This is a genomic window from Exiguobacterium aurantiacum, from assembly GCF_001766415.1.
GTDB classification, from domain to species: domain Bacteria; phylum Bacillota; class Bacilli; order Exiguobacteriales; family Exiguobacteriaceae; genus Exiguobacterium; species Exiguobacterium aurantiacum_A.
Map to the genome: position 1 here is coordinate 1 of NZ_MKXO01000010.1, position 52268 is coordinate 52268.

59 protein-coding genes, 8 tRNA genes, 1 rRNA gene and 1 riboswitch are annotated in these 52268 nt (G+C 52.3%); of the genes, 15 read left to right on the forward strand and 53 right to left on the reverse strand.

The window, feature by feature from the left end; all coding sequences use genetic code 11:
* The first annotated feature begins 234 nt into the window (after window positions 1–234).
* Window positions 235–510 (forward strand): hypothetical protein, encoded by a 276-nt coding sequence (locus BJU60_RS13160; protein ID WP_070329268.1) that lies wholly within the window; start codon window positions 235–237, stop codon window positions 508–510.
* Window positions 511–602: 92 nt separating this feature from the next.
* Here the strand turns inward: BJU60_RS13160 and BJU60_RS13165 are convergent, their stop codons facing one another.
* The 3 genes from BJU60_RS13165 to BJU60_RS13175 form a co-directional block, all read right to left on the reverse strand.
* The gene (locus BJU60_RS13165; protein ID WP_070329269.1) at window positions 603–1553 is read right to left on the reverse strand and encodes an alpha/beta hydrolase; all 951 of its coding nucleotides are present in this window, start codon (window positions 1551–1553) and stop codon (window positions 603–605) included.
* 180 nt (window positions 1554–1733) lie between these two features.
* The gene (locus BJU60_RS13170; RefSeq protein WP_070329270.1) at window positions 1734–2495 is read right to left on the reverse strand and encodes an HAAS domain-containing protein; all 762 of its coding nucleotides are present in this window, start codon (window positions 2493–2495) and stop codon (window positions 1734–1736) included.
* Window positions 2464–2817, reverse strand: coding sequence for a PadR family transcriptional regulator (locus BJU60_RS13175; protein ID WP_070329271.1), 354 nt, complete (start codon window positions 2815–2817; stop codon window positions 2464–2466). The genes BJU60_RS13170 and BJU60_RS13175 overlap by 32 nt, the downstream gene beginning before the upstream one ends.
* Window positions 2818–2983: 166 nt before the next feature.
* On the opposite strand from BJU60_RS13175, the gene BJU60_RS13180 reads away from it, so the two are divergent.
* Window positions 2984–4441 carry an aldehyde dehydrogenase family protein gene (locus tag BJU60_RS13180; protein ID WP_070329272.1) on the forward strand — a complete coding sequence of 486 codons (1458 nt, stop codon included), beginning with the start codon at window positions 2984–2986 and terminating at the stop codon, window positions 4439–4441.
* Window positions 4442–4481: 40 nt separating this feature from the next.
* Here the strand turns inward: BJU60_RS13180 and BJU60_RS13185 are convergent, their stop codons facing one another.
* The 4 genes from BJU60_RS13185 to BJU60_RS13200 form a co-directional block, all read right to left on the reverse strand.
* A complete protein-coding gene (locus tag BJU60_RS13185; protein WP_070329273.1) occupies window positions 4482–4820 on the reverse strand; it encodes a zinc ribbon domain-containing protein YjdM in 339 nt (112 codons plus the stop codon).
* Window positions 4821–4886: 66 nt separating this feature from the next.
* Complete coding sequence (locus BJU60_RS13190) at window positions 4887–5399, reverse strand: GNAT family N-acetyltransferase (RefSeq protein WP_070329274.1); 513 nt, start codon at window positions 5397–5399, stop codon at window positions 4887–4889.
* 113 nt (window positions 5400–5512) lie between these two features.
* A complete protein-coding gene (locus tag BJU60_RS13195; RefSeq protein WP_070329275.1) occupies window positions 5513–5842 on the reverse strand; it encodes a four-helix bundle copper-binding protein in 330 nt (109 codons plus the stop codon).
* Window positions 5843–5923: 81 nt separating this feature from the next.
* The gene (locus BJU60_RS13200; protein WP_070329276.1) at window positions 5924–6535 is read right to left on the reverse strand and encodes a serine/threonine protein kinase; all 612 of its coding nucleotides are present in this window, start codon (window positions 6533–6535) and stop codon (window positions 5924–5926) included.
* Between the two features lie 151 nt (window positions 6536–6686).
* Here BJU60_RS13200 and BJU60_RS13205 point away from each other — a divergent pair, with 151 nt between their 5' ends.
* The 4 genes from BJU60_RS13205 (at window position 6687) to BJU60_RS13220 (ending at window position 11336) form a co-directional block, all read left to right on the forward strand.
* Window positions 6687–7583 carry an aldo/keto reductase gene (locus BJU60_RS13205; RefSeq protein WP_070329277.1) on the forward strand — a complete coding sequence of 299 codons (897 nt, stop codon included), beginning with the start codon at window positions 6687–6689 and terminating at the stop codon, window positions 7581–7583.
* A 287-nt stretch (window positions 7584–7870) separates the two neighbouring features.
* The gene (locus BJU60_RS13210; RefSeq protein ID WP_236633488.1) at window positions 7871–9133 is read left to right on the forward strand and encodes a hypothetical protein; all 1263 of its coding nucleotides are present in this window, start codon (window positions 7871–7873) and stop codon (window positions 9131–9133) included.
* A 14-nt stretch (window positions 9134–9147) separates the two neighbouring features.
* Complete coding sequence (locus BJU60_RS13215; protein WP_070329278.1) at window positions 9148–10371, forward strand: hypothetical protein; 1224 nt, start codon at window positions 9148–9150, stop codon at window positions 10369–10371.
* A 110-nt stretch (window positions 10372–10481) separates the two neighbouring features.
* Window positions 10482–11336: a pirin family protein gene (locus tag BJU60_RS13220; protein ID WP_070329279.1), complete on the forward strand. Its 855-nt coding sequence runs from the start codon at window positions 10482–10484 to the stop codon at window positions 11334–11336.
* A 25-nt stretch (window positions 11337–11361) separates the two neighbouring features.
* Here the strand turns inward: BJU60_RS13220 and BJU60_RS13225 are convergent, their stop codons facing one another.
* The 4 genes from BJU60_RS13225 to BJU60_RS13240 all read right to left on the reverse strand — a co-directional run bounded on the left by BJU60_RS13225 (window position 11362) and on the right by BJU60_RS13240 (window position 13479).
* Window positions 11362–11610 carry a hypothetical protein gene (locus BJU60_RS13225; protein ID WP_233589656.1) on the reverse strand — a complete coding sequence of 83 codons (249 nt, stop codon included), beginning with the start codon at window positions 11608–11610 and terminating at the stop codon, window positions 11362–11364.
* A 70-nt stretch (window positions 11611–11680) separates the two neighbouring features.
* A complete protein-coding gene (locus BJU60_RS13230; RefSeq protein ID WP_070329280.1) occupies window positions 11681–12460 on the reverse strand; it encodes a CPBP family intramembrane glutamic endopeptidase in 780 nt (259 codons plus the stop codon).
* A gap of 117 nt (window positions 12461–12577) precedes the next feature.
* Entirely contained in the window at window positions 12578–12898 is a 321-nt protein-coding gene (locus tag BJU60_RS13235) for a hypothetical protein (RefSeq protein WP_070329281.1), read from the reverse strand.
* 56 nt (window positions 12899–12954) lie between these two features.
* Window positions 12955–13479, reverse strand: a complete 525-nt coding sequence (locus BJU60_RS13240) for a GrpB family protein (protein WP_070329282.1) — start codon at window positions 13477–13479, stop codon at window positions 12955–12957.
* Between the two features lie 155 nt (window positions 13480–13634).
* On the opposite strand from BJU60_RS13240, the gene BJU60_RS13245 reads away from it, so the two are divergent.
* Window positions 13635–14177 (forward strand): TraR/DksA C4-type zinc finger protein, encoded by a 543-nt coding sequence (locus BJU60_RS13245; RefSeq protein ID WP_070329283.1) that lies wholly within the window; start codon window positions 13635–13637, stop codon window positions 14175–14177.
* A gap of 62 nt (window positions 14178–14239) precedes the next feature.
* Here BJU60_RS13245 and BJU60_RS13250 read toward each other — a convergent pair whose 3' ends face one another.
* The 3 genes from BJU60_RS13250 to BJU60_RS13255 form a co-directional block, all read right to left on the reverse strand.
* Window positions 14240–15226: a M23 family metallopeptidase gene (locus tag BJU60_RS13250; RefSeq protein ID WP_070329284.1), complete on the reverse strand. Its 987-nt coding sequence runs from the start codon at window positions 15224–15226 to the stop codon at window positions 14240–14242.
* A 166-nt stretch (window positions 15227–15392) separates the two neighbouring features.
* A complete protein-coding gene (locus tag BJU60_RS15175) occupies window positions 15393–15581 on the reverse strand; it encodes a hypothetical protein (RefSeq protein ID WP_141737250.1) in 189 nt (62 codons plus the stop codon).
* On the reverse strand, window positions 15581–16378 hold the full coding sequence (locus tag BJU60_RS13255; RefSeq protein ID WP_070329285.1) for a GNAT family N-acetyltransferase: 798 nt from the start codon (window positions 16376–16378) through the stop codon (window positions 15581–15583). Before BJU60_RS13255 ends, BJU60_RS15175 begins: the two co-directional genes overlap by 1 nt.
* A 68-nt stretch (window positions 16379–16446) precedes the next feature.
* On the opposite strand from BJU60_RS13255, the gene BJU60_RS13260 reads away from it, so the two are divergent.
* Window positions 16447–16914, forward strand: coding sequence for a GNAT family N-acetyltransferase (locus tag BJU60_RS13260; protein WP_070329286.1), 468 nt, complete (start codon window positions 16447–16449; stop codon window positions 16912–16914).
* On the opposite strand, the gene BJU60_RS13265 is transcribed toward BJU60_RS13260, so the two are convergent.
* The 3 genes from BJU60_RS13265 to BJU60_RS13275 form a co-directional block, all read right to left on the reverse strand.
* Window positions 16895–17482, reverse strand: coding sequence for a GNAT family N-acetyltransferase (locus BJU60_RS13265; RefSeq protein ID WP_070329287.1), 588 nt, complete (start codon window positions 17480–17482; stop codon window positions 16895–16897). The two genes, BJU60_RS13260 and BJU60_RS13265, sit on opposite strands and share 20 nt — an antisense overlap.
* A gap of 94 nt (window positions 17483–17576) precedes the next feature.
* Complete coding sequence (locus BJU60_RS13270; protein ID WP_070329288.1) at window positions 17577–18179, reverse strand: NUDIX hydrolase; 603 nt, start codon at window positions 18177–18179, stop codon at window positions 17577–17579.
* 179 nt (window positions 18180–18358) lie between these two features.
* Entirely contained in the window at window positions 18359–18562 is a 204-nt protein-coding gene (locus BJU60_RS13275; RefSeq protein ID WP_131470810.1) for a hypothetical protein, read from the reverse strand.
* A 249-nt stretch (window positions 18563–18811) separates the two neighbouring features.
* Between BJU60_RS13275 and BJU60_RS13280 the strand changes: the two genes are divergently transcribed.
* Together BJU60_RS13280 and BJU60_RS13285 are read left to right on the forward strand one after the other, a co-directional pair.
* A complete protein-coding gene (locus BJU60_RS13280) occupies window positions 18812–19126 on the forward strand; it encodes a hypothetical protein (protein WP_070329290.1) in 315 nt (104 codons plus the stop codon).
* Window positions 19127–19214: 88 nt separating this feature from the next.
* A complete protein-coding gene (locus BJU60_RS13285) occupies window positions 19215–20000 on the forward strand; it encodes an SDR family oxidoreductase (protein ID WP_070329291.1) in 786 nt (261 codons plus the stop codon).
* A 31-nt stretch (window positions 20001–20031) separates the two neighbouring features.
* On the opposite strand, the gene BJU60_RS13290 is transcribed toward BJU60_RS13285, so the two are convergent.
* From BJU60_RS13290 to BJU60_RS13320, 7 genes are all read right to left on the reverse strand, one after another.
* The gene (locus tag BJU60_RS13290) at window positions 20032–20829 is read right to left on the reverse strand and encodes a GNAT family N-acetyltransferase (RefSeq protein ID WP_070329292.1); all 798 of its coding nucleotides are present in this window, start codon (window positions 20827–20829) and stop codon (window positions 20032–20034) included.
* 81 nt (window positions 20830–20910) lie between these two features.
* Window positions 20911–21978: a saccharopine dehydrogenase family protein gene (locus tag BJU60_RS13295; RefSeq protein ID WP_070329293.1), complete on the reverse strand. Its 1068-nt coding sequence runs from the start codon at window positions 21976–21978 to the stop codon at window positions 20911–20913.
* A 132-nt stretch (window positions 21979–22110) separates the two neighbouring features.
* Window positions 22111–22740: an NADPH-dependent FMN reductase gene (locus BJU60_RS13300; protein ID WP_070329294.1), complete on the reverse strand. Its 630-nt coding sequence runs from the start codon at window positions 22738–22740 to the stop codon at window positions 22111–22113.
* Window positions 22737–23732: a ring-cleaving dioxygenase gene (locus BJU60_RS13305; RefSeq protein ID WP_070329295.1), complete on the reverse strand. Its 996-nt coding sequence runs from the start codon at window positions 23730–23732 to the stop codon at window positions 22737–22739. Before BJU60_RS13305 ends, BJU60_RS13300 begins: the two co-directional genes overlap by 4 nt.
* 36 nt (window positions 23733–23768) lie before the next feature.
* On the reverse strand, window positions 23769–24203 hold the full coding sequence (locus tag BJU60_RS13310) for a MarR family winged helix-turn-helix transcriptional regulator (RefSeq protein ID WP_070329296.1): 435 nt from the start codon (window positions 24201–24203) through the stop codon (window positions 23769–23771).
* 145 nt (window positions 24204–24348) lie between these two features.
* Entirely contained in the window at window positions 24349–25476 is a 1128-nt protein-coding gene (locus BJU60_RS13315; protein ID WP_070329297.1) for a tetratricopeptide repeat protein, read from the reverse strand.
* A gap of 50 nt (window positions 25477–25526) precedes the next feature.
* Complete coding sequence (locus tag BJU60_RS13320) at window positions 25527–26066, reverse strand: DUF402 domain-containing protein (protein WP_070329298.1); 540 nt, start codon at window positions 26064–26066, stop codon at window positions 25527–25529.
* A 209-nt stretch (window positions 26067–26275) separates the two neighbouring features.
* Between BJU60_RS13320 and BJU60_RS13325 the strand changes: the two genes are divergently transcribed.
* Entirely contained in the window at window positions 26276–27022 is a 747-nt protein-coding gene (locus tag BJU60_RS13325) for a hypothetical protein (protein WP_070329299.1), read from the forward strand.
* On the opposite strand, the gene BJU60_RS13330 is transcribed toward BJU60_RS13325, so the two are convergent.
* The gene (locus BJU60_RS13330) at window positions 27023–27991 is read right to left on the reverse strand and encodes an aminoglycoside phosphotransferase family protein (protein WP_070329300.1); all 969 of its coding nucleotides are present in this window, start codon (window positions 27989–27991) and stop codon (window positions 27023–27025) included.
* Window positions 27992–28035: 44 nt separating this feature from the next.
* On the opposite strand from BJU60_RS13330, the gene BJU60_RS13335 reads away from it, so the two are divergent.
* Both BJU60_RS13335 and thiW read left to right on the forward strand, forming a co-directional pair.
* Window positions 28036–28356, forward strand: a complete 321-nt coding sequence (locus BJU60_RS13335; RefSeq protein ID WP_070329301.1) for a hypothetical protein — start codon at window positions 28036–28038, stop codon at window positions 28354–28356.
* 24 nt (window positions 28357–28380) lie between these two features.
* Window positions 28381–28479, forward strand: a riboswitch (TPP riboswitch).
* A gap of 63 nt (window positions 28480–28542) precedes the next feature.
* Window positions 28543–29031 (forward strand): energy coupling factor transporter S component ThiW, encoded by a 489-nt coding sequence (gene thiW, locus BJU60_RS13340; RefSeq protein ID WP_070329302.1) that lies wholly within the window; start codon window positions 28543–28545, stop codon window positions 29029–29031.
* Between the two features lie 43 nt (window positions 29032–29074).
* Here the strand turns inward: thiW and BJU60_RS13345 are convergent, their stop codons facing one another.
* Both BJU60_RS13345 and BJU60_RS13350 read right to left on the reverse strand, forming a co-directional pair.
* Window positions 29075–29545 carry a GNAT family N-acetyltransferase gene (locus tag BJU60_RS13345; RefSeq protein ID WP_083274152.1) on the reverse strand — a complete coding sequence of 157 codons (471 nt, stop codon included), beginning with the start codon at window positions 29543–29545 and terminating at the stop codon, window positions 29075–29077.
* Entirely contained in the window at window positions 29527–30030 is a 504-nt protein-coding gene (locus BJU60_RS13350; RefSeq protein WP_070329303.1) for a YcxB family protein, read from the reverse strand. Before BJU60_RS13350 ends, BJU60_RS13345 begins: the two co-directional genes overlap by 19 nt.
* Before the next feature lie 93 nt (window positions 30031–30123).
* Here BJU60_RS13350 and BJU60_RS13355 point away from each other — a divergent pair, with 93 nt between their 5' ends.
* Both BJU60_RS13355 and BJU60_RS13360 read left to right on the forward strand, forming a co-directional pair.
* Window positions 30124–30522: a VOC family protein gene (locus BJU60_RS13355; protein ID WP_070329304.1), complete on the forward strand. Its 399-nt coding sequence runs from the start codon at window positions 30124–30126 to the stop codon at window positions 30520–30522.
* Between the two features lie 112 nt (window positions 30523–30634).
* Window positions 30635–32437 carry an LTA synthase family protein gene (locus BJU60_RS13360; RefSeq protein WP_070329305.1) on the forward strand — a complete coding sequence of 601 codons (1803 nt, stop codon included), beginning with the start codon at window positions 30635–30637 and terminating at the stop codon, window positions 32435–32437.
* A 41-nt stretch (window positions 32438–32478) separates the two neighbouring features.
* Here BJU60_RS13360 and BJU60_RS13365 read toward each other — a convergent pair whose 3' ends face one another.
* From BJU60_RS13365 to rrf, 26 genes are all read right to left on the reverse strand, one after another.
* A complete protein-coding gene (locus BJU60_RS13365) occupies window positions 32479–33363 on the reverse strand; it encodes a VOC family protein (protein ID WP_070329306.1) in 885 nt (294 codons plus the stop codon).
* A 14-nt stretch (window positions 33364–33377) separates the two neighbouring features.
* Complete coding sequence (locus tag BJU60_RS13370; protein ID WP_070329307.1) at window positions 33378–33662, reverse strand: putative quinol monooxygenase; 285 nt, start codon at window positions 33660–33662, stop codon at window positions 33378–33380.
* Between the two features lie 100 nt (window positions 33663–33762).
* On the reverse strand, window positions 33763–35220 hold the full coding sequence (locus tag BJU60_RS13375) for a methyl-accepting chemotaxis protein (protein ID WP_070329308.1): 1458 nt from the start codon (window positions 35218–35220) through the stop codon (window positions 33763–33765).
* A gap of 180 nt (window positions 35221–35400) precedes the next feature.
* A complete protein-coding gene (locus BJU60_RS13380) occupies window positions 35401–38052 on the reverse strand; it encodes an MMPL family transporter (protein WP_070329309.1) in 2652 nt (883 codons plus the stop codon).
* A gap of 3 nt (window positions 38053–38055) precedes the next feature.
* Entirely contained in the window at window positions 38056–38499 is a 444-nt protein-coding gene (locus tag BJU60_RS13385; protein ID WP_070329310.1) for a MarR family winged helix-turn-helix transcriptional regulator, read from the reverse strand.
* Between the two features lie 85 nt (window positions 38500–38584).
* Window positions 38585–39088, reverse strand: a complete 504-nt coding sequence (locus BJU60_RS13390) for a GNAT family N-acetyltransferase (protein WP_083274153.1) — start codon at window positions 39086–39088, stop codon at window positions 38585–38587.
* 63 nt (window positions 39089–39151) lie between these two features.
* The gene (locus BJU60_RS13395) at window positions 39152–40093 is read right to left on the reverse strand and encodes an NAD(P)/FAD-dependent oxidoreductase (protein WP_070329311.1); all 942 of its coding nucleotides are present in this window, start codon (window positions 40091–40093) and stop codon (window positions 39152–39154) included.
* A 66-nt stretch (window positions 40094–40159) separates the two neighbouring features.
* Window positions 40160–40792: a DUF975 family protein gene (locus BJU60_RS13400; protein WP_254281705.1), complete on the reverse strand. Its 633-nt coding sequence runs from the start codon at window positions 40790–40792 to the stop codon at window positions 40160–40162.
* Window positions 40793–40952: 160 nt separating this feature from the next.
* A complete protein-coding gene (locus BJU60_RS13405; protein WP_070329312.1) occupies window positions 40953–41531 on the reverse strand; it encodes a YdhK family protein in 579 nt (192 codons plus the stop codon).
* A gap of 131 nt (window positions 41532–41662) precedes the next feature.
* Window positions 41663–42844: an MFS transporter gene (locus BJU60_RS13410; protein WP_070329313.1), complete on the reverse strand. Its 1182-nt coding sequence runs from the start codon at window positions 42842–42844 to the stop codon at window positions 41663–41665.
* Between the two features lie 218 nt (window positions 42845–43062).
* Window positions 43063–44859, reverse strand: coding sequence for a glutamine--fructose-6-phosphate transaminase (isomerizing) (glmS, locus tag BJU60_RS13415; RefSeq protein WP_070329314.1), 1797 nt, complete (start codon window positions 44857–44859; stop codon window positions 43063–43065).
* A 358-nt stretch (window positions 44860–45217) separates the two neighbouring features.
* A complete protein-coding gene (gene glmM / locus BJU60_RS13420; protein ID WP_070329315.1) occupies window positions 45218–46576 on the reverse strand; it encodes a phosphoglucosamine mutase in 1359 nt (452 codons plus the stop codon).
* A 35-nt stretch (window positions 46577–46611) separates the two neighbouring features.
* Complete coding sequence (locus BJU60_RS13425) at window positions 46612–47892, reverse strand: CdaR family protein (protein WP_070329316.1); 1281 nt, start codon at window positions 47890–47892, stop codon at window positions 46612–46614.
* The gene (gene cdaA, locus BJU60_RS13430) at window positions 47893–48753 is read right to left on the reverse strand and encodes a diadenylate cyclase CdaA (protein ID WP_016508862.1); all 861 of its coding nucleotides are present in this window, start codon (window positions 48751–48753) and stop codon (window positions 47893–47895) included.
* Between the two features lie 133 nt (window positions 48754–48886).
* On the reverse strand, window positions 48887–49522 hold the full coding sequence (locus tag BJU60_RS13435; RefSeq protein ID WP_070329317.1) for a polymer-forming cytoskeletal protein: 636 nt from the start codon (window positions 49520–49522) through the stop codon (window positions 48887–48889).
* The gene (sigW, locus tag BJU60_RS13440; protein ID WP_070329318.1) at window positions 49519–50094 is read right to left on the reverse strand and encodes an RNA polymerase sigma factor SigW; all 576 of its coding nucleotides are present in this window, start codon (window positions 50092–50094) and stop codon (window positions 49519–49521) included. The genes BJU60_RS13435 and sigW overlap by 4 nt, the downstream gene beginning before the upstream one ends.
* A gap of 132 nt (window positions 50095–50226) precedes the next feature.
* Window positions 50227–51129: an arginase gene (rocF, locus tag BJU60_RS13445; protein ID WP_083274155.1), complete on the reverse strand. Its 903-nt coding sequence runs from the start codon at window positions 51127–51129 to the stop codon at window positions 50227–50229.
* Between the two features lie 201 nt (window positions 51130–51330).
* Window positions 51331–51406 (reverse strand) — tRNA-Ala (locus BJU60_RS13450).
* A 17-nt stretch (window positions 51407–51423) separates the two neighbouring features.
* Window positions 51424–51498 (reverse strand) — tRNA-Gly (locus BJU60_RS13455).
* Window positions 51499–51506: 8 nt separating this feature from the next.
* A tRNA-Lys gene (locus tag BJU60_RS13460) sits at window positions 51507–51582 on the reverse strand.
* 5 nt (window positions 51583–51587) lie between these two features.
* A tRNA-Tyr gene (locus BJU60_RS13465) sits at window positions 51588–51671 on the reverse strand.
* Between the two features lie 6 nt (window positions 51672–51677).
* Window positions 51678–51750, reverse strand: a tRNA-Thr gene (locus BJU60_RS13470).
* A gap of 27 nt (window positions 51751–51777) precedes the next feature.
* Window positions 51778–51853: transfer RNA gene (locus tag BJU60_RS13475), tRNA-Val, on the reverse strand.
* A gap of 4 nt (window positions 51854–51857) precedes the next feature.
* Window positions 51858–51932: transfer RNA gene (locus BJU60_RS13480), tRNA-Glu, on the reverse strand.
* Window positions 51933–51936: 4 nt separating this feature from the next.
* A tRNA-Asn gene (locus BJU60_RS13485) sits at window positions 51937–52011 on the reverse strand.
* An 8-nt stretch (window positions 52012–52019) separates the two neighbouring features.
* Window positions 52020–52135: ribosomal RNA gene (rrf, locus tag BJU60_RS13490) — 5S ribosomal RNA — on the reverse strand.
* Window positions 52136–52268 lie beyond the last annotated feature (133 nt).

The window sequence follows — 52268 nt, forward strand, 5'->3', positions numbered from 1 at the left end:
GTTCCTTGAAAACTGAAGATATAGGGTTGTGGCAGGAAGTTCGTCTGTCACGTAAAATCTTCAACGTTCACCTAGCGGATGACCGAAGTAGCGAAAACCAAGCAAAGTAGGCATCAGCACTAAAGAAACGGACAAGGTCAACTTTCAACCGTCGGGACGACGGGGGTAGCCTGATCAGGTTCCGGCTGATAGGTCGGATAACTCAGGAATCCTCCACCGCTAAGCAAGGCGTAGGTGGGGGTAGTTCAAGAGAAGCAAGGGTTCACTGTCCAACACGAACCGGAGCTATTTGTCTCCGTTTCGGGCTCGGCGCCCCCGCTCGAACACGTCGACGTCGTGGCACGGCTCTCCTTTGATGGGATCGCGGAAATCGTCTTTGAATTCACACCTGACTTGGCCGATGTCGAACGACGTGCGTCACGTGCACGTGACGGACAATGGATGATCCGTATGAGTGACGGCCACCTTTTCCCGGAAGGCTGTCGCTTCCCGAGTTTATCGAAAGCATGAAATAACGCGCCTTGCAACAGAGTCTGATGGTGCGAGCGTACTCATAAGAGAAGAGGACCGTTCCGACAATAGGTCAGAATGGTCCTCTTCTCTTATCCAAGAATATTTTTTTGGTTCTCAAACGCTGTTTTTAAACAATGAGCCGCCTCTTTCACCGCCCGTTTCGCCTCTGGGACGAACGCATAGTAGTTCGTGAAGCCGTGGATCAGCCCCCCGTAATTTTTATACGTCACCGGGACACCGAGGCTGATCAATTTGTTCGCATAAGCCCGACCGACGTCACGGAGCGGGTCGTACTCGGCCGTCAGTAGTGTCGTCGCAGGCAGTTGTTCTAAGCGATCGGACAAAATTGGCGACGCATACGGATGTGTCAACTCATTTTCGTCATTAAAATATTGCTGCTGGAACCAACGGATCAACCCTTCGTCAAGCAAGTAGCCGGTAGCGTAATCAATCAAAGATAACGGCAAGTTCTCTTCGGTCCCGGTCACCGGGTAAAACAGGAGCTGATGAACGAGTGACGGCCCCCCGCGCTCACTCGTAATCAATGCGCTGACCGTGGCGAGCGTCCCGCCGGCACTGTCGCCGCCGACGGCGAGTCGTGACGCATCTACGTTTAATTCCGAAGCGTGTTCCCCGATCCAAACGAGTGCATCGTAAGCGTCTTCGACCGGGGCTGGAAATTTATGTTCCGGCGCGAGGCGATACCCGACCGAGATGACGGTACAGTCCGCCTCGTTCGCGAGGGTGCGGCAAATCGCATCGTGTGTCTCGATGCTGCCGGTGACGTAACCGCCGCCGTGATAGTAGACAAGTGCCGGGGCGGTCGTTGCTCCTGACCGATAAATCCGAATCGGGAGCGTACGCCCTGGGAGCGAGAGATCCAAGTCCTCGACTTCGTGAACGTGCTCTTTATGCTGGAACCTCGTCAGCACTGCATCTTCCTGTCGTCTTAACTCGAGTGGGTTCATTTGCTCATATGTGGGTGACATCTGATTTTTAAATTGATCCAAATAAAATTGAATCGTCGGATTGACTGGCAATGGGAACCCCTTCTTTCTCTATTGGCGTACAGTTTCCTATTCCCAGCCGAACCCGTCATTAAGCAGACTCGCACACTTTTCGAAATTTAGAATGATAAAAGAATGCCAAGACGACACCGATAACGAACAAGACCGTCCAAGCGATGCCTAACAATCGAGCTAGCATCTATGACAAACGTCTTAGACTTCCTCCTGTTGATTCTTTTTCCACCAGACGAACATAACGATTCCCATGCCGACGAACAGAACCATCATTGAGAAAATCAACTGTTGTTCAAGCGGCAGGCTCGTTTGCGCGAACACATATTGCGGCACAAACAGTAGAAGTGGAATAATCAGATTGATCCACGTCTTCGTCCACACCGACACGATGACGAGTGTGAGCACTGCTAGCCCGAACAACACGAACTGCCCGACCGTCCCAAACGTGATCTTCGGTGTCTCAACGAGCAGGTCGAAAGTCATCAAGCCTAGGAATAGCGTCATCGGCAATGCACCGAGCGCGGCATACGTCAACCCAGTTTTCATCTTGCCGCGAGACGAACCGGTCGACATCTTACGGAACACTTGTGTCACGGCGAGTAAAAGTATGACGGCGACGAGTGGGAAGCCGATCAGTTGGACCGTCGAGAACGTCATCTCTCCTTGAATAAAGTTTCCGATGATGATGTAGGCGAATACGCTCGGAATGATCATGCCGACAACTTTCACTACCCCTTTCACGTCAAACGCCATCTCGCTCCCGAGTTGGCGCATATACGCCTCAGGGCTCTGTCCGACGACATCGTCTACGCTTTTCCCTGCTCGCTCCGCTTCTTCTAAATGGTCTTTCAATTCTTCGGTCACGTCCTTCACTTCACGTTCTGATTTCCCACTCGACATGAGATAGACCGCCAAATCATCTAAAAAATCACGACTCTTTTTCGAAAGTTCCACGTTCATTCCCCTCTCCTAGTACGCGGTCGACACCGCTCGACACATCTGCCCAACGCTTCCGGAACGCCATTAATTCCTGTTCCCCAGCTTCCGTCAATACGTAATACTTTCGTTTCGGACCTCCTGAAGGCAGAGGTTTTTGAACCGTCTCGACCCATCCCTCTTTCTTCATCCGTAACAGAACCGGGTAGATACTGCCTTCGCTCACCATCGTGAAACCGTACGCTTGAAGTTTCTCCGACATCTCATAGCCGTACGTCTCCCCTTTTGCGATGATGGCGAGCAGACATCCTTCGAGCAGACCTTTCAACATTTGACTCATTGCCATAGCGCAACCCTGCTTCCCTTCAAACTAACTTGTTATACACAATAGTAATGGATAAAGATACCAAAATCAACTAGTTTGTAAAGCAAGATAGTGCACATTCCAATGTTTAGTTTTTGACAAGAGGTGAATACTTCTTATGGTGAAGAAAAAATAAAGGAGTGTTGTTATGCATACCGATTTTACGAAGATGTACATTGACGGCCAGTGGGTAGACGGTTCGAGCGACAAGTCGATCGACAACGTCAACCCGTTCACGGACGAGAAGCTGTTCTCGATCCGGTCAGCAGACGAGTCCGATCTCGACAAGGCGTATCAGGTAGCTAAGGAAGCACAAGGCGAATGGGCGGTCATGCTGCCGCAAGAGCGCCGCGCCCTGATCGAGCGGTTCGCTGAACTGACGTTACACTATAAAGACGACATCATCGACTGGCTCGTGAAAGAGTCAGGCAGCACCCGCATCAAGGCAGAAGGCGAATTCGCTGCCTCGATGGCAATCATTAAAGAGGCGTCGACGTTCCCGTTCCGGATGGACGGTCTGATCAAACCATCGATCGTACCGAACAAAGAGAATCGGGTCTACCGGAAGCCGCTCGGCGTCATCGGCGTCATCAGCCCATGGAACTTCCCGTTCCATCTCGCGGTCCGTTCGATCGTCTCGGCGCTCGCGACCGGCAACACCGTCGTCGTCAAACCAGCGACGGCGACACCGGTCACAGGCGGGCTCCTGTTCGCTTCATTGTTTGAAGAAGCCGGGCTTCCGAAAGGCGTCTTAAATATCGTCGTCGGTCGCGGCTCTGAGATTGGCGATGCCATCGTCGAACACCCGATCCCAAAACTCATCTCGTTCACGGGATCGACCGAGGTCGGGAAAGGCATTGCCGAGAAGGCCGGACGTTTGTTGAAGAAGACCGCGCTTGAACTTGGTGGCAACAACGTCTTCGTCGTCCTAGACGATGCTGATATCGACCGCGCTGTCGAGTCGGCCGTCTACAGCAAGTTCTTCCATCAAGGTCAGATCTGTATGTCGACGAACCGGATTCTCGTCGCCGAATCGATTCATGACACGTTCCTCGAACGGTTTAACGAACGCGTCCGCGGTCTTAAATTCGGAAATCCGAATGAAGCCGATACACAGGTCGGACCACTCATCGACCATGATCAAATCGATCGTATCCTCGACCAAATCGATCAGACGGTCGACGCCGGGGCGACGCTCCACGTCGGTGGCAAAGCGAACGGCAACGTGCTCGAGCCGACGGTCCTTAGCGGTGTCACGAACGACATGCCGCTCGCCAAAAATGAGATCTTCGGACCGGTCGCCGTCATCTTGTCATTCAAAGACGACGAAGAAGCGCTCCATATCTCGAACGAACTCCCATATGGTCTTAGCGGCGCCGTCCACGGTTCGATTTACCGGGCGACCGAGTTTGCTCGCCGCGTCGAGACCGGGATGATCCACATCAACGACCAATCGGTGAATGACGAGCCGCACTTACCGTTCGGCGGTGAGAAAGACTCAGGGCTCGGCCGCTTCAACGGCGAATGGGTGCTCGAGGAGTTCACGACGCTCCAATGGGTATCTGTCATGCATGAACGCCGTGAATACAAGCCGTTCTTCTCGTAATACAAAAAACTGTTTCGGTCCGTGGACCGAAACAGTTTTTTCATAGTTTCTTGACAAATTCTGACTTGAGCTTCATCGCGCCGAACCCATCGATTTTGCAATCGATATCGTGATCACCGTCGACGAGGCGGATACTTTTCACTTTCGTCCCTTGTTTGACGACGAGTGACGTACCTTTCACTTTCAAGTCTTTGATGACCGTGACCGCATCTCCATCTTGGAGCACGTTCCCGTTCGCGTCTTTAACCTCAGCGTCGGCCTCGGCCTCGGCCGCCTCGCTCGGTGACCACTCGTAAGCACATTCCGGGCAGACGAGCAAAGCGCCATCTTCATAGACGTAGGCCGACTGACATTTTGGGCAATTCGGTAGTTCTGTCATCTTGATTCCTCCATTCGATTCACTGTTGCCAGTATACCGTATTTCAGAAATGTCGATAGACAACATTTAGCCTTCTTGCGGTGTTTCGGGACCTGTCAAATCCAATTGATAAAATGACAAGTCGAGCCATTTTCCAAATTTGTAGCCGGCTCGTTTGATCGTCCCTGAATGAACGAAGCCCAATTTTTCATGCGCTTTGATACTCGCGATGTTGGCAGCATCGATTCCGCCAATCATCGTCTTATAGTTACGCGCTTCCGCGATGCGGATGATTTCACGAAGCAACTTGTTGCCGACACCTTTGCCGCGATAGCCCGGATGAACGTAGACAGAGTGTTCAATCGTGTAATGGTAGGCTGGCCATGGACGGAACGGGCCAAACGTGGCGAAACCCATGACGACGTCGCCGTCTTGCCAGACGATGACGGGGTGTCCGGACGCTTTTTTATCTTCATACCAGGCGACTCGATTTTGAAGCGTCACCGGTTCATAGTGATAGACGGCAGTACTGTTGACGATGGCGTCATTGTAAATATGTAAGATGGCTTGAAGGTCGTCACGACGGCAATTACGGATCATACATACACCACTTTCATGAGTTTTCTTCATTATACGTATCTCACTCTCAAAACACACGTCGCGACGCATTTTCCACAAAAAAAGGTCAGCCGCGTCGACTGACCGTATTCCGCTCAAGCTGCTAAGCGGTCGCACATCGAAGCGCATTCGAAGCAAACGCGCGCACACTCTTGGCAGTGCTCGTGCTTATGTTTTTCGCACTCTTGGGCGCACGCCTTACACATGACCGCACAAGCCCGTGCGAGTTCGGGCACGAACGCCGAATCCCGTGTCATCGCCTCGGCGAGGAACGAGCACATAGCGGCACATTCGCGGTCGAGCCGGATGCAATCGACCATCATCTTCACATCGCGCTCTTCAAGACACGATTCAAGACAGTAGTTACACGTCTCCACACAGTCATGCAACGTTTCGAGTTCATTCGCATAAATTCGGTGAGCCATTCGGACGTCCTCCTTTTTAAGTGACACGACAACGATACGTTACTGTTGTTCCCTAATCGCCAAAAGAAAAACGACCTTCGACTAACGTCTCGGATCGTTGACAAACGTGCGGTATAAATAGGCGATGCCGTTCAACAGCCGCTCGGAATATCGTTTCGGCACGAAGCGGAGCCGGTAGAGCCGATACATCCGTTTCAAGTCTTCCCATTGATGGTCGATATGTTGCCCTTGCCGGAACCGGGCCAAATCGATCAAATAGATGCGGCCTTGCGGACTGAGGATGATGTTGCGCAAATGTACGTCTGACGGGGTAAGTCCAAGCTGCCGCGCTTTAATCAGCGCCTCGTCGACTTGCTCGATGTACGCCGCATCAATCCAAATCCCTTCGGTCAAACACTCAAACAGCGTCTTACCTTCGATATAATCGATGACGATATAGTTCGGCCCGACTTCGTACAAATATGGGAACTGGGGCAGCCCTTCGAGCGTACGATAAATCACGGCTTCTTCCGCTGCGATTTGAGTATAGCCCGGGAAGAACACTTTGATGACGAGTTGCGTGTCTTTCACGCGAAATACGGCGGCGCTCCGTCCGATCCCATGCAGCTCGAGGTCTTGGTGATAAGCGGTGGCACGCGTCTCGTGAACGTCTTGTTCGAACGACACGTCCGCATAAATTTCATAACGATTCATGAAGAACTCCTCTTTCTGTTTGTCTCTCGTCTATCATAACGGATTCCGTCACGATTGACCCTGTTTCAGCATCCCTGCTCGCGCGCAGAAAGTGACGATGTTGGACAATACCCGTATAATGAAAGCGACAGACAATTAGGAGGAATCGATTATGCAACGAATCGCACTAACGGAAGACTTATCGTTCTCACGCATCATCCACGGAATGTGGCGTCTCGCCGAATGGGAGATGAGCCCACAGGAGCGTCTCACGTTCATCGAGCAATGTATCGAGCTCGGCATCACGACGTTCGATCACGCCGACATTTATGGCGGGTATACGTGTGAAGGATTATTCGGAGAGGCGTTGCGCCTCAAACCTTCGCTTCGTGACCAAATCGAAATCGTGACGAAGACGGGCATCAAATTGACCGGCTCATTCAACCCCGGCCAAACGCTCAATCATTACGACACGACGAAAGCACATATCATCAGCCAAACCGAACGTTCTTTGAGCGAGCTCGGGATTGACCAGATTGATACACTTTTGATCCATCGTCCCGACCCGCTCATGGATCCAGATGAAGTCGCCGAGGCGTTCATCACGTTGCAACAGAGCGGAAAAGTTCGGACGTTCGGCGTCTCGAACCACGCACCGTCGACACAGCAACTGCTGCAGTCACGGTTACCGTTCAAACTCGTGACGAACCAGCTCGAGCTCTCGCCGATGCAGTTGAAACATTTCGAAGATGGTTCTGTCGACCTATGTCACGAAAAGCGGATGCCGCTCATGGCCTGGAGCCCGCTCGCCGGAGGCCAGTTGTTCTCTGCAGACGACTACGCGCCACTTCGTGAAAAGCTTGAAGAGATCCGCGTCCGTCATGACGCTAGCGGTATCGATTCAATCGTCTATGCTTGGTTGCTCAAACATCCGGTCAATATCATGCCGATCATCGGCTCTGGGAAAATTGAACGAGTCCGCACTGGCGTCGACGCACTTGAAATTGAGCTCAGCCGTGAAGAATGGTTCGAAATTTTGAAAGCTTCACGCGGTCGCGACGTCGACTAAAGGAATATAAAAACCAATAAATACCTATAAAACCCATACTACATTTCAACGTTTTCCGTCTGTTTTTTAGCAATGACGCTATATCAAGGTTCATTCGTCAAAAATCGACAACATTCAAATCGAGAAATTCCATTTCTTATCCATAAGTGTAAACCAGACCCGCTCAGTTCAAGTCGAGCGGGTTTTTCGCTTTTTTATTAAAAAAACACATTAGTTTTCCTAAGACTAAAGTCACAAAAAATTGGTGCTAAAATGATGAAAGTTATTCATCGAAGGAGTGCACCGCTGTGAAAAAGTACCTGCTTTTCTGTACGCTTGCCATTTTGTCATTCCTATTTGGATGTGAGGAAGAACATGCTTTTCGTTTACATACAGCTCCAGAGTATTATCAAGGTCGCGCTACGCTTCCTTCGGGGCAACAGATCGAGATGACCGAGTCCGACCGGACGAACGTGCTCGATGCTTGTTATCCAGAAGATGCGATCACGAACGTTCCCGCCGGCGATCGCCGTTTAGTCGGAACGGTCACGTTGACGCAGCCGTTGACGACGACAACGTCAACCGAAGCGTTCCCGACCGCTACATTCTTTGAAGTGGAGAATCAGTCTTATGTGCAATGTCAGGCAGGCACAATCACTTATATCAAACAAGTCGCATCCGTTCCCGACAGTCTCACCGCTTTTCAAGACTTGTCCGTCACTTATCCGTCCATCTCGAAACTGCGAAACGCTCAACCGCACGAACGACTTCAATTTCTAAACGAGATGGACAAACCGGTCGGCAACGAACCGTATCCGCTCCGGACTGCTCTCGAGCAAACGCTCGTCCACGTGACGATGCCGTTCAACGGTTCATATGAGTTCACATTCGAGTCAACGGACACGGCCGAGACCCTCGTGGTCCCTATTGATCTATCTTCTAGACAGCCGTTTCTCTCGATTGGATTTGGTACCGAGTCGGCTGATGGCGAACAGCGCTACGGCATTTACACCTCGTCGAACCAAGAGCTCTATCACGATGTAGTCCGACCACCTGACGCGACGTTCGACCGTTTTCTAGGAGTCCGGCAAGCAAGTGCGCTCCCATCGACACTCGTAGCGAACGAACGCTATCCGTTGTTCAGCTTCTCGTTCACCCGCGATGGAAAAGCCCATAAACAAGTCGTGTCGATCACCTATAAAGAAGAAACCTTGTTGCGCGGGGATAGCTTGAAGAACAAAATGCGCCAACAATTCGACCACCGCCGGCACGTCGTCTTTCACGAGCTCGCCTTGATCGGTACGGAATCGAAAGACGAGCCGTTTTTAAGCCACGCCACAGCTGACGATACGCAATTCATCTTCAATGCGATCGAGCGCGCGAAAGCCGTCTCGAAAGCCGGCACACCTGCCTCGACCCCTTATTTGACCGTCTTCGAAGGCATATGTGCACAAACGTTCGACGTCAGCTATGAAGGAAATGACGTGTTTTTGACGAATACGAAGACTGGGTCTCATTTCCAGCTACTCCGCGACGATGCGGCCAAGTGGCAGGCCCAATTCATGGAGTAAAGGGGGCAAATGGCGTGCGAACCATCGGCATCACAACGTTGCTCATGGCGACAATCATCTTGACCGGTTGCACAGAACAAGAGTCCGCGCTCGACCTCAAAGTTCGCCCCATCCTATTCGACGGCTATCATTATGAACCGGACCAACAGTCGATGCAGCTCGACGAAACGGAACAGATTGCCGTGCATACGATTTGTGACGACACCGGCGCCGCTTCCATCTCGGACCGACCGTTCGTCTATGACGCGACGTATCGCAGTTTCTCACGTTTTTCGTCAAACTTCACGACGATGTCCGTGTTCCATGACGACGAGGCGACATACGCTTACTGTCAAACTGACGTTAGCCAATATGTGAAACTGATCGATGCCGATCTCCTCCCGGCCGCTCGGCGTGAAGCGGAGCCCGAACCGCTCCGACCGCGTTCTGTGGGCGTGTCCGATGCAATGCGTCAAACGACCGAAACCAAGCTTGAAGACGATCCGTTTTTCGAATTGATCCCATTCGATTCACCGTTTGTTGCGCTGCATTCTCCCCTCTTCGCCTCACTCGCTCTAGAAGTGAAGACGCAGGACTCGTCGATGACATCCTTTCACCCGTTTGACCCGAACATGAAGACGATGGCGCTGTCGCTTTATCTCGTCAAGATGGAGGGGGTCCTCCAACCACTCTTGATTCAATCTTCTGAAAACAACATGGCATACGGGTCGCTCGATTCTGTTCCAGATGGCGGCATCCCGACACTTTCAACCGTCTATCCTCTCCCTGACGAGCTTCAATTCGGCAACATGTATCCGCTCTGGGAGTTGACGTATGATGTCAACGGTGAGACGGTCAAGCAAACGGTCTCGTTGTCTTATGAGCCGCCGGTGATGATGACACAGTCAGAAGTCGACGCAGCAACGACAGAAGAAGTCGAGGAAGCGACCATCGGTTATTTCCATAAGACGTCGCTCTCCGGTAAGACCGAACTTCATCATTTGGACGCCATCCAGACGACCACTGCCGACGGAGAAACGCTTAAACAGATGCTGCAGCGGGCCGAACGCGTCAACCGGAACGGTGAGGCGGCCGCATATCCGCTATTCACCTTGGCCGAAGGCGTTAAGTCCCAAACGTTCGACGTGACGCTCCATGAACGTTCCAAAAAGACGGACGTCTATGTCACGACCAAAGGTAACCACTACAAACTCAGTTCCGAGGACAGCGCCACCTGGCTGTCGCTCGCCCCTTATTGACAGACGGTCTCCTGGCCGTCTGTCTTTGCACGTTCAGAGAGCAAAATCACCCGTTTCTAGATCGACCATGTGCGACAATGGAGCCAAACGCTTTCGAAGGAGATGGTCTGATGACGAAACGATTTGACCGCGATGTCGCCGCACACTGGCAAGTCGCGTATAAACAGAACGGCTATCCGCACGTCCAACAAGGGTGGGTGTTACCCCCGGAACGAAAAGACGAGTTCGACCCGTTTATTTTAATGGCCGAGGATTGGTTCAAGCGTGGCACGTTCTCTGACCATCCGCACCGCGGGTTTCAGACGATCACGTACGTCATCGACGGTCGGCTCGAGCATATCGACAACCATGGCGGCCATTCGGTTTTAGACGCCGGTGACGTTCAATATATGAACGCCGGTTGGGGAGCCCGGCATGCCGAGGAAGCCGTCGATGACGACTTGATCCATACGCTGCAACTATGGCTCAACTTGCCAAAATCGCTCAAATCGACGACAACTTCCTATCAGAACGTATATGTCGAAGACGCCCCGGTCGTACCGGTCGACGGCGGGCAGGTGCGCGTCTACTCCGGCGACGTCGCCGGGGTAACGGGGCCGATGAACAGCCTCGTGCCGATCACGATGAGCGAAATCAGTCTGAAAGCCGGTGCCGTCTACGAGCACGTCTTGCCGACAAACCATAACGGATTCGTCTACGTGCTCGCCGGTTCAGTCGAGCTCGGCACGTCGGCGACCCCGCTCGCGAAAACGCACGTGGCGACGCTCACGTACGACGAAACAGCAGACAGCATGAGCGCAATCCGCGTCAAAGCGACGTCACGGGCCCGCTTGCTCGTCTACTCAGGACAGCCGATCCGTGAGGACTACATCGCCCATGGTCCGTTCGTCATGAATACCGAGGACGAGATTCGCCAAGCGTTCCGCGATTATCATGCCGGTAGTTTTGGACCCCCTGCACAATAACAAAAAGCCACGCGGCAGCGTGGCTTTACTTCGTTTTATCCGGCATGAGTACCGTCTGCTGGGTCGGAACCCGACCGATCGGTACGGTCCGTTCGACGAGGACGTATCGTTTCCCGTCCACCTCAAACTTCCGGTCGCCGAGATAATGGGCCGACTTGCCGTCCTCATAGAGTTTTGTCAAAATCGCCGGCACGTATTGATTCAAGTCCGTGTGATGATCATCGAGCGTCATGACGATATTGCCTTTGCTGTATCCCATCCACTGGTTCGACATGAAAAACATTAAAGAAATCACTCCGATGATCCCAATCACTAAAATAACCGTTTCCATCCAATCCCTACTTTCAACGTTTATGAAATTGCTCGTCGTAACGACGGGCCAATACGAGCACGAGTCCAATCAAAAGTACCGATGAGATCGCCGGAATGAAGTCCGGCAACGCATCCCCGGCGCTCAAAAAATCGAACGTTCCGTGAAACAGGATAGCCGGCCAGATGCTGAAGTCAGCCTGAACGGTCAACCAGCCTAAAAAGAAGGAGCCGAAGATAAGTCCAATCGTCCAACCGGCAATCATGAACACCGACATGTCTTGAAAATCTGGGTCGTATAAAAAGACGGGCACATGCCAAAGCGCCCAAACGAGCGCGACCACGAGCGTCGCCGGTCGGACCGCCATCCGTTCTGATAGTGTCGGCAGCAAATACCCGCGCCACCCGCTCTCCTCACCAAACCCGTATGTCGCCCCCCAAACGAGCCATAACACAAACGGCGACCAGTCCGGAAGCTTGTCGTTGGCAAACCAATTCGAACTATTTGAGACTTCCGGCATCATACTGACGATGAGGACACCGATTGCGAAAAACAAAACGGGTAGAGACACGGCGAGTAACGTCCAGCGAATCGTCAAGCGGCCATAGGCGCGCTCAAACAATCGACGACACCCTGACCACCCATCCGTCCAAGCCGTCGTCAGCCATGCCGCGACGAGCGGTCCGAACGCCCCAGCGAAATGCAGCAGCGAAGACGAAGCACCGGTCGAGCGGACGAGCCAGATGTTCAGACCCCACCATGACCATGACCACGCGAACGTGAACACGATAAATAGCACGAGGCGCCGCGTCATGATCCGTCTCCCCTTTCTAAAGGTGCTTCACGACGATTTGACGTTTCGCTTGAAAGCCGACACGTTCGTAAAACGTGTCGGCTTCTTCGTTAACCGAACTAGTGGGGCGCAAGCGCATCATAAACCGCCCCCAGTGTGCGTGCCGTTTCGATTTTCCGTGATTCCGTGTGGCTTTTCATCACCACGCAACACGTGGTTCGAACTGACCGTCGCTGTTCCGTTCAACCGGCGCTGAATCGGACGGGCGAGAAAATAGCCGCCGAACAACGAAGCCGGAAACACGAGAACGGCTGTCCCTAAGACGAGATAAGTATAACGTTGAATCTCTTCCGTTGCCGGGACGAACTGATGGACCCCATAGCGCAGACCGACGAATAATCCGATGAATACGAGCGCGACAAACGCGTACTCGATACATTTCCCAAGAAATTGCTTCACTTTATCTCCCCCCTCAACTTGTTATCTATCGTTACGAGATGAAGCGAGAAAAAGTTTCATTTCTGTTGCTGGGACAAATACCAAAGCGTCGCCACTCGCTCCGTTTCGGACACCCATTCTTGTTTTCCTTGGATGTAGCTTTCGATATCTTCCGGATGTTGGCTCGCGAGCTGTTGTTTGAGAGCGGCATATTCGGCACGTACGTCCGGAAATGCCATCAAGTAGTCTCGAAAGGCCAAATGCCGGACGACCCCTTCGTCCCCTTCCTCGAAGACGTGGACATGGACCGTCCGCACGTCCGCACCTTTGGCGAAGAAGCGCCGTCTCGGAATACCGTGCTCGCCGAAACTGCGATAACCGAGGGCCTCCATGTGACCGATCAATCCATCGACGCGTTCGATTTGGCGAACGACCGGCATGATATCGATGATCGGTTTGGCGTCAAGACCCGGGACAGACGTGCTGCCGATATGATGAATCACAATCAGTTCACCGTCGAGCAATCGTTCGAGCCTGCTCGACTCGTCCTCAAACTTTTCCGTCCATGCTGTATCGTATTCCACAACCTCAACTTTTCTCATGTTGCTTCCTCCTTATTCCACGACAATTGACACTCATTGTCATCATACCCGTTTTCTCAAGTCTTTAGAAATCCGCTTTGCCGACAGAAAGGTTTGTCGCGTCGCAAAATGGGAAATGCTTATACTAATGAAATCAGAACTGGAGAGTGGACCGTATGTTGACACAAAAACAAATCGATACGTTCAAAGAACGTCTACTAAAAGAGAAAGCCAAGACCGAAGGGTATCTGGAAAATCGTGAAGAAGTTTACGACGAAGGAGAGTTGTCGCACTATGACAACCATCCCGCCGATTCGGGAGAAGAGCTGTTTTTACGCGAACGTGACCACGCACTCACTGAACTCGACGAAGAATTTTTAACGGACGTCGATAAGGCGCTTCTCGCCATCAAAAACGGGACGTACGGAAAATGTGAAGTGTGCGGGAAAGAAATTGAACTCGATCGGCTCGAGATCATCCCAGAAGCGACGCTTTGCATCGAACATGCACGTGAGCAGGAAGAACAAGAGCATCAAACAGACCTCGATCGTCCGGTCGAAGAAGATGTCCTCAATGCGTCTGAGACGGCTGCCCATAAACAGCTCGACGGAACAGATGACGCCGGGCAAAGTACTGACGCCTTCAGCCAAGTCGAAGACTTCGGAAGCTCGGATACAATCGCCGACACCAAAGGCAATCACGATCCAACCCGCGAATGAACGAGAGCCGCTGCAATGCGGCTTTTTTTGCGCAAAAAAACACGACGCTACGCCGCGTCGTGTCAATAAACCGCTTTGATTGGTGATGTGCCGCCGAGTACTTCCGCTACGTCCATCGGATTGACCGTATTGCCGGCCGAACTTGACGAGTAACCGTATTTTCCTTGATGCACCTCGAAATGTAAGTGAGGACCCGAAGAGTTGCCCGTGTTGCCGATTTGGCCGATGCCTTCACCTTGAAGCAACGCTTGGCCTTTCTTCACTTCGATTTTATGCATATGAGCGTAGACGGTCGTCCACTTCTGTCCGTTCAAGTCATGCTCGATGAAGACGTGCTTGCCGTAAGGACCGCTCGTCTTGACGTCGATGACCTTACCGTCAGCCGCTGCGTGAATCGGTGTCCCGACTTTGGCGGCGATATCGATCCCGTTGTGGAACGTATAACCGAATTGTCCACTAGCAGGGCCGAACCCTTGTGACAGACGTCCCGTCGCCGGAATCATAAACTGATCTGGTGCGATGGCTGCTTTTTGCTTCTTCAAATCTGTTAATTGCGCAGCTTGTGCCTTCAACTGCTTATACGCTGCCGCATGTGAAGCCTTCGCCTGTTCCCGCTCGGCCTTCACTTCGGCCTGTTGATCACTCAATTCGTCTAACGCTCGAGCAGCTTCGGCTTCTCTCGCTTTTAAATCTGTCTCGGCTTTTTCGGATTCCGCCGCTTCCGCCTTCGCGCTAGGAAGGACAGACGACAGTACTTGTTTAAACAAAGACGTCTCTTCAGGGGTCGAAGCCGTTTCATACGCTTCGAGCTGAGTGCTTACTTGATCTAGTTTAGCTTGAAGCGCATCCGCCCGTTCATCGACCGCCTGCACGTGACGTTCCGCCTTTTCAACCGCTTGCTTTGACGCGCGAACATCACGCTCTATCTTCTGAAGAGACTTCGTCGTCTTGACGAGCTCTTGCGGGGTAAGTTGATCTGCTGAGGCCGACGCTGGGCCATTCAAAACGAGTACGCCAACACCGACAGTTAGTAAAAGTTGTTTCCACATATATTGATAAAACCTCCAAATAGGATGATTCGCTAGCTATATAAAAAGCTACAAGTGCGAATATAGCATCCCTACCTGAAAAGTTCAATATATGAAGCATTTCATTTATATGTCTAACATTTCAAAACGGTGAGCAAGCACTCTCACAAACTTCACGAATAGTTCATCACCGTTTGTCTCGCTTCATTTTTAGGACGACAAAGACAATACCCACAGCAGTTATAAACGTCACCGACGGGCCCCCGAACAGAAAGACACGGTCGATTGAAGGAGACAAGTTCGTCGTCAATCCGAGAATCGTGAACAAGTTTCCGACGATGAGACCGACCATCAACATAGGAAGAAGACGTCTCATCAGACACCTGTCTCGCGCTTCACCATCTCAAACTGGGCGATGGCATCTTGTTTGAACCCGAGCGTTCGCGCCGCCTCGATCAATTCAGGACGATCCGACGTGAGCGTCAACTTGATCGGTCCATTCGCTGCGGCCGCCCGCAGGAGCCATTCCGCATCCTCATCCCGGCCGAAAACGTCGAGGAGGACGCCTGACCGGAACAAGAGCGCCCCTGTTTTGTCGCCTTCTGTGATCCGGACGAGCTCCGCTCGTTGCTGGGTCGTCCGGGCGTCCGTTTGCCAGATCGGTCGGTGCGATGCCGACGGGTAATAGCGATCGAACAGCGTCACGATCGGTTCGATCGCGCGTGTCGCTTCCGTTTCGGTCGGAACGGAGTCGAAATAAAAGATTTCGCGCACCGTCTCGTACCCGAGCCGCTCGTACAAAGCGAGTGCCGAGTCGTTGCCTTGGATGACTTCAAGTAGACGTGCCCCTGTTGCCTGCTCGTCAAAACGGCGCATCAACTCGCGGGCAATCCCTATTTTTCGAAACGCAGGGGAGACGGCCAGACCACCACAACGCGTGACCCAACCTGTCTCTAAATGGGCCACCCCACTCAAGACGACACCGACCGGACGTCCGTCCGCATACGCGACGATGGAGCGTGACGGTTGATTTTGATCCCGGACGAGGAAGGTCGATTCGAATCCTGCCGCATCCATGTCAAAGCGAATTATGTAATCAGAAAACCCGTCCATGAAAGCTTGATACATGTCGGATAGTGGTGCATTTTGTTGATACGAGATCTGTTGGTCCATAGTTGGTCCTTTCCCATTCATTTTTTGTATACTGAAAGTGCGCTACTTCTAATGAGGGAGGAATAACGATGTCATCCGTCACACTCGAACCGCTTCAAGACAAACACTGGCCCGTCCTCGAGACGTTCACGCTGCCGCTCGATCAAGAGAAATATACGACGTTGCCAAAAGATATCGACTCGATAATCCCGGACGGTGTGCACCCCGTCGTCATTGTGAACGACATACCCGTCGGCTTCTTTTTGTTGCACGACACCGAGCGCGTCCAATCGTACACGGACAATCCGAACGCCTTGCTCTTATCGATTTTTTCCATCAATCATCCGGCGCAAAACAACGGGTACGCCAAGTCGGCGCTTCAGCAACTACCTGAATACGTCCACCACCATTTTTCTGACAAGCGACAAGTCGTCTTGTCCGTCAATTTAAAAAATGAGGCGGCGTTCGCACTCTATCAAACTGTCGGATTTAAGGATACGGGACGTCGTATGACCGGACCCGTCGGCGAACAACGAATCATGTCGCTGACGGTTTGAGTTCATCGGGCAGCATCGCGTAGACGGCTGTATCGGTCAGACGAGCTCCATCAGCGGACAAGTCGTCGTTCCGCAGTATGCCTTCAAGTTGAAACCCTAGACGTTCTGGTATCATCCGGCTGCCCCGGTTCGTCGACTCACAACGGATCTCGATCCGTTTGAATCCGAAATGTGTAAACCCGAACCGCGTGACTGCCTCGACCGCTTCGCCCATGTATCCGTGTCCGGTATGCATTGAATGCAGCCAGTACCCGATTTCTGCCTTCGGAACGTCCCAGTCGATGCCTTGCAGACTGACCGTGCCGACGAACGTTCCCGTGTCTCGTAAAAAGGTGAGATAGCGAAAACTCTCCCCTGTTACATAGAGTTCGTGGGCACGTCGTAAATTGATCTCGGTCTCTTCTAACGTCGGGACCGTCTGCGCGAACGGCAACCACTGCCGGAACTCCTCATGCGAATCCCGAATCGCCGCATTCACGACATGCTCGTCTCCACTCAGCCGTGGTGCCCGCAATCGTAAGCGCGCCGACTCGATCTCGAGCGGTGTTACTGGATGTACAACTTCCATCTCGTCACTTCCCCCTCTTCACTTGCGAAAACACCAAACTAGAACTCCTCCTAAACCTAGCACGAGCAATCCGTTCAACAGTCGCCAGATGATATCAATCATCATGGCCTTCTGCTTTCTCCCAAAATGTCCGAACCCCTTCAACAACTTGGTTCCAGTATGTGTCTGGATGTGGAACGAGCGTCTCTTTCGTCACGCGTAACGTCTTTCCGGTTACGACCGAAGTTGCCTCAATCTGTTCGCGCGAACCGTCGAGCAAGGCGACGAACGCCTCGAAGTCAACTTTGCCGACGTCTGCTACTTCGTCAACGTCTAACGTGAACGCCTCCCCAGCGTACGGATAGACATATGTATGGGCGAACTCCCGGTCTAGAAACGCTCCCGTCTCAATCACGTCCTCAAAGACGCCGAGCGGGTGGAGTTGCTCAAGTGACAGTTCAATCCCGAGCTCTTCTTGTATCTCACGGACTCCGTCGCGAACGGTTTCTCCGGCAGCCAGATGCCCTGCTGCCGTGATGTCGAACAGTCCTGGAAAATCTTGTTTCGTCTCGCTGCGGAGCTGTAAGTAAAGATGCGTCGGGTCAATCATCCAGCAGTGAAACGTCTCATGCCAATCGCCGTCACGATGGACGTCGGCCCGGGACTTCAACCCGACTCTTTTACGTGTCCGGTCGACCACGGTAATGAATTCAATCATATCGTCACTCCATTCTCTAAAAAGGTGATCGTCCCGGCGGTCGCATCGAGCTCGACGTCGATGCCGATCGTATCGCCCGGCCGTAACGCGGTCGGTTTAATCAGTGTCGACATATGTATCCCTCCATTTTGTTCCATACGTTTACTGTACGGGTTTCGAAGGGGCAACGACAACCTAAACTAAAACAGATCAGGGTCTTCCGACAATGTCCGGACTTTCCTGACTTTTCGGTGACGACCGGTCCAGCCAAGTGTCGTGAAGAAAAAACCGCCCCCGACCATACAGAACAGCGCGACCAATCCGGCCACGATGCCATCAAATCCGTAGCGCTCGCCGCTCGCGACGAGCAGTAGCGGCGAAAAGAGGAAGGAAACCACTAGCATGATCAGCCCACCCCACACCCTCCGTCTGGGAAACCCAATCGTCCACCACCCGAAAGCAATCAATCCTAAAATGATTAACCCAACCATCCCGATTAGAACCATCGTCAGCGCCTCCACTCCGCAAATTGTTTTACTATATTCCGCATCTGTCATTCAAATCCCTGTAAAAATCAGCCTATATAAATTCCTGATTCCGGGTAAATAACTAATGGAAACCATCGCACCGGGGTACCGCAGAGGAGGATCACCATGAGAGCTAGACTCATCTTTGCCTTCGCGTTCATCGGTCTTTTTTTGTTAGCAGTCTATTGGGTGAGCACGTGGAACGATCACACGCTCGACGGACGCATCGAACGGATTGAAATCCCTCAACTGATGATTGGTCCAGCCGAGACGGATATGGATGAAATCAAATTGCATACGATTTTAGTTAATGACCAGACGGAAGTGACGGGTCTTGCTAGCGACGTGCAAGAGCTTCGCGCCGGTCAACATGTGACTATCGAGCTTGACCCAGATGCGACGCTCAACATCGCGCTATCGATTCATGTAACGTCCGATTAAACGAAGAATCGTCTTTTTTCAAGAAAACGGGCTTAATTTTTATAGAACAGTGGAATATGACAACAGGTAGCTGAAAGGAGATAAATACATGATTTCAAATACATTGTTGTCGGGTAAAGTCGCGTTTATCACAGGAGCGGCGTCAGGAATCGGACGCGCCGCTGTCATCCGGTTCGTCCAAGCAGGGGCAAAAGTCGCCATCGTCGACTTGAACCAAGAGGACTCCGAGAAGCTCGCGAGCTTAATCGGCGAGGACCGCGCCATCGGTATTAGCGCCGACGTCTCAAACGAAGACGAGATGAAGCGGGCTTATGAACAGACGGTCGAACGGTTCGGACATGTCGATATCGTGTTTGCGAACGCGGGACGGAACGGGACGATCACACCAATCGAGCACTTGTCGCTCGAAGATTGGAACGGGGTCGTCGAGACGAACTTGACGGGCACGTTCTTAACCGTGAAACATGCGATTCCCCACTTGAAAGAGAAAGGCGGCAGCATCATCATCACGTCGTCGATCAACGGGAACCGTTTCTTTAAAAACTTTGGCTTCAGCGGCTATGCGACGACGAAAGCCGGCCAGACCGGTTTTGCGAAAATGGCTGCGGCCGAGCTCGCCCAGTTCGGTATTCGGGTCAACACGATTTGTCCGGGTGCAATCGATACGAACATCGATGATTCGACGAACCGGGACGACGCGTTACTTGAAGAAATCGTCATCCCGATTGAATATCCAGAAGGCAACCAACCGCTCGCCGGAAAATCAGGTACGGCGAAGCAAGTGGCCGACGTCGTCTTGTTCTTTGCGAGCAATATGTCGAGCCATGTCACCGGATCAGAAGTGTACGTCGACGGTGCCGAATCACTACTCTAACGACAACAGGTCGCCCCGCGGGGCGACCTGTTTATTTGAGGATCGGACTTTTCATAACTGCTTTTTGGTAAAACGGTGTAAAACCAAGGCGTTCCATGTTGCGTCCCGAGGCGGTATCGACTTTCGTCGTCACCGTCACGTACTCGCAACCTATCGCTTTTGCCGCGGCGACTCGCTCTAAAATGAGTTGGGTCTGATACCCTTTTCCCCGATAATCGGGAATCGTGCTCGTCAAAAACAGTTCCCCCATCCCATCCTGAACGGCGAGAATACCACCGGCGACCGCTGTCTCGTCTTCACGGACGAGAAACGCCTGGTTTTCCGGTAACGCATAAAACCCTTTCGCCGTATCAATCGTCTCTTGCAGGACGGTCCCCGTCTCGGCGAATCCTGTCGCGATCGCCCGAGCCCATTCGTTCACGTTATCGGCGTGCACACGTTCGACACGTGTCGCTTCACTCTCTGGCAACTCAAACGCGTTCACATCGAGCAACCAGACGTCGAGAAAGTGATCGAGCGTATAGTTTCGTTCCTGCAGCAGGCGAATGAGCGACATGTCCGCGAGTGGACACACCTCAATATGTAGGCGGGACACGTTCTTACCACGGACCCACTTCTCCATTTGGTGCAGATCGTAAAAGCTCGTCGGACGGTTCAAGCCGAACCCGACCGCAAAACTCGTATTCCCCATCCGGAACACATGACCTTTATTTTCAACGATTAACTCCGAGCCTTCATAGGGAGGGGTCTGTTTTCGATGCCTGATGTAGGCAGACGTCCCTTCCGCTTTGATGCGTTCGATGCGCCTGGCTAGTTCTAAGCGTTTCATCTCATTCCCTCCCTCTAATCTTCCCTGAGTTTACCACACTTCAATTACGAACATGTTGTGATTCCGTTACAAGGCACCGCTTTACAGGCGGACTTCATCAATCACGAACGAGGACGACCCTTCGATTTCTTCGATAAAATGCGAGCCGAACAACATCGCTGGTGTGAAGCTTCCAGGAATGACCCGGCTTGAACCGACGAGACGTTTCACGACCTCGAGCGCGCCATAGACGGTGAAGGCGTACGTGCTCGCCGTCTGAATGCGAACGATATATTTGTGTCCGTCTGCATTCGTTGCTTCGCCCCAAACATACGTCGACGACCCGTCCCGCTCCGCCTCATCCGGTCCGCTAATATGTTCATCGACATAGCGTAAGAGACGTCCTTGGACAGCGTCACTACCAAGAATCGGACTAAAGAACGACATGAGACGAGACGCATATCCGGCCACTGGGGGAACTGGGATCCATGTCGTGATGTTCGGGATTCCCGTCGTATAATACGCGGTCGAGACGTCACCCCACGGAATCGCGAGCGCTGTTTTCTTGCCGCGCCCAAAGTCGATTTGTCGACGCTTGGCCCCAAGCGGGAACGGCGACAGTTTTCCGTCTTTCCGCTCGGCACTGCTCGAGCCGAGCCCACGGATTGCTGTTTTCATCGTTCCGCGCGAAATACCGGCAGCGGCCGAGAAGCCGAGGGCGAGATTCGTCGCGTCCGGCATGAGTTCCTTCAACTTGCGGGCCACACAGTCGGTCGGGATGACGTCAAAGCCGACACCCGAGCACAGCAACACGCCTGCTTCTTGCGCGAGCTTGGCCCGTTTCTTCGAATGGATATATTCGAACACTTCAATTTCCCCGGTAATATCGAGGTAATGAGTCTGTGACGCAAGGCACGCCTCGACCATCGGCTGACTCGTATCGGCGAACGGTCCAGCACAGTGCAAGACGAGGTCGATGTCAGCGAGTTCCTGCTTCGCTTTGTCGAGCGACAGACTAAAGACACGCGTCTCGCATCCGAGCTCATCGCCAAGACGCTCAATCGCGTCCGCGCGCCGCCCTGCGAGCACCGGTGTCATCCCTTCTTTTACTGCTTGCCGGGCAATCAGTTCACCCGTATAGCCGTTCGCGCCATAGATCATCCATTTCATCGTTGTTTCCTCCTTCAGGCTATATGTATGCTTCTTTTGTTCCCTTCTTTTACTGACGATACACGATGCAATATCGAATGAACAGTAACACAAAAAAACTGATCGTCCCTAAAAGGACAACCAGTTGCTTGATTAGTTGTTCGTTGCTTCCGCCGCTTTCGTACGGACCGTCTGCATCGCTTCTGTCCACGGGACGAGCTGGTCGAGCATATCATTCACCGATTGGACTTGTACGTCTTTCGGTGCGAAGTGCGTGCCGTTCTCGAAATCTGTGAAGAGCGAGAGCGCTGGGTGGACCCGGACGTGGGCAATCAAGAGTTCGCTCAAGACACCGCGCACATGCTCAGTTGCCCGAGCACCGCCGACCGAACCGTACGAGACGATCCCTGCCGCCTTGTTATGCCATTCGTTGCGTAAGTAGTCGAGGGCGTTTTTGAGCGCGCCTGTCATCGAGTGGTTGTACTCTTGTACGATGAAGACGAAACCGTCCATCTCTGCAATTTTCTCCGACCATGCCGCAGCACCTGTCGCGTCACCGCCAGCCTCACCGAGAAGCGGTAAGCTGTAGTCCGCGATATCGATGATTTCATAGTTGGCGTCACCGCGCTTGTCGGCAAGTTTTTTTACCCATTCTCCGACTTGCGGGCTAACGCGTCCTTCACGAGTCGATCCGAGTACGATTCCAATTTTCAACATAGTAGTTCCTCCTTGTGAGTTGGTTGGTTCTTCTTGTTTACCGAACAAACGATTGAAAAAACTCATGATGGCATACCCTCATATTCTTTCTCGAACGTTTTGGTACTTCTGACCGTATCAATCGGCCGGACCATCGCTTCGATCTGCTCACGCTTCGACTCTAAGAACGGTGGGAGCGACAATTTCTCACCGACCGTCTCATACGGTTCGTCACCCATGAATCCTGGTCCGTCGGTCGCCCATTCGAACAAGATTTGCGGTGCGACGCGTGCGTATGATGATTCAAAGAAGAAGCGGTCGACGTAACCTGACGTCGGTAACCCGAACTGTTGCAGCCGCGCTGTCCATTCATCGAGGACGCTGCGGTCGTCGACGCGGAACGCGACGTGGTGAACCGTTCCAAACCCTTGGCGTGCTTGCTGAGATGTCTCGTCATGGATGACGACGACTTGCGCTCCGTTTCCACCCTCACCTCCTTCAAAGAGATGGTTGTCACCTTCTTGCCCGATCTCTTCGAACAACATGACTTCCTCCATCACTTGCTTGAAGTACGTGAAGTCAGAAATACGGATAAAGATTGGCCCGAGTCCAGTAATGGCATACTCGAGCGGAATCGGACCGTTTGGCCACGGCTCACCAGAAGCGACACCTTGATTGAACTCGTCCGAGATGAGCTGATACGCTTGGTCGTCGAAGTCGACGAACGACAGCGTCTTCTTGCCGAACTGCTCGGTGATGCCTTCATGTTTTACCTTTAACCGATCAAAACGGCGGACCCAGTAGTCGAGTGCCTGATCCGTCGGGACACGGAACGACGTCTTTGAAATCTCATTCGTCCCGTGCACGCCTTTTGGGATGCCTGGGAAGTCGAAAAACGTCATGTCCGTCCCGGCGCTACCTTTATCGTCCGCAAAGAACAAGTGATACGTCTGAATGTCGTCTTGGTTGACCGTCTTCTTGACGAGACGCATCCCTAAGACGTTCGTAAAGAAGTCATAGTTCTTTTCGGCGCTGCTCGTGATCGCCGTCACGTGGTGAATCCCTTTTACATGGTTCATCTAAATCGCTCCTTCAAAATCTTGATTTCGAGATAATTAGTTAAAAAATTTTGACGCCTCGGCACGTTTGCCGACCGTCTTCAATTGAGTGATTGTGTTATCTAAATCGAGTCCGTCGAACAACTCGTGCATCCGTTTCGCGTGTATCGGAAAAATTTGATCCATCAAGTCGGTTCCCGCTTCAGTCAATGCGGCATACGTCACGCGGCGGTCGCTCGGACAAGATTTCCGGACCAAGTAGCCTTTTGCCTCGAGCCGATCGACGAGATACGTCATGCTGCCGCTCGAGAGCAAGACTTTTTTACCGATGATTTGAATCGGTTGGTCGCCTTTATGATAGAGCAGTTCGAGTACCGAGAATTCGGTCGCGTTCAGTCCATATGCGGCGACTTCTTGTTTGACCATGTCCTGGATCGACTGCGAGGCTCGAAATAAGACGGTAATCGCTTTTAAGGCATCTGATTGTTTCATCTTTTCCCCTCCTTTGTTGAGAGAAAACAATACTTTAAATTTAATTATCTTTAATTCGAGATAAATATAACACGGCAATTTGGATCGGTCAATCAATTCGTCTCCAAAAAAGACAAGGCCGCTTCCACAGGCCTTGTCTTCCGGATCAGTCATACGTCTCGTCGAGGTTGCGCGCATAAAACGCGATGGCGCGACGATATCGTTGAATGCTGTCATCTGGCTGCGGACTAGCGAGCAGCTCGAGCAACGCACCGGTCGCTTCCTGATGCTGTCCGAGGTTGTAACGCGTCATCGCTTGGAACACTTTCAAGGCAGCGATGTCAGGGAACTGTTCGATCGCTTTAGCAAACAGCTCCTCGGCATCCTCGTAACGACCGAGCGCACGGTACGTGCTGCCGAGCCCGATATACGTCTCACTGAGCTCGTGACCGCTCAGACCGAGTCGGATGGCCCGCTCATAGTGCGGGACGGCTTGACGCTCTTCGCCGAGCGAGTCATAACACCAGGCACATTGCGCGTGGAGTCGTGGATTCTTCTCATCTTGACGCAACAGCATGAGCAACAGCTGCTTCGCCCGCTCGAGCTCTCCGTTCTCGCGCAGGCGGATCGCCTCGTCGAGTCCGACTTCTTCTGGCTGTTTGACGTGAAGGTCGCTCAAATCATCGAGCCACGCCTGCAGTTTCTCATAATATTTCCCGACATGGACGCCGTCGACGAGCGCGTGGTGCGCTTGAACCGAGAGCGGCATCATCATCCGGTCGCCAACCTTCGTGAATTTGCCCCAGGCGATCCGCGGAACGCTATCGTGCTGTTGGTCATTCGTCGGGTGACTGATGCTCGTGAACGTGAGCCAAGGTACGCTCGTAATATAGAGCAGGCTGTCCGGCTCGTCATCGCCGACGACGACTTCTCGTTTCGCCCCGCTCATCCGCACGGCCACTTCCTCCATGAAGTCGGGAAACGCGTCTTTATACGTCGCCGTACAGAAATTGAAGACGTCATCATCCATTATGACGGTGAACGATGGATGGACGACATCATGCTCGACGACCACGTCACCGCGCATCCGGTACCTAAGTTCCGGGATGGCGTTCGCCGTCTTCACCACGCCGTATAAGAACAGCTTGAAAAATGACTGTCCGCGCGTCTTCGCGAACGTATGTAGCTTCGTCACGTCGACGTTCGCCGTCACGTTGAAATGCGGGGCGTCAAACGCCTTGAAAAACTCATAATGCTTTTTACGCGGCCACTTCTCGAGATCAATTTGTATCATCTATCTTCCCCCCCTGTTCTTTCACTGTACCAAAAGCAGTAAGGGAAGACTCAAAGCTTCTGCTTCAACTGCTCGTAATGCTCGTTCGCTAAATCAAAATAGACGAAGTCGCGGCGTTCGATCCGATCGAGCGTCGCCTTGAAATCACGCCAGCCACGGTCGACCATCTCCGGTGTGAGCTCACCTGACTTGGCTGCCGCTTCGAACTCATCCTCGTCTTTACGGACGACGTCACCGTTCGGGAAGATGAGGATGTCGAGCAGGAGGTCATCCATGTACGGAATCCCATCCTCATACCCGATCCCCTCGACGATATCGATGTACCATTGGACGATGTTGCCCCGGTCATCGAACATGACGGTCACCCCGAACGGTTCATGTTCTGAGAAGTACTGGAGCCACGCGTAACCTGCGTCGGCGACGATGAACTCCTCGCCGTTATGCATCTTATATTGTGGGGCTCGGACGGCGTCAATTTGAAAGAGGGCGACGGTGCCCGAGAAGCGATCGTCCTGCACCTCCATTTGTGCGTATCGATTTTTTAATATGCGTTCCCAATCACGACGATTGGCAAATTTTCGTTTTGGCATCTCTCTCTCTCCTTTAGATCAGTTTCCTAAATGTGTTCGCCAAAAGTCGACATTCCCCTGTTCAATCGTACAGGTTGTATTGATTGAACCAGACGAGGTAGCGATTCCATTTGCCCTAGATGAGAAAGTATCCAGGTTCTCATCCCATTTCATACATGCTACGCTAATGTAAAATAGGGAAATAATGTAACTTACTAGGGGGTTGTTTTATGAAACGGTTAGGACTACTTGGCTTAAGCGCGTTCTTGCTGACAGGCTGTACCGATCAAGCCGAGAAACCAATCGTCTCTCCTGATATGAACGAACAAGATGAAGAAGCGACGATCGAATGGACACGAGAAGATTTCAAAGACGTCTTTGACCAACACGAGACTGCCCAAGACTTGTTAGCAGCGCTCGAAACCCAAGGGCTAACACCGTTCCGGGAGACGTTCGAACGCGTCGTCATCGCCGGGGACGGGATCCATCATACATACGCCGATATTTATCCGTTCAAGCTCGACGACGGTACGTACGCGACCGTCTATGAGAATGAAGACGGTGAGATTGCCAACGGTCCCGAGTCGGTCGCACCGCTCTTTTGGCAAGAAGAGTCGTTCACGCAATTCGTTGAGGAGATTGAGAAGCGCAAATACGGGACGAGTGCCCCGCCGACCGACGTCACATTGACGCAAGACGAGTTTCAATCGATTTACGACCGCCATGCCTACACGTCAGCGCTCATCGTCGAGCTCGACGAATGGGGAGTTCAAGTCGCACGCGACCCAATCGAGAACGTCATCATTGCCGGGAACGGCGTCAAGGAAGTGACGGCCGACTTGATCGTCTTTGAGATCGAAAACGGCTACGCTATCGTCTACGACCAAGACGGTGAGATTTTGAAAGCACCGGAGTCGATCGCCCAGCTGTTTTGGAACGAAACGGATTATGAAAACCTGCTCGAGAAGAACGAGTGATCACGTACCGCGACGTTTCAAGTCCCGATACTCGAGGAACAAGTTAAGCCATTGGGCCGGTTTATCGGCTGACTCGGACGGATCATACCGATAGTTGGTCACATATACATGCCACGACAGCGCCCGATACACGCAACCGAGCTCTTCAGCGATCAACAAATGGCGCCATAGCACGTCCCGAGGCGCTACACCTTCCCACTCAGCCAAGTAGACGGTACGCATCTTCTGAATCTGTTCATACCATGCGACTTCATCGTCTTCTGGCAACAAGTCGTAGAGCGCGTTCCAAAACACACGGACGCTGAAGAACGGATGGGTGACGGTCGCATCGCCCCAATCGAGAATACATAAGTCATCCGTCTGTTTGCGCCAAAAGATGTTGCCGCCATGTAAGTCGCCGTGCTCGAGACTCATCGGCAGCCCAGTCGCGAGCTCGTCGCACATGGTGAGGAGTTCGTCTTGGAGCGCCAGCACCGCCTCTGCCTTATCTCGATCTAACCCCGTACATAACTCGGGTAAATACGTCCGTATCTCTTCTTTTAGACGAGCCGGACGCCGGTCCGGGATGCCGTAGGCCAAAAGCGTATCCATGTAATTCGCTTCTTTTCTCTGTAGTTTCGCATATTGACGCACAGCCGCTTCATACCGACTGTGCTTAGGGTATTCGCGAAGTGCATCCCCGCCGATGTCTCGCATAAGTAGCCAGTTGCGTGCCGCGTCAATGGCGATGACCTCCGGGACGAGTCCCGGATGCCGTTCGGCTAGATGCATCGACAGTTCAGCCTCGCCATCACTAATTGGCGTCACCGCCTTGGCGTAGTAACGGTCTGCTCCGTACTCTCCATACATCAAGTACGTCAAATCCGTATCTTTCACAACCCGCCACGTCACACCTGGCACATGGCCATCGAGCCAGCGTTCGAACTGTTCACGGTAAGACTCGTCACGCCATGGGATCGCACTCCTCACTGACCTCACTTCCTTTCACCACACTTCGTTTAGGAGGAAATAATATGGACGTTGTCTATTATTCATACCCGGTCGATGCGTTACTCTATATGTATTTAGGTGCGACGGCTGTCTTCAGCTTCATAATCGGCCTAGTCGTTCGCCGCGTGGCGAGACGTCCAGATATCAGCTTTTGGACGACGATCGTGCTCAGCTTTGTCGGACTATGTCTTTCACTCGGCTGGTTCCGTAACGCCTCGGTCACCGTATTTATGGGTACACTCCCGTGGCTCATCAATCTCGTGTTTTCCCTGTTTTTATACGCCCTGTATAGCGGTATCATTTATTTCATCTTCCGACCGCGAAAAATTGAGGCAACAAAATAACGTTATGCTATACTCAAACCAATAAACGACCACTAGGGGAGCCTTCGGGCTGAGACGGCAACTGCCGGACCCTTCGAACCTGATCTGGCTCATACCAGCGTAGGGAAGTGGCTTGGATACGTCTGTCTGTCCACGCCACTTTTCCACTTGGAGAAGTGGCGTTTTCATTTTGAAAGGAGACACTTCATGCGTATTCAACAACTCACTTGGATGGCGATGCTCATCGCCATCGCCATCATCGGCGCCCTGTTCATCTCCATCCCGACCGGTGTCGCCCGGGCCTATCCGGTGCAACATATGGTGAACGTCATCGCCGCCGTCACCGTCGGTCCGATTGGTGCCGTCCTCGTCGCGTTCGTGACCGGACTCGTCCGTGTCATGACCGGGACCGGGTCGTTGCTCGCCTTCCCAGGTGGTATGATCGGTGCCTTGCTTGCTGGACTATTTTACGTGCGGACGAACCGGGTCGCTTTCGCTGCGCTCGGTGAAGTCATCGGGACGGGCGTCATTGCCTCGTTCATCGCCGTCCCGTACGCGAAAATCTTAATGGGTTCTGAGTTTGGGGCGCTGTTCTTCTTCCCGGCCTTCCTTGCCTCGAGCGTGACCGGAGCCATCCTCGGCTGGATCGTCCTCGCCCGCGTCAAACAGTTGCGTCCACTTACGGTGAAGCGATAATTGAACAAGAATCACAAAAACAGGGACAGCCGACTTGTGACGGTTATCCCTGTTTTACGTGATACACCCAGATTTCTTCTCCGTTCGCTTCATCAATCAAGCCGCTGTCGACGAATCCGCCTTTCGCGTAAAATCGTTTCGCCGGTTCGTTCGTCGCATGCAGGCTGAGGACGATGTCATCGACATCAAATCGATCTTGCATCCACTCAATCGCAAGTTGCAAAAATGTTGACCCGATGCCTTTCCCTTGCTCATCCAGATCAATCATAAACCGGTCGAGCCAGACGTAACGCTCCGCCTTATTCTCGGCCCCAATCATCATAAAGCCGACCGGTTGATTGTTTCGACAGAGCGCGTAGCATGCCCACGCGTGCTTGACGTCGACGTCCATCTCCCGGAGCGATTCCGCGTTCGTTTCGATAAAGCGGGCCTGACCAGGTGCGACGGTCAAGGCGACGACCGCATCCAAGTTCGTCTCATCAATCGGTTGAATCGTCAACGCATCGGTAGCCATCGTTGTACCTCCTCCATGTCCTGCCCGCGTTTCGGCAAGATGTAGGCGCTGACCGACGAGTTATACAAATACACATAATCGGCTTCCTCGACGACTTCCTTGATGCCGCTCCATGAGACTTTCGTCTCCCCGAACGCATTTTTGTCACGAAGACCGTCTTCATCCAGATCCATCGTATGCGGGCCGATCATGCCTTCATTGCTTCGTTCTTGAATCATCCGCTTCGTCTGTTTTCGGATATGCCGTTCAAAATACTTCGGATAATACAGAAACCAGATGAGGCTGATGACGCCATACACCCCAAACAACCACCAGCTCGTATCTTGAAACAATGTCGCGAACGTCAAAGCGCCACCACTTAAAATGATGACGGGCCCGATGATGCGCTGCAGGAATAGCATCCTCTTTCCTATCTTTGAACGTCTAATATGACTCAAGTTGAAGTGAATGTAGTCTTCTTCCGTCAATTCGTATTGGATTTCCATATGTATCCCTCCTCGGTGTCGTATACGTCTTCGTTCAAGAAAAGTTCCGCTTCAGGCTCCTATTCGCTAAAATAAAAGCAAAGGAGTGACACGATGAAACAAATCCACCATCTCTGTATCCAAACGCCCGACTATGCGGCGTCAAAGCAATTTTATGAAACGCTCGGTTTTGAGCTCGTCCAAGAGTCAACCAACTTCCATACCCGGGCGTTCAACAGTTGGCTCAAGCTCGGCGACTTCTATATCGAACTCCAGACGGCGAAGACCGACGAGACGTTATCGCCGTATTCGAAACATGCGGCCGGACCCGTTCACTTCGCCTTGTACGTCGATGACCTTGAAGCGGAAGTCCGTCGGCTCGAGGCGCTCGGTGTCACGTTCTTGCCGAAACATGGCGGCAACATCTACTTCGTCGTCGACGGACATTTGAGCAAACTAAAAGCCCCGGAAGGCACGATCATCGAGCTTCGGGACACGTTTTTGATCAAGTGAGGCGCTCGCCTCGCTTTTTTTCGTCCGTATCGCACACCCCCATGTTTCCCGCCACTTGCGAACAGGTACATGAAAAAGAATACAACGTGTACGTACCGTTTGGAGGCTATTTATGAAATATCTTGATTATTGGAGTTATCTGTCACTATCACTTGCCAAACTATTTTTATTCAGCGTCTTGACCGCGAGTGCGTTCAACGTTCATTTTTTACTCGTCAACATCGGGATGATTCTCATGATGACGAGCTGGGCGTTGCTCGTGAAGACGAAAACACGGCGCTGGATTTTATTCGCCTCGCTGTTTCTACACAGTACACTCCTCATCTCCGACGTCTGGTATTATCGCTATTTCGGCAATCTGTTGTCGGTCGCGCTTTTGTCAGACGTTGGTCAGATGGGCGACGTCGGCGGCGGCTTCCTGACGTTGATTCAACCGACCGACTTTCTATTGTTCGTGGACCTGGTGCTTTATACCGCTGTCCTCGTCTATATGAGAAAAAGACCTGCGCAAGGCACAGGAAAAAATCGCCGGATCGCCGCTTCCGGTTTTGTCGTCGGCTTGACCGCCTTCGTCGTTCCGTTAACCGTCAGTCAGCCGAATGGTGATGAGCAAGCACCGATTTCGAACATGCGTGAATATTACGAGTACGGCTTTTGGGGGTATCACGGCCTCGACTTGTTCCGTGGCATCGGCGACCAACTCGGCTTCGGAGACGGCTTAACCGCACAAGAAGAGACGCGGCTCGGTACCTCGGCTCCAACCGACGTCGAGACAACGGCTGATACGAACGTCATCATGCTGCAGCTCGAGTCGTTCCAGACGTCGGTGATCGGACAGACGATCAACGGACAGGAACTGACACCGAACTTGAACGCGCTTCGTGACGAGATGTTGTACTTCCCGAACTTCTATCATCAGACGCACGAAGGCCGGACGTCGGATGCGGAATTCACGGTCAACACCTCGCTCTACCCGGTCAAATCCGGTTCGGTGTACACCCAGTACGGTGACCATACGTTTGACGCCTTACCTGAACGTTTGCGCCAAGCCGGCTATGATACGGCCGCGATGCATGCGTTCGACAAAACGTTTTGGAACCGCGACAACGTCTATGACAATATCGGCTTCAATCATTTTTTCAGCAAAGATGACTATCCGGAAGAACCTGTCATCGGCATGGCGCTTAACGACAAAGATTTCTTGACCACTTCCGTCGAAGCGATGGACACGTTAGCGGAACCGTTTTATGCGTTCATGGTCGCTTTGACGAGCCATACGCCATATGAGCTCCCAGAAGCTGAAAAACGATTGGACTTGACCGGTTATGACGACCCGCTGCTTCAAAACTATTACCATACCGTCCACTACGTCGACGCGGCCGTCGGGTTGATGGTCGATCAATTGAAGGCGAACGGGACGTGGAATAATTCGTTAGTCGTCTTTTATGGCGATCATGACAGCGGCCTGACCTCAGCAGGTGACGAGATGGCCGAGCAAGCGAACGCCGATTCGGCAGTCGAACTGTTTCAGCTCGACCGTTCTGTTCCGCTCTACATCAAACCAGCCAACTTGAACGAAGGTCGAACGATCGAAGCGAGCGGCGGTCAAACGGACATCGCCCCGACCATCCTAGAATTGCTCGGGATGGAGCCCGCCTACATGCTCGGCAGCCCGCTGCTCGACGACGAACCGAACTTGACCGTGTTCCGTAACGGGTCGTTCCGGTACGACACGCTCTACTATGTTCCAAACTTGACCGATCCCATCGGAAACGGGACGTGTTACGCGGTCGAGACAGGAGATGAGCTACCGCTCAGTCAATGTGAGCCTTTCATCGACGAAGCGGCCGAACAACTGCGTCTGTCCGATACGATCATCGAGAAAGACGCACTCTCCAAAACAAAACGCGAATAAAACCATGCCGCCCTGATTCGCTAAGGGCGGCATGGTTCGTTTCAATATACTTTCCGCAACTCGGTCAGATCGATCTTCTTCATCGGCAAGAACGCTGCCGTCACCCGTGCCAACTGTTCCGGCGTGCCGGTCGTCAGCATCTCTTCCATTTCCCACGGCACGATTTGCCAGGAGACGCCGTAGCGGTCCTGTAGCCACCCGCATTGTTCGGCTTCAGGTATAGACGATAGTTCATCCCAATACGCATCAATCTGTTCTTGTGTCTCACAAAACGCAATCAACGACTGCATCTCGTTGAAAGCGAACTGGTGATGCTCGGCACTGTCCATGACGATGAACTCACGTCCAGATAAGACGAAACGGGCGTAGTTCAACTTCCCTTCTAATTCTGGGCCATCGTCTTTATCGTAACGGATCAGCTGATCGTCGAGCACGTACGAGTCCGGGAACACTGTGACCCAATCGTCCATCGCCGCCTCGGCCCGGCCGAACGCCTCCCCGACGAACAACAGACACGGCGTCACCGTCTGGATGTCCATGCCGCCGTTGTGCATGATTTGCCAAGAGACGCCGTGCTTGTCTTTCAACCAGCCGTAACGTTCACTAAAGTCGTACGTGTCGAGCGGCGTGAGGACGTCAGCACCGTCCGATAACTTGTCCCACAGCGTATCGACTTCTTCTGACGTCGGGAGCGAGATCATATAGGAGAAGGACGGATTCCGCTCCTTCAAGTTACCGGCACCGAGCAGTTGAAAGAACTGACCAAAGAGTGAGACCGTGACGACCGTCGTCTCGCCAGGCGGAGTGTCGATAAGTTTCGTCGTATAGTCGACGAATGAATCCGGAAATATCGAGACGTACCAATCGGCAATCGCTTCGACGTCTTGTTCGAACCAAATACACGGAATAATCGGTTGCGTGATCATCGGACTGTCTCCTTTCAGACCTCTTGCAAACGGTACACGTCACGGACAGCGAGTAACGTCTCGGCAGCTTGCCGATACGCTTGATAGTGGCTTGAGTTGATATGATGGTCGAGCGCCGTCTCGTCCCGATACTTCTCGTAGAACACGAACGTACCCGGCGCATCGATCGACTCGTGTAACACGTAGGCGAGACACCCTTCTTCCTGCCGCGACGGCGGGATGACCTGATCGAGTGCTTGACGCAACTCACTCTCTTTACCCGGGTGAGCCTTTAAGATAGCTGTGATTGTAATTTCCATTGATCGTTCCTCCTCATCTTAGGACTGACGCAAAACTTTTCCCGTTTTAGAAGAGATGTATACGCAAATGGACACGCCTATTTTCAAGGCGTTCCATCGTTTAGACGAGTTCGTTCGCAATCTCGTTCAATTCTGCAATCTGATCTTTCAACGAAGCCAACGCCTGTTGCTGCGACGTCGTCAACACATGCACGTCTTGACCGTTCTCTTCGAGAGCTGTCATCAGTGCTGACATTTGGCCCGTTACTTGATGGACTTTGTTCAGTTCTGATGCGACGACTTGGAGCTGGGTCGATGTCTCATCTACCGTGCTCGCTACCGTCCCTGTCGTTTGAATCATGGAGAGAATCGACGTCCCGCTCTTACGTACTTGTTCTTCCTGCGTCGACAAACGTTCTGTACTGCCATCGATTGCCCGTTCCGTCACTTGTACCTCTTGCATGACGAGTTGGATAATATCATTGATTTGAGATGAGGCTTGGGCGGTTTGAGCCGACAAATTTCGAATCTCGGACGCAACGACGGCAAACCCTTTCCCGTGCTCACCCGCTCGCGCCGCTTCAATTGAAGCATTGAGCGACAGGAGGTTCGTCTGAGATGAAATCTGCTGAATCGTCCCCGTGATGGTCCGTACTTCTTGGAAGCGCTCCGCCAACCCTTTAAACGCATGATTGACTTCACCGATACTTAAGTTCAGTTCAGCGAGCGACCGTTCTGTCGAGTCCATGTTTTCATGCGAGACGTGAGCGTCCTGCAAGACGCCACTCACTTGAGACGTTGTCTCCTGGAGCTGCTGCTGCATTCGTTCAAACGCCTGTACAGTTGAATGGATTTGTGAAGCGACAGTTTGAATAAGACCTGCCTGTTCAGATGTCCGTTTCGTCATCGAACTGATTTGTTCCGTCACCTGTTCTGAAGCATTTGTGACTGACTCGACTGAATCATTCATCGTGAAGACAGCTCCGTGAAGCGTAGTCGCACTCGCTGTCGTTTTCGCCATTGTCAGCTCGATTTCCCCTGCATGTTGTTCTGCTTTCTCTTGCTGCGCGAACGTCTCATGCAACAACTTTGCGCCAAAGAATGACACAAAGTACGCGCCAGACAAAGCCATTGTGAGCACCGTGAACCAAATGACGAGGTCGAGCGGCGTTGCAAATGAAAAGCGCCCGGTTAACACAGCTACGACCGAGACGATCAGCGCGAGCATGCTACCGTACAGTACAAGATGCCGATTCAAGTAGATCAACGTCAATACGATGTAAAGAAAGACGACATTTTGAATCGCCACACCTGGTAGCGTCAAGATAATCGCTGAAGCCGAAATGTACATCAATGTGACGAGCCCATACTTCAACCAAGCATGCTCTACATAGAAGCGATGGCCGAGCCATGATCCAATCTGAATGACACTCCCCACCACAATAAAACTGACTGCGTCTTGTCCGGCGAGCTCCCCGATCCAGTACAAAACACCCATAATCGGATAAGAGAGGAAAAATAAAACGATCAACATACGCGATACTAACAACGAACTTATTTTCTCAAAATGATTCACCATGATTGTTGCCTTCTTTCAGTAGAATAGAGATCTACACTATACTTCGGTGCATTTTTTCCAATATGAAGTTTGTTTTTCGCTATTTTTCTTACATTGACTAAACAAATAAAAACTGTCCCTCAAATTGTCATTTGTACTTAACAATTGAGGGACAGTTTAATTGAATGACGTCTTGTTTAGTCATTTATTCTTTCGTTTGAACGGCCACCAGACACCGTCTCCGAACGATACGGTGATCGCCGGGATGAGAAGTGGCAGCACGATCAACCCGTACAACAACAGACCGGTGATGACGATCGTCGCGATCTGGACGAGGCTGAGTACACCAGACGGAATCATCGCCCCGAACGTCCCGGCGAGGATGACGGCCGCCGTCATGATGACCGTCCCCATCTTCGTCATGGCGTGGACGAGCGCGTCACGTACCGTCATCCCGTTAATCGATTCTTCACGGAACCGATCGAGTAGGAAGATCGAGTAGTCAATGCCGAGCGCGATCAACATGACGAACCCGAAGAACGGTACGGCCCAGCTGATGCCGTCATAACCGAGCCCTTCAACGAAGATGAGCTCCGTGATCGCCGCTGACGTGTAGTACGTGAGCAACAGTGACCCGATCATATAGAGCGGCATGATCATCGAACGGAATAGTACCGTCAAAACGACGAACAGCGTCACGAGCATGATGGCGACGGTCCGATTGAAGTCGTTTGTCGATGTCTCGTTTAAATCGCTGTTAATGCTTGAAATCCCGGCGTAACCGATGGTCGCGTCATCAAACGGGGTGTCCGTGACGACACGTTCCATCGTCTGTTTCAACGTTTCGACCGTATCGATCGCTTCCGGCGAGTACGGATCCATATCAAGGATGACCTCGAGTTGTGTCGCCGTCCCCTCGTCGAACACGTAACGTTCGACGGCCGGGGCGAACTCATCTGACGTGAGCGTTCCTTCCGGTAAATAGACGCCCGTATCACGCAGGTTGTCCGCTTCACTGAGTGCCGAGAGGAACGCCACCGCGTCGCCAAGACCGGTTTCGATTTGCGCGAGCCCAGCGTTCGCTTCACCGACACCAGTCGCGAGTTGGCCGAGTCCCGATCCGAGCTCACCGACTTGCGCACCTTGCGCCGTCAACACAGACGCTGCTTCATTGATACCCGCCTCGATCTGACTAAGACCACCAGACACTTGCTGCAGTTGCGCCACGGTCGCCGGGATGTTTTGCGTTGCCGTGAGACCTTGTCCGATCAAACCGAGTTGGGCGTTCAGTTGGCCGAGTCCCGCCGCCGCTTCTGCGAGCGGCGCCCCGGCGTTCGTCGTACCAGCCGGCAGTTGACTGACGACCGCGTCTAGACCGGTCTCGACTTGAGCGAGCCCGTCTTGCACATCACCGAGACCGGTCTCTGCCTCGGCAAGCCCTGAACTCACTTGTTCGAGTTGCGTATCGACATAAAAATCATCGATGACGTCACCGGTCGGACGTGTGATCGAACGGACACCGCTCACACCATCGACTTTTTCTAATTCGCTCGCGAACTTCTCGATGTACGAAATATCCGACTCGGTCAGTTCCGACTCTTGTTTCAAGATAATTTGAACCGGGAGCGATTCGCCTTGCCCGAACCCTTCCGAGATCAAATTGAGACCGCGCACCGAGTCATAATCGTCACCGATCTCATCGACCGTATTGAACGACCGGGCATCGTCGTACGTGAACAACACCGGCACGGTGATCAGTGCGACGACAAGGATCGAGACGAACGGACGATTGACCGAGATGCGGCTGAATCCGGCCCACAGCTTGCTGTCGTGATGCTCGCCTGCTTTTTTCGACGGCCAGAACAAGCGATTCTTGAGCGTCGCCATAAAGAACGGCACAACCGTGAACAAGATAAGCAACAAGACGGCAATCCCGACCGCGACCGCGACGGCCGACTTGAAGATAGGAAAATCGGCAAATCCGATCGCGGCGAAGCCGACGAATACGGCGAGACCACTAATGAGCACCGTCCGCCCAGCCGTCTTATACGTGTTGACGATGGCGTCCTCGATCGCGTGCCCGGCGCTGAGTTCTTCTTTATACCGGCTAAGAAGCAGGATGCAGTAGTCGGTCCCAATCCCGAACAAAATCGCCACGAGGAAAATTTGTGTGTAGTTCGAGACCGGGAAACCGAACCAGTCGACGAAGAACGCGACGAACGATTGGCTGAGGAGATAGGTGAACCCGACCGCGATCAACGGAATGAACGGGGTCACGATTGAACGGAACACGAGCAAGAGCAGTCCGAAGATCAACACGACCGTGATGATCTCGGTCTTCTTCAACCCTTCCTGCGCACTCAAGTTCACATCGTTGTTGATGATTTCTTCACCTGTGATGTAGACGGTCTCGTCTGTCGGGAGGATGTTCTCGCGGACATCGTCCGCGAAAGCGTTGATGTCCTCCATCGATCCTTCGACCGTGATCGGGACGAGGACGATACGTTCATCTTCCGAGACGAGTTGTGCCTCCGTCTCGGCGTTCTCGAACGGGTCGAGCACATCTTTGACGACCGTATCATTTTGTTCCAGCTCGTCGATTACCCGGGCAATATCGGCCCGTTCGGCATCTCCGAGCGCTTCAAATTCATAGACGAGCGAAATCGTCTTATCGCTTTTGCCCGCAGCATTCAAGATGTCTTGCGCGCGTTGCGAGTCCATGTCTTCAGACAGTTGGAAACTTCCCGCCTGTTCTGCCTGTTCGGTCAAGTTTGGTGCCGCGACGAACAAGGCCGCCGTCAACACGACGAGACCGATCAAGATGCCGAAGCGCCATTGAATAATTTTGCGCACGTGTTATTCCTCCCCAATTCGAAGCAGCTCTTTGATTTTCCGGAACGTCCGGACGAACTGTTCGATCTCTGCCTCATCTATTTTCCCGTCGAGTAGTGACTCGACATAATGGTAGACGGCCGTATCTGCCTGTTCGACGACGTGGTGTCCCGCCGCTGTCAGTTCGATCAACCGTTCGCGTTGGTCTTGCCCGCGTCGACTGACGACGAGCTGTTTCTCAACGAGTTTTTTTAAGCGGTTTGAAACGGCGCTCTTATGCACACCTTGTTTCATCGCCAACTGACCTGCTTGAATCGGGCCGAACTGTTCGAGCAGTTTTAATAGTTGGAGCTGTTCACGCGAATACTCGCGCCAAACGTCGCCTTCCATCGCCTCAATGACATGTTCCGCTCCGTGGAACATGACTTCTTCAAATAGTTGGACGGCCTCCCGCATCAATTCTTTCATTTTGGTTTACCCCCTAAACTAGTTAGAGATAGTTTATGCCCTAAACTAGATGAGGTCAAATAAAAAGACCGATGAAGTAGGCGCTTCATCGGTCCATTTCGTAAACGTATGTGTAAAAAGATAAGAATCGTCCTTCCCATTCAATCTGATGTATTTCATCTTCACGAGAAAAGCCAGAACGCATCAAGACGTGTTGGGACGCCTTGTTATCTGTCGTCGTCTTGGCAATCAATCGTGTGAATCGAGGAAGGTTAAGCGTAAGTAATTGCTGAAGAGCTGCGGTGGCATATCCACGACCTACATAGTCCCCACCGATTCGATAGCCGATTTCCCCGGTCTCGAAATTGACATGATGGACGTTGAGACGCCCCACGATGGACTCACCATGCCAAATCAAATAATAATATCCATCCCCGTTCACTTGTTCGGCCAACAAATGTTCTAACGTCTGACGAAATGCTTCAGGTTCATAGTACGCGTCTCCACGGCTCGGGACGTAACGTTCGAAATAGGGTCGGTTCTCACATTCAAACGTGTACAATGCGATTTCGTCCTGTATGCGCAACGGTTTCAGACTCACCCGATTCACGTAATTAACGCCTCCTTTCTCAAAATCGTATCGTCGTGATCAAAAAAACCTTCCGCAGAAGGTTTAGGACCGCATCGCTGCCGCAACGCGGAGACCCGAGACGTACGCACTTTCAAACCGGGTCCGCCCTGAAGCATCGTCCGGCTCGAGAAAGACGTCGCCCGCCAAGTAAATCGGTGCGTCGTTCAATTTATAGTACGGCTCGTGCCAAACGTCTGTCGCCTGGGCGTAGCGCCACCGCTTCAACTGTCTCGACTGAATCGGTGCGTCTCCGGTCACAGTTGTTAGCAACCGCTCGATTTCTAGAAGCGTGTCTTCAGCAGGACGCTCATACCAAGCTTCACTCCACGCCTCATCCATGTAGACGCTGACGAGTTCTGACGTCGAGATGCCTTTTTGACGGTTATTGATGATTTTCAACAGACCAGGTGCCAAGTCCGTATCGATAATCCCGTCCGCACCGATTTGGGTGTCGCCCGCGAACTCGAACAACCCGACGAACGTCGGGGCGTAAGTCAGCTCACGCAACGACTCAGCCACCTGACTCGATAAGTCAGCGAGCAGCTCGAACGTCTGTGGGAGCGGTGACGTGATGAGGAGAAGGTCATAGTGGCGCGTCGCCACATCTGTCGTGACGATGACCGTCCCACTCTCCATACTGACCGCCTCGACCCGCTCGTTCAATTGGACGGTCAAGCCGTCTGCCAACTGTTTGGCGAGCGCGTTCATGCCGTCACGGGCGATGTACCGCGGATACGGGTCGGCGTACCAGACGCTTACCCAGTCCCGCTCGACCCAATCGGCGACCGCCTGTTTAAGCGCTTCCCCGCGTACGGTGAAATAGACGGCCCCGTGATCGGCTTTCCCGGCCCCGATCCGTCGGGTCGCCAAGCGTCCACCGACGCTCTGGCTCTTCTCAATCAGTTCAACCGTATGTCCTTGCCGGACGAGTTCCCGTGCTGCGACAATCCCACTAAGTCCTGCCCCAATGATTCCAATATTCATGTGCATTCCCCCTCTTTTAGGAAGATTGTATCACGAGTCAGCGTGTCACATCAGACTCGATGCGCTTCATGCCGAGCGGTTCCACTGCTCGTCATACGCCCGACGTGCGTCTTCATACATGACCGCAAACCGACTGACGATGAACGGACGAATGAGTGACGTCGCGACAAGAAAAATCCATGAGCCGAGAACGACCAATTCGAGCTGTATGTAAAAAATCCAACCGACTAAATACATCGGGATAAACGGCAAAATTAGTTTGAACGCATCCCATTTTTGTCCGCGCATCAAATCCCTTGATTTCGTAATTGCCTCTGTAATGGAAAGGTCCGGCTCGTCGCGCAAGATGAAATACGTGAATGCATACGAGAAGTACTTCACGATGCCAGGTACGACCAACAATAGTGTCCATAAGACTTGGAACAACATGACGAGAAGCGTCGCAAGCAGGTGCTTCCCGTAGCGGTGACGAAACGGAGCGAAGACGTCACTCAATCGAACTGTCTGGCCTCGTACCGTCTCTAACATAATCCAGTTGTATCCGACGATAACTGGGTAGAGGGCTATGTAAAATAAGATACCACCAAGACTAAGGACGGTCAGCGCAACAGATTCTATCGCCAAGCCGTAATAGGTCGTGTCTACCATCAATCCTATCTCTAATAGAACCGAGCACGCGAACGACCAGATGAGCAACATCCCCGTCTTCCCTTTTAACGCAGTATGCGCTCGCTCATTCCATGTGTGAACTATATTGTTTCCTCTTTTCATTCGTGTTTCCTGTCTTATACGTAACGCGACATGAAATGTTTCAAACTCCATAGAAAAACAGGGCATCGCCCTGTTTTTAGTCTTCTCGTCACTCTTTCGGTTCTAATTCATTTTCAGTCACCCATTTATGATTCGTCACTTCTTCTCCGTCTTGCAACATGAAGTTGACCATATACACGGTCGTTTGTTCACTGGAGTCGATCGTCGCGGTCGCGCCGTCCATGCCTTCCATATGATCGGCCTGAAGCGTCACCTCGGTCCCATCAGCAAGCGGGGCCGGTTCGGATGTATCGAGTTCTTCATGAATCACCCATTTGTGATTCTCGACCGGTTCCCCGCCATCTGTCGGTGTATACGTGACCGCGTAAGCTGTAGTCTCATAAGCACCGACGATTTTCGCTTCCGCGCCTTCCATCTCAAGCATATGGTCCGCAGTCAACACGGCCATCGAATCAATCGGATACGTCGGGTCTGCCGCTTCTTCTAACTCGGCAGGCACCTCACCCGATCCCGAATGGTCCATCGCGCCATGCTCCTCTTCTTCCTCTGCGATTTGTTCTTCTGTCACGTCAATCGCTTGGTCTTCTTCTGTCGTATCACCGCAGGCGGCGAGTGACGTCGCGAGCAACATGGCACCAAGTGTCGTCGCCCATTTCTTTTGTTTCATCGAATCGCTCCCCTCATTTGTGCCGTCTCATATTTACTGTACCCTGATTGCGCTCGGACAAGACATTTGTAGCGGATTCGTTATCTAACTGAAAAAACCGTCCTCGAACGAATCGAGGCACGGTCTTCGAATTAGTGGTGCTTAATCCTTCTTAAAAAATAGAGCATCGGTAATAGCAACAGTGCTGACACCCCGAGCCCCCCTTGAATCGACGTATATAGGGCGACGAGGCCGATGAGTGGACCGCCGGCGACTTGGCCGAACGCATCGACTTGACCGAACATCGACAAAATCGTCGCCCGGCCCTTGGACGGGAGCCGCTCGTTCGTCATGACGCTCATGAGCGGATAATGCACGTTCCGAAGCGCGGCAATCGTCCAATACAACAAGACGGCCACAAAGAATTGTCCGACCCATGCGAACGCAAGCATCGTGAGGATGAGCAAAACGTTGAACCAAAACAATGTCGTCGCGTAGCGTCCTTTGATGTACGTCTCGACACCTTTGAGGACGAGCATGTTCAGTAAAAACGCAACGGCATAAAACAGGCCGAACCAATAGATGGCCGCTTGTTCTGACAACCGAAACGTATCGATCAAATGAGCGCCCCACAACCGGTCGAACCCTTCGCTCGCGAGTCCCCAGACGAGCGTGATGGCGGCCAACCCAACGAGGATCGTATTGCCGCGGATATGGGCGTAGCCTTCTGCTACCGTCCGCTTCGCCTGAAGCAGATTTGAGGTGCCAGCTCGGGTGATCGGCTCAAACCTCGTTTCCGGGATTACTTTCCAGATGAGGAGCGCGAGTCCTATTAACAAACCTCCAGCGACGACAATCGTCGTTTGCACGGACGTCATTTCTGCGAATAGCACCGCTATCCCAATCCCGATAAAGCGACCGAGTGAACTGTACTGAGCGCCTCGTAAAAACACCTGTTCTAACTCCTGGTTCCCCATCTCATCGGCAATCCACGCCTGCTCGGCCCCGCTGATGAACGTCCAACCGATTCCCCACAGTGAAGAGGCGATTGCGATGGCCCAAAACTCTGGGATGCCGCCTTCTAACAAGTGGGCGGCCCCGATCAAACCGGTGCCGATGACAATCGACCGTTTGCGGCCGTACAAATCCGCGACGAGTCCCGTCGGCAGTTCGAACAGGAAAATCGATACTTCTAAAATCGTGCCAATCAAGACGAGCTGCAGCGCGTTAAGCTCGGCGGTCGTCACGTAATAGATGGCGTTCAGCGTGAATACCATCTGGATGACAAGTGAGCGCGAACTCGTGACCATGTAATACAGTTGTTGAATCTTCAATTGGGTAGTCCTCCGATATGATTGTTCCAATACGGTGAATCATCGGAGGAGGTGGGCCAACTTATGAACGCACTTCCTCCGGCAGGATGAATGTTTTAAATGTTTGGATTCGCATGGCGTTCTCTCCTTAGTCGTTTATAAACTCAGTATATCAAGCCGGTTGACGCAACGTAAATCACAAAAAAAGGCCAAGATCTCGAAAGATCTTGGCCTACTCTTTATTCTACAGTTACTGACTTCGCCAAGTTACGTGGCTTGTCGACATCACAGTCACGCGCGAGTGCAGCGTAATATGAGATGAGTTGAAGCGGGAGTACTGTTACGAGTGGTGTGAGCAACGGCTCGACACGCGGCAAGACGAATGAATCACTCTCGTGTTCCATGCCTTCCATCGAGATCGTACAGGCAACTGCGCCACGAGCGACAACTTCCTTGATGTTTCCACGAATGTTGAGGTGCGTGTTCGGTTGCGAGACGAGCGTGATGACCGGTGTGCCGTCTTCGATCAACGCGATCGGTCCGTGCTTGAGCTCACCGCCTGGGTAGCCTTCCGCTTGGATATACGAGATCTCTTTCAGCTTGAGCGCGCCTTCAAGACCAACGTATGAGTCCATCCCACGACCGAGGAAGAACGCGTTACGTGATTCTTTCAAGAACTTTTCAGCCAACTGCTCAAAGATTTCTTTTTGAGCCATGACCGAGTCCATGATCGTCGCGATGCGAGCGAGTTCCGTCATGAGGTCGAACGGAAGCTTCTTCCCGTTCGCACGAGCGATGTCGTAAGCGAGGATCGCCAGCACGGCGATTTGCGCCGTGTAAGCTTTCGTCGATGCGACCGCGATCTCAGGGCCAGCATGGAGGAGCATCGTCTCATTCGCTTCACGCGACAGCGTTGAACCGGCAACGTTCGTGAGTGTGAGCGCTTTGTAGCCGCGCTTCTTCACTTCGACGAGGACGGCACGGCTGTCGGCCGTCTCACCTGATTGTGAGATGAAGAGGAACAATGGTTTCTCCGTGAGGAGCGGCATGTTGTAACCGAATTCTGACGCGACGTGCACTTCTGTCGGCACACCAGCGACACGCTCGATCAATTGCTTGCCGACGAGACCAGCATGGTAACTCGTTCCACAAGCGACGATGTAGATGCGGTCGGCTTCCGAGACGAGCGAACGGACGCCTTCTGTGAGCTCGATGTCGCCATTGTCGTTCTGGTAGTGTTGGATGATGTTGCGGATGACGGCCGGTTGCTCGTCCATCTCCTTCAACATGTAGTGCGCGTACGTGCCCTTCTCGATGTCTGACGCATCGATCTCGGCCGTGTACGGCGCGCGCTCGAGCACGTCGCCGTCGAGCGTCTTGATCGTCGCCGACTCACGTGTCAAGATGACGATCTCGCCGTCGTGGAGCTCGAGGTACTGGTCCGTCACTTGGAGCATCGCCATCGCGTCCGACGCGACGACGTTGAACGTGCCATCACCAAGTCCGACGAGGAGCGGCGACTTGTTCTTACCGATATAGAGGCGTTCGCGGTCCTCTGAGTCGATCATCGCGATCGCGTACGAGCCGTGGAGCTCTGAGAGCGTCTTGCGGAACGCCAATTCGACGTCACCAAGCTCGACGAAGTTCTTCTCCATCAATTGAACGATGACTTCCGTGTCCGTCTCTGAGAGGAACGGCACGTCAAGCGTCGCCTTGATCTGCTCGTCGTTCTCGATGACGCCGTTGTGGACGAGCGTAAAGCGGCCCGTCGTGCTCTGGTGCGGGTGGGCGTTCGGTACGCTCGGTACCCCGTGTGTCGCCCAACGTGTGTGGCCGATTCCGATCAATCCGTCTACTTCTGCTGGGACGACTTCGCGTAGCGCAGCGATGCGACCGACTTCCTTATGAACGTTGACGTTATCGTGCATCAACGCAAGACCTGCCGAGTCATAACCGCGGTACTCGAGTTTCTCTAAACCTTTGAGAAGGATTTCCTTCGCTCCGGTATTCCCAATCATTCCTACAATTCCACACATACAAAAATCTCCTCTATATTCGATTTCTCGAAAAAGGAAACGGGCTTTTTCAAAGAGCTGTCAATGCGCTCCCCTTTGGCCGTCCGGTCACCCGGACGTTTTGAGGGATTGCTTTTAGTCGTGACAGGCGACTAGGAGGCATCCGCCGAAATCTCGATAACCTCCAACCTCGTCAACTCATAAAGAGTTCTGGCGCTTTCTCGTACTTTGTGCCCCTCCGTTTCTAAGGTCACGCTCTTAATAGTACAAATCACACCCCCATCCGTCAAGAAAATCAAATGATTTCACAGTGACAAAACGGAAACAAAAAGGGAACCCAAAATTGGATTCCCTTGTGTTATTCCCTGTTTCGACAAAATTATCCTTCAACACCGTAATCTTCACGGACGACTTGAGCGATTTGTTCGACGTAACGGTCGCATTCTTCCTTCGTCGGCGCTTCAGCCATCACTCGAACGAGTGGCTCTGTACCTGATGCCCGGACGAGAATACGCCCGTTTCCGTTCATTTCAGCTTCCGCTTCTTGAATCGTTGTGAGCACGCGCTCCCCTGTCATCGCATCCTGTTTATTCGTGACGCGAATGTTGACGAGCGTTTGTGGATAGACCGGCATTTCAGCTGCTAGTTCAGACAGCTTGCGTCCTGTCGTCTTCACGATTTGTGCGAGTTGGACACCCGAGAGCATCCCGTCGCCCGTCGTCGAGTAATCGAGGAAGATGAGATGACCCGACTGCTCGCCACCGAGCGTGTAGTTATGCTTCTTCATCTCTTCGACGACGTAACGGTCACCAACAGCTGTTTGAAGAGCCGTCATACCTGCGTCTTCGACTGCTTTGTGGAAGCCAAGGTTACTCATGACTGTCGCGACAATCGTATTGTCTTTCAAACGACCTTTTTCGCTCAAGTATTTTCCGCAAATGTACATGATTTTATCGCCGTCGACGATGTCGCCGTTCTCATCGATCGCGATCAAGCGGTCTCCGTCTCCGTCAAACGCAAGGCCCATGTCCGCTCCCTTTTCGCGAACGAATTGTGCCAAGTGTTCCGGATGTGTCGAGCCGACGCCTTCGTTAATGTTCAACCCGTTCGGCGAGTTCCCGATTGTCGAGACGTTCGCTTCAAGGTCAGCGAACAAGCGAGCCGCAAGGCCGCTCGTCGCGCCATGGGCACAGTCGAGGGCGATATGGAGACCATCGAGGTCCTCATCAACCGTCTGTTTCAAGAGTTGAAGGTACTTTTGTGCCCCTTCATAGTAGTCCGAGACGAATCCGAGATCTTTCCCTGTCGGACGCGGGAGTGTATCTTCCGCCGCGTCGAGAATCGTTTCGATCTCTGCTTCGGTCGCATCATCGAGCTTGAAACCGTCGCTACCGAAGAATTTGATGCCGTTGTCGGCAACCGGGTTATGTGAAGCTGAGATCATGACACCTGCTGTCGCGTCAAGCGACTTCGTCAAGTAAGCCACACCTGGTGTCGAGATGACACCGAGACGCATCACTTCCGCTCCGATTGACAAAAGACCTGCGATCAGTGCGCCTTCGAGCATATGACCTGAAATGCGTGTGTCACGCCCGATCAATACTTTCGGCTGTTCACCGGCTGGCAAGTGCTTCGATAACACGTAACCACCAATGCGTCCTAAACGATAAGCTAGTTCTGCTGTCAATTCTGAGTTCGCGACACCGCGGACCCCATCTGTTCCAAAATATTTACCCATATATTCGTTTCCTCACTTTTGTATGATTGAACGTCTCATTGAAGCGAAGACGTTTCGGTTTGGTCTTCGACGCTCGTTAACTCGACGTCGATTGTTTTCGGCGAGACGACCGTCGCGCCTTTCGGTACTTCATAGTCTACATCGACCCCATGCAAACCACTCGGCAGACCCGTCAAATCTAGTGTCACACTGATGCTGTTCGACGTCACGCTCTCAAGGAGTGATCGTTTACCTGACAATGTGACGCTGACGACTTCCGGTGCTTGAAGCGTATAGTTCGTCCGATCATAGCCTCTGACCGTGACAGGCACGGTTAAACGGATGCGTTCCGTCAATTCCCCGGTATCATCTCGCGTTTGATCATCCGCTCGGACGAGTAGCTGGACTTCCACTTGTTCGGCAGCGAGCGATGATGCGCCTTCCGGCAGGACAAGCTTCGCTGTCACTTTCCCCGTCTGATCGACGCCATCAAGGTCAATCGGCTCGGTCTCAACACGGTCTAGTGCATCGAGCACTTCGCGCGGTGCGAAAACACGGACTTCTGTTTCCTCTAACAACGTGTCAACGAGCCTGAATTTATCGGCAACTTCGCCGGTCGTGACAGCTTCAATCGGGAACACGGCACTTTGTTCATAGACAGGAACCGTGACGTTGATGATATTCGGTTCGACCGTCACGTTAAGCGGGTTTCCGTTCGCGTCTAAAATCGTCGGCGGCACCTCACGCGTGAACGTCTGATTTTGATTCGCCACATCGACGTTCAATGTGATTTCTTTTACGTTTTGAATCCGGCTTTCGCCACCAGACACTTTTACAGTCGCCGGTTCGATCTCTGCTTCTCCGACCACATACCCTTCCGGCAACTGGTCTTTATTTAACAAGTTGACCGAAACGGGCACTTCAACTGTCTGTTTGCGATCGATGTAAATTTCAACAGTGTCCCGCTCAAGCTTTACGTTGACGTCACCGCCGAAACCTCGTGCTTCCACCGGGACACGATGGAACCCAGTACCGAGGTTCGTTAAATCGACGAACACTTGATAATCTTTCACCAATTTTGTCATCGTCAAACTACTCGATGGACCTTGCAGCTCAACGTTCATCTCTTCCGGAACGTTGTACGCGACGTATTGTACTTCATCGAAAAATACTTCGACAGGAACGTCAAGCGACATCGAGCTTTGCCCGACAATCGGCAATGCATTTGTTGAATTGGTCGACGAGCTCGTCTCGGCGACCATAAAATAAAGAAGGATGGCCAAAGCAAGTGCGATGATGCGGAGAAACCATTTATGTTGTAACCACTGATCAATCACTTACTTGTCCCCCCCTTTTTTATTAAAGAACGAGAGTGTCGTCTCTTTTTCTTCAATAACAAGTTCTTGGATCAACTTGTTGCGAAGTGCCTCCTCGTCTAGCTCGCGGTATAAACGTCCAGCAATCGCTAGAGATACCGCACCCGTCTCTTCTGAAACGGTGAGCGTCACGCTATCGGTCACTTCACTGACCCCGATCGCGGCCCGGTGTCTCGTCCCGAGCGCCTTATCGATGTGCGGGCTTTCCGAGAGCGGTAAATAACAAGCCGCCGCTGCAATTTTCCCGTCTTGGATAATCATCGCCCCATCGTGAAGCGGTGTATTCGGAATAAATAAATTGATGATCAGTTGTGACGTGATGTGCGAGTCCATCCGGATACCGGTTTCAACGTATTCGTTCAATCCGGTATCTCGTTCAATCGCGATCAACGCCCCAATTCGACGTTTCGACATGTACTGTGCCGAACTGACAATCGCTTCGATCATTTGTCGTTGCTTGTCCTCATCGCTCGTGCTCGTACGACCGAACAAATTGCTCGTTCGCCCTAAGTGCTCAAGCCCACGTCGAAGTTCTGGTTGGAAGATGATGATGATCCCAAGCAAACCATACGTGATCACTTGGTTCAGCAAGAACTGTAACGTCTTTAAACCAAAAAATCCGCTGAGGAACCAGCTGACGAGGATGATTGAAATCCCTTTTATCAGTTGGACCGCTTTTGTCCCACGGACGATCATCATCAGTTTATAGATGACGTACGTGACGACGACAATATCTAAAACGTCATTCAAATAATCGTACCAATGTACGTTCTCTGAAAGACTAAAAAATGATAAGATTGAAACCTTTTCAAGTAGCGGCAAATGCTCCCCTCCTCAACTACCTAGCCAATTCGTGCAAGTTTCATTATATCATATTTCCCAAACGACGCATCGTTAGATGACAAAACGAAACCAGATTGAAACGAATGAAAAAAGACGCCCTGAGGCGCCTCTCTTAAAGTATTTGTTTGATGGAGTACCAAACCCACTCAAAAATCTGCTCGATTTGTTCGAGCTCTCCGGTCACTTCACCCGCACTGGCCAAATAGGCTCGGCCGTGCACGGCTGTCGCATTGCCGTTGACGGTACCTTCGATCCGCAGGTCCCCACCTTGGACCGTAATGTCACGATCGACGATGACGTCTTTCGGTACGACGACCTCGTTCGCTGTGACAACGATTCCAGGTACTTTCGTGTACGTCATGGTTTCGGTAGACCCGTTCCATAAACCGAGTGTCGCGCTCGACATTAAACTAAAGAATAGTAAGGCCGCGACGAGTCCTGGATGCTTCCGGAACCAAGTCATCTGTTTCGAATGCGGTTTTCTCCGTGGCCGTGGACGGTCTTCAAGACGCACGACCGGTGTCGCCGGCGGAGACGTTTTCGCTTCAGGAATGGCCGCCATCACGCGCGCCGTAAAATCGTCTGATAGCTTAGGACGTGGAAGTGCTTTAAGTTCGGCATCTATTCGTTCGTACTGAAGGTACGCCTCGTATAAGGATTCGTCCTCTAGTAATTGACGTAATTCGTCAGATTCTTCGGGCAGGATGCCATCTTCCAAGTATTGTTGCAGTTTCTCTTCAGGAGTCAATTGAACCCCTCCCTGTTTTGAAAGATTGTTTTTAACATTTCTCTTCCCCGGAAGATCCTTGTTTTAACCGTTGCGACCGGCATATCGATCATGACGCTAATTTCTTTGAGCGACAAATCGTCCACATACTTGAGCAGTAACGGGATACGATATTTGTCCGGCAGTTGCTGGATTGCCTCATGCATTTCGCCTCGAATCTCGCGGTGAACGACTTGGGCGTCGGGTTGGGGGGCATCATCGGCCAAATGGTCTTGATAGGTGAGACCATCCGTGCCAGCGATTTCGGCATCCATCGAGTACTCCGGCTTTCGCTTTCGGAGACGGTCGATGGCGACGTTCGTGGCGATCCGATACAACCATGTCTTGAACTTATACTGCGGATCATACGTATCAATCCGGGTATATGCACGAATGAACGTCTCTTGGGCAGCATCCTCGGCTTCGCCACGATCGTATAAAATCTTAAAGGCGACGGCAAAGACACCATCCTTGTACAGTTCTACCAGCTCAGCAAACGAATCGTGATTCCCCGACCTTAATTCGTCTACTAAACGGGTGGTCAGCCGTTCCATCAATCCACTTCCCCTCTCCGCAACCTATGCGGTCAATACATTATACGTTCAGTTGTCTGATCAGGTTTCACATCACACAAAAAAAAGTTTCCAAACCCATTGTAACAAACGGATTTGGAAACTGTAAGGCGATTAGACTGTTTTGCTTTCCAGTAACAGGTTTTCTTTGGATTTCAAAATCGTTTCGCATAAACTGAAGGCGAGTTGAGCGGTTGTATCCTCTTGGTCAAGTGCAGGGTTCAATTCGACGAGCTCGATCGCAATCAACTCGTCGGCTTTCATCGCTTCCGCCAAAATTGCTTTCCCTTCCTCTGCCGTCAAACCGCCGTCGACCGGGGTCCCTGTTCCGGGGACGAGTCGAGCGTCCAAACTGTCCATATCAAAGCTTAGATAGAAGCGATCGACACGGTCACGTAAATACTCGATCGTTTCAGCCATGATTGTCTCGACGCCACGTGTCCGAACTTCTTCGACCGTCACGACCTTGATTCCAAGCTGCTTAATCGCTCGCATCTCTCCCTCATCAATATCACGTAAAGCGATGTACACTAGATGTTCTGACGCAAGCTTTGGTTCACGCCCACCGACTTCCGTCAATCGGATGTCACCTAGACCCATCGCAGCGGCAAGCGGCATCCCGTGGATATTGCCTGACGGTGATGTTTCCCCCGTATTCAAATCAGCATGGGCATCGACCCAAATCACTCCGTACGGTCCGGTTTTGGCGAGCCCAGCGAGTGTCCCGATTGCCATGCTGTGATCGCCCCCAACGATCAACGGGAATCGATTTGCTTCAATATCGGCAGCGACGACGTCTGCCAGCTCATTGACCGTATACAAGACGCCGTCTACGCGCTTTAAATGTTCTTCATTCACTTGAATTTCTGACTCTGGCAAGACACGAATCGTTTGTTGTAGCGTCCCTGTTGGCAGTAACGCCTCGATTCCGAGTGTTCGCAATTTAGTTGGACCTTGGTCGACTCCGTGTTTCCCCTGTCCGTAACGGAGTGGTACTTCAATATATGACCATTGCATAGCCATTCCCCCTTGAGCAATTAATACCTACATTGTAAACGCTACCAAATGTGTGGTTCAACTTAACACGCCGGTGAATAAACATGCAAAAAGGCAGCCTGAATGGTGGCAGGCTGCCTTTCTCTGTACTCTTAAGTGAATGGTTTCATGGATTTAGGCAAAAAAAAACTTAAGTCGTAAGTAACTTAAGAAAAAAACAAGTGGTGGAGCCTAGCGGGATCGAACCGCTGACCTCCTGCGTGCAAGGCAGGCGCTCTCCCAGCTGAGCTAAGGCCCCGTTACAGGGAATAAATATGGAGCGGAAGACGGGATTCGAACCCGCGACCCCGACCTTGGCAAGGTCGTATTCTACCACTGAACTACTTCCGCGAAAAAAATGGTGAGCCATGCAGGGCTCGAACCTGCGACCCTCTGATTAAAAGTCAGATGCTCTACCAACTGAGCTAATGGCTCAAACCTGGTGGGGGGGGGCGGATTCGAACCGCCGAACCCGAGGGAGCGGATTTACAGTCCGCCGCGTTTAGCCACTTCGCTACCCCCCCAAGGAGTGCCGGCGAAAGGATTTGAACCCTCGACCCTCTGATTACAAGTCAGATGCTCTACCAACTGAGCTACACCGGCATATATGGTTTGATTGGTTAATTAAAATGGTGGAGGATGACGGGATCGAACCGCCGACCCCCTGCTTGTAAGGCAGGTGCTCTCCCAGCTGAGCTAATCCTCCAAAATGGTGACCCGTACGGGAATCGAACCCGTGTTACCGCCGTGAAAGGGCGGTGTCTTAACCGCTTGACCAACGGGCCTTATTGGCTCCGCAAGTAGGATTTGAACCTACGACCTACCGGTTAACAGCCGGTTGCTCTACCACTGAGCTATTGCGGAACGATCTTGCCTGGCAACGTCCTATCCTCACAGGGGGAGACCCCCAACTACTTTCGGCGCTGAAGCGCTTAACTTCCGTGTTCGGCATGGGAACGGGTGTGGCCGCTTCGCTATCGCCACCAGACAAGGGAATTGTTCCCTGAAAACTGAAGACTCATCAAGTTCAAACCGTTTCTAGATCAAAGCCTCGACCGATTAGTATCATTCAGCTCCACACGTCGCCGTGCTTCCACCCATGACCTATCTACCTCATCGTC

Excerpts from the sequence above, each read along its gene's own strand:
- BJU60_RS13185 (WP_070329273.1), bottom strand. The coding sequence starts at position 4,820 with ATGACAGAACTACCGAATTGCCCAAAATGTCAGTCGGCCTACGTCTAT.
- BJU60_RS13310 (WP_070329296.1), bottom strand. The coding sequence starts at position 24,203 with ATGAAACAATCAGATGCCTTAAAAGCGATTACCGTCTTATTTCGAGCC.
- BJU60_RS13275 (WP_131470810.1), bottom strand. The coding sequence starts at position 18,562 with ATGCTAGTGGTTTCCTTCCTCTTTTCGCCGCTACTGCTCGTCGCGAGC.
- BJU60_RS13220 (WP_070329279.1), top strand. The coding sequence starts at position 10,482 with ATGACGAAACGATTTGACCGCGATGTCGCCGCACACTGGCAAGTCGCG.
- BJU60_RS13200 (WP_070329276.1), bottom strand. The coding sequence starts at position 6,535 with ATGAATCGTTATGAAATTTATGCGGACGTGTCGTTCGAACAAGACGTT.
- BJU60_RS13320 (WP_070329298.1), bottom strand. The coding sequence starts at position 26,066 with ATGCCAAAACGAAAATTTGCCAATCGTCGTGATTGGGAACGCATATTA.
- BJU60_RS13195 (WP_070329275.1), bottom strand. The coding sequence starts at position 5,842 with ATGGCTCACCGAATTTATGCGAATGAACTCGAAACGTTGCATGACTGT.
- BJU60_RS13295 (WP_070329293.1), bottom strand. The coding sequence starts at position 21,978 with ATGAAATGGATGATCTATGGCGCGAACGGCTATACGGGTGAACTGATT.
- BJU60_RS13305 (WP_070329295.1), bottom strand. The coding sequence starts at position 23,732 with ATGAACCATGTAAAAGGGATTCACCACGTGACGGCGATCACGAGCAGC.
- BJU60_RS13270 (WP_070329288.1), bottom strand. The coding sequence starts at position 18,179 with ATGATTGAATTCATTACCGTGGTCGACCGGACACGTAAAAGAGTCGGG.
- BJU60_RS13345 (WP_083274152.1), bottom strand. The coding sequence starts at position 29,545 with ATGGCTACCGATGCGTTGACGATTCAACCGATTGATGAGACGAACTTG.
- thiW (WP_070329302.1), top strand. The coding sequence starts at position 28,543 with ATGCGTATTCAACAACTCACTTGGATGGCGATGCTCATCGCCATCGCC.
- glmS (WP_070329314.1), bottom strand. The coding sequence starts at position 44,859 with ATGTGTGGAATTGTAGGAATGATTGGGAATACCGGAGCGAAGGAAATC.
- rocF (WP_083274155.1), bottom strand. The coding sequence starts at position 51,129 with ATGCAATGGTCATATATTGAAGTACCACTCCGTTACGGACAGGGGAAA.
- BJU60_RS13265 (WP_070329287.1), bottom strand. The coding sequence starts at position 17,482 with ATGGAAGTTGTACATCCAGTAACACCGCTCGAGATCGAGTCGGCGCGC.
- BJU60_RS13335 (WP_070329301.1), top strand. The coding sequence starts at position 28,036 with ATGGACGTTGTCTATTATTCATACCCGGTCGATGCGTTACTCTATATG.
- BJU60_RS13245 (WP_070329283.1), top strand. The coding sequence starts at position 13,635 with ATGTTGACACAAAAACAAATCGATACGTTCAAAGAACGTCTACTAAAA.
- BJU60_RS13240 (WP_070329282.1), bottom strand. The coding sequence starts at position 13,479 with ATGAGAAAAGTTGAGGTTGTGGAATACGATACAGCATGGACGGAAAAG.
- BJU60_RS13370 (WP_070329307.1), bottom strand. The coding sequence starts at position 33,662 with ATGGAAATTACAATCACAGCTATCTTAAAGGCTCACCCGGGTAAAGAG.
- BJU60_RS13255 (WP_070329285.1), bottom strand. The coding sequence starts at position 16,378 with ATGGACCAACAGATCTCGTATCAACAAAATGCACCACTATCCGACATG.
- BJU60_RS13180 (WP_070329272.1), top strand. The coding sequence starts at position 2,984 with ATGCATACCGATTTTACGAAGATGTACATTGACGGCCAGTGGGTAGAC.
- BJU60_RS13230 (WP_070329280.1), bottom strand. The coding sequence starts at position 12,460 with ATGACGCGGCGCCTCGTGCTATTTATCGTGTTCACGTTCGCGTGGTCA.
- BJU60_RS13360 (WP_070329305.1), top strand. The coding sequence starts at position 30,635 with ATGAAATATCTTGATTATTGGAGTTATCTGTCACTATCACTTGCCAAA.
- BJU60_RS13355 (WP_070329304.1), top strand. The coding sequence starts at position 30,124 with ATGAAACAAATCCACCATCTCTGTATCCAAACGCCCGACTATGCGGCG.
- BJU60_RS13325 (WP_070329299.1), top strand. The coding sequence starts at position 26,276 with ATGAAACGGTTAGGACTACTTGGCTTAAGCGCGTTCTTGCTGACAGGC.
- BJU60_RS13170 (WP_070329270.1), bottom strand. The coding sequence starts at position 2,495 with ATGAACGTGGAACTTTCGAAAAAGAGTCGTGATTTTTTAGATGATTTG.
- BJU60_RS13225 (WP_233589656.1), bottom strand. The coding sequence starts at position 11,610 with ATGTCGAACCAGTGGATGGGATACAGCAAAGGCAATATCGTCATGACG.
- BJU60_RS13260 (WP_070329286.1), top strand. The coding sequence starts at position 16,447 with ATGTCATCCGTCACACTCGAACCGCTTCAAGACAAACACTGGCCCGTC.
- BJU60_RS13205 (WP_070329277.1), top strand. The coding sequence starts at position 6,687 with ATGCAACGAATCGCACTAACGGAAGACTTATCGTTCTCACGCATCATC.
- BJU60_RS13385 (WP_070329310.1), bottom strand. The coding sequence starts at position 38,499 with ATGAAAGAATTGATGCGGGAGGCCGTCCAACTATTTGAAGAAGTCATG.
- BJU60_RS13365 (WP_070329306.1), bottom strand. The coding sequence starts at position 33,363 with ATGATCACGCAACCGATTATTCCGTGTATTTGGTTCGAACAAGACGTC.
- glmM (WP_070329315.1), bottom strand. The coding sequence starts at position 46,576 with ATGGGTAAATATTTTGGAACAGATGGGGTCCGCGGTGTCGCGAACTCA.
- BJU60_RS13285 (WP_070329291.1), top strand. The coding sequence starts at position 19,215 with ATGATTTCAAATACATTGTTGTCGGGTAAAGTCGCGTTTATCACAGGA.
- BJU60_RS15175 (WP_141737250.1), bottom strand. The coding sequence starts at position 15,581 with ATGAGACGTCTTCTTCCTATGTTGATGGTCGGTCTCATCGTCGGAAAC.
- BJU60_RS13300 (WP_070329294.1), bottom strand. The coding sequence starts at position 22,740 with ATGAGTTTTTTCAATCGTTTGTTCGGTAAACAAGAAGAACCAACCAAC.
- BJU60_RS13290 (WP_070329292.1), bottom strand. The coding sequence starts at position 20,829 with ATGAAACGCTTAGAACTAGCCAGGCGCATCGAACGCATCAAAGCGGAA.
- BJU60_RS13400 (WP_254281705.1), bottom strand. The coding sequence starts at position 40,792 with ATGTTGCTCATCTGGTCGTTCGCGTGCTCGGTTCTATTAGAGATAGGA.
- BJU60_RS13375 (WP_070329308.1), bottom strand. The coding sequence starts at position 35,220 with ATGGTGAATCATTTTGAGAAAATAAGTTCGTTGTTAGTATCGCGTATG.
- BJU60_RS13395 (WP_070329311.1), bottom strand. The coding sequence starts at position 40,093 with ATGAATATTGGAATCATTGGGGCAGGACTTAGTGGGATTGTCGCAGCA.
- BJU60_RS13315 (WP_070329297.1), bottom strand. The coding sequence starts at position 25,476 with ATGATACAAATTGATCTCGAGAAGTGGCCGCGTAAAAAGCATTATGAG.
- BJU60_RS13405 (WP_070329312.1), bottom strand. The coding sequence starts at position 41,531 with ATGAAACAAAAGAAATGGGCGACGACACTTGGTGCCATGTTGCTCGCG.
- BJU60_RS13250 (WP_070329284.1), bottom strand. The coding sequence starts at position 15,226 with ATGTGGAAACAACTTTTACTAACTGTCGGTGTTGGCGTACTCGTTTTG.
- BJU60_RS13190 (WP_070329274.1), bottom strand. The coding sequence starts at position 5,399 with ATGATCCGTAATTGCCGTCGTGACGACCTTCAAGCCATCTTACATATT.
- BJU60_RS13175 (WP_070329271.1), bottom strand. The coding sequence starts at position 2,817 with ATGGCAATGAGTCAAATGTTGAAAGGTCTGCTCGAAGGATGTCTGCTC.
- BJU60_RS13350 (WP_070329303.1), bottom strand. The coding sequence starts at position 30,030 with ATGGAAATCCAATACGAATTGACGGAAGAAGACTACATTCACTTCAAC.
- BJU60_RS13280 (WP_070329290.1), top strand. The coding sequence starts at position 18,812 with ATGAGAGCTAGACTCATCTTTGCCTTCGCGTTCATCGGTCTTTTTTTG.
- sigW (WP_070329318.1), bottom strand. The coding sequence starts at position 50,094 with ATGGAACGGCTGACCACCCGTTTAGTAGACGAATTAAGGTCGGGGAAT.